Here is a 56,621-nt window from a genome sequence, read left to right on the forward strand (position 1 = left end):
GGCGCTCTCGCAGGAGACTTTTGCGCTCGCGCTCGGCGCCGGCCTGGAAAAGCTTTCGGTCCAGATGACGGTCGACCAGCAGGCGGCGATCGCCCTGTTCGAGAGCCTCGGCTTCAAGGCCGAGGCGCTGCTGCGGGACCATGTCCGGGACGTCGACGGCAAGACCCACGACATTGTCGTGCTCGGGCACAATATTGCGCAGGTGCAGGCCCAAATGGAGGCCTATGGGCTGCCGGGTGCAGTCCAGCATTAGGGGCGGCCGGCTCGTTATCCGGGAACCCGTCTGGCCAGGGAGGCGGCAAATTGCCTTCCATTGAGGTTGTTCACGATTTCGTGATATCGCAGTGCAACACGAATATTGCATCGCACCATTAATCATGTCATATAAGCGTGCCCCGGGCCAGTGAGGACGGGGTGAGCCCATAGCTCAACCCAATGAGGATGGAGAGAACCCCATGACCACCGAAACCAACACTGCCTTCGAGGGCTTCAAGGACGCTTTCAAGAACATCCTGAACCTGGAAGTTCCCGAGGCCGCTCGCGAGTTCGTCAAGAAGTCTGCCAACACCGCCAAGGACCGTGCTGCCGAGGTGTTCGCTGGCTCCGAGCGCGTGACCGCCGCCGTCGAGAACGCGGTGACCGAGTCCGTCACCGAGGCCGGCAAGATCAGCCGCAACATCCAGCAGGCGATCTATGAAGACGCCGAGGCGTTCTTCTCGGGCATCGACAAGCTCGCGTCCGCCAAGTCGGTCAGCGAAGCCGTCGAGATCCAGTCGAGCCTGCTCCGCGCCCGCGGCGAAGTCTTCGTCTCGCGCGCCAAGGCGACCGCCGACTATGTCGGCAAGCTCGCTGCCAACGGTGCGAAGTCCGCTCAGGACAACTTTGCCAAGGTCTACACCAAGACCGCTTGATACGGCGCCCTGAGTACAAACTGAAATTTGAGGCCCGCTTCGGCGGGCCTTTGTTTTTTACGCTGCCGTCATTGCGAGCGAAGCGAAGCATACAGTCCGTCGACGTGGAAAGACTCTGGATTGCTTCGCTTCGCTCGCAATGACGAGTAGGGTGATGCAGTGATGACCCCACCCGCCACCTTCTCCTTCAACAGCCCCGGTGACGCCGAACGCGCGGCGGAGCTTCGCCGCATCAAGGCACTGGCGACGCTGGTGCTGGCCTCGACGCTTGCCCTGTTCGTCGTCGCGAAATGGCTTCTGCCAGTGCATCCTGTGTTCGGCTTCATCGCGGCCTTCGCGGAAGCTGCGACCATCGGCGGGCTCGCCGACTGGTACGCGGTGGTCGCGCTGTTCAAGCGGCCGCTCGGCCTGCCGATCCCGCACACCGCGATCATCCAGAGCAACCAGGCCCGCATCGCCGACAAGCTGGGCGAGTTCATCCAGGTGCATTTCCTCGACGCAGGTCCTGTGGAGGCCAAGCTGAAGGAGATCGATTTCGGCTCCTTCGTCGCCGACTGGCTGCGCGACCGCAAGCGCAGCGATGATCTCGCGCGTTTCGCGCTGCGCCTGCTGCCGGAGGCCGTCTCCGCGACGGAAAGCTCGGGTCTGATGACCTTCATCATTCGCCGCATGTCCTCGCAGCTCCAGGCGATCGACCTTGCGCCGCTCGCGGCCGGTACGCTGCGCGGCTTCGTCGCGGAAGGGCGGCATCAGATCCTGTTCGACGATCTCCTGCGCGTGATGCACGAGACGCTGAACCAGACCGAGACGATGGCGATGATCCGCGAGAAGGTGCGCGCGGAGTTGCCGACCCTGCTCAGGCTCTATCGCGCCGACAAGTTTCTGGTGAACAAGATCGTGGCGTCCGCCACCGCTTTCTTCAACGAGGTGCGCAGCGATCCCAAACATCCGTTTCGCGGCGAATTCGATCGCATGGTGCTGGGCTTCGTCGATCGGCTCGGCACCGATCAGGCCTATATCGATCGTATCGACGGATTGAAGCGCGATCTGCTCGCCCGGCCGGAGCTTGCCGATCTCGCCCGCACCGTCTGGGCCAACACGCGCTCCTTCATCGAGCGCAGCGCGAGCGGCGAGACGCAGGTGCTGCAGCATCATCTTGCCGGCATGTTCGTCGCAGCGGGCGAGGCGCTCGCCGGCGATGCCGAGCTCCGCGGCGAGATCAACAAGGGTCTGGTGGCGGTGCTGCGCAGCTTCGTTGCGGATCAGAAGAGCGGCGTCTCGACCTTCATTTCCGACCAGGTCAAGGCGTGGGATATGGCGCAGCTGATTTCGCTGATTGAAATCAACATCGGCCGCGACCTGCAATACATCCGCTTCAACGGTTCGCTGATCGGCGGGCTCGCAGGTCTTGCGCTCTACTCCGTAGAATTCCTGCTTCGATGGTTGTGACTTTTGCGTCACGGACGCTGGCATTCACGCGCGGGCCTATTGTCGCCTTGGGCTTCACCCGCTTGAATGTCCGGAACCGGCCGCCTAGCTGATTCATGCTGCGTTGCGGAACGTTCGAGAAGCCGGACTGTTGGAATTCGTACCCATTTGCCGGCATCGCAACCGGTAGCCTTTTCAGCAATTCTGCCCAGGGGACCATTGATGACCGCTACTGCCCAGACGCTGCGTCCGCCGTCCCGCACCTTGATGTTCCTGGAAGGGCGCGCGATCCACGAGTTCGGCGCATTCCTCGGCGCACTGCCGCTGCTGAGCCTCGCGCCCCGCGGCGATGGGCATCCGGTGCTGGTGTTCCCGGGCCTCGTGGCCTCCGACGCGTCGACGCGCGCGCTACGCACGTTTCTGACCAGTAAGGGCTACGCGGCAAGCGGCTGGCGCCAGGGCCGCAACTACGGTCTGCGCGAGGGCGTGCAGCATGCGATGGTCGATCTCGTGCAGGAGCTCAGTGACAAGCATGGCCGCAAGATCAGCCTGGTCGGCTGGAGCCTCGGCGGCCTCTATGCGCGCCAGCTCGCCAAGATGATGCCCGCGCGCGTGCGCCAGGTGATCACGCTCGGCAGCCCCTTCGCGGGCGACCCCCGTTCGACCAATGCCTGGCGCGTCTATGAGTGGGCGAGCGGGCGGAAGTCCGATGAGGTCGATCCGCAGTTCGGCGGCGAGCTCGCCGTCCCGCCGCCGGTGCCGACCACCGCCATCTTCAGCCGTACCGACGGCGTCTGCGCCTGGCAGGGCTGTATGGAGAAGACGGGAGCGCAGACCGAGAGCATCGAGGTCGAGAGCAGCCATTGCGGTATGGGCCATCATCCCGCCGCCGTCTATGCGGTCGCCGACCGCCTCGCGCAGAAGGAAGGCCAGTGGCGGCCGTTCGACCGCAGCGGCTGGCGCAGCATGGTCTATCCCGATCCGCATCGGTAAGCGGGGCCTGCATGGTTCGAGACGCGCGGCTTTGCCGCGCTCCTCACCATGAGGACTGAGAGCTAGTGATGCCGCGCGAAAGTGATCAGACCTCATCCTGAGGAGGCGCAAAGCGCCGTCTCGAAGGATCGAGCCCGGTTCGCGCTTTGATTGTCGCCCCCGTCCATTGTCGCGCCCGCACCAAACGCGCTATGCCTCGGGCATGGCGCATCCGCTCTCCCGCATCATCGACCAGCTCAAGCGTGAGCCGTCACGCACGGGCTCCATCGTCATCACCGTGTTCGGCGACGCCATCGTGCCGCGCGGCGGCTCGGTGTGGCTCGGCACGCTGTTGGAGTTCTTCGAGAGTGTGGACATCGATAGCGGCGTGGTGCGCACCGCGATGTCACGCCTTGCTGCCGATGGCTGGCTGACACGCGAAAAGGTTGGCCGGAACAGTTTTTATCGCCTGGCCGATAAAGGAAGTCAGACCTTCGAGGCCGCCACGCGCCACATCTACGATCCGCCATCGTCGGACTGGACCGGGCGCTTCGAGCTGCTCCTGATCGGCAACGGCGAGGATCGCGACGTCTCGCGCGAAGCGCTGCGCAACGCGGGCTTCGGCAGTCCGCTGCCCGGCGTGTGGGTCGCGCCATCAGGTGTGCCGGTGCCGGACGAGGCTGCCGGAGCGATCCGTCTTGAAGTCTCGGCTGAGGATGACAGCGGGCGCCGTCTGCTCAGCGCGAGCTGGCCGCTGGACCGCACCGCCGACGCCTATCTGAAATTCATGAAGACGTTCGAGCCGCTCCGTGCCGCTATCGCGCGCGGTGCGGATCTGTCCGAGGCGGACGCCTTCACCGCGCGCATCCTGCTGATCCACTACTATCGCCGCGTCGTGTTGCGCGATCCGCTGCTGCCCGAGAGCCTGCTGCCGGGCGACTGGCCTGGCAGGGCAGCACGTGAACTCTGCGGCGAGGTCTATCGCGCGCTGCTTGCGCCGTCGGAACAATGGCTTGATAGCCATGGAACCAACGAGAAGGGGCCACTGCCGCCGGCTCGAAAGCTCCTGGAGCGGAGGTTCGAGGCCTGATTTATATGTTACAGAAATATCTTGCATGAAGTAGTTTCTGTTATATATTGCCTCCCAATAAACGGGAGGATGCGCATGTATACCCAGGCGCTGAATACGGCCGAGACCGACGATCGCGGTCTCGAGGATGCGGCGAAGGCTGCGCAGTTCCAGGCCCGCATCGATGCCGAGGAGCGCATCGAGCCGAACGACTGGATGCCGGCGGCCTATCGCAAGACGCTCACCCGCCAGATCTCCCAGCACGCCCATTCCGAAATCGTTGGCATGCTGCCTGAGGGCAACTGGATCACGCGCGCGCCGACCTTGCGCCGCAAGGCGGCGCTGCTGGCCAAGGTGCAGGACGAGTGCGGCCACGGGCTCTATCTCTATGCCGCCGCCGAGACGCTCGGCACCTCGCGTGAAGAGCTGGTCGATGCCATGCTCGCCGGCAAGGCCAAATATTCCTCGATCTTCAACTATCCGACGCTGACCTGGGCCGATATCGGCACCATCGGCTGGCTGGTCGACGGCGCTGCGATCATGAACCAGATCCCGTTGTGTCGCTGCTCCTATGGCCCGTACGCACGCGCGATGATCCGCGTCTGCAAGGAGGAATCTTTCCACCAGCGCCAGGGCTACGAGATCATGCTGACGCTGTGCCGCGGCTCGGATGAGCAGAAGGCGATGGCGCAGGATGCGCTGAACCGCTGGTGGTGGCCGGTGCTGATGATGTTCGGTCCGCCCGATGCGACGAGCCAACACAGCGACACATCGACCAAGTGGAAGATCAAGCGCTTCTCCAATGACGAGCTACGCCAGAAATTTGTCGATGCCACCGTGCCGCAGGCGCAATATCTCGGGCTCACCATCCCCGATCCCGGCATGACGCAGGACGCCGAAGGCCACTGGCGCTACAGCGAGATCGACTGGACCGAATTCAAACAGGTGCTCGCCGGCAACGGCCCCTGCAACCGCGATCGGCTCGCCGCGCGTCGCAAGGCGCACGATGAGGGCGCCTGGGTGCGTGAGGCGGCAGCTAGCTATGCCGCAAAGCGCGCGCAGCGTCAGACCGCACAAGCCGCGGAATAAGGAGATCATGATGGCCACGCCAAATACGCCGCTGTGGGAGGTCTTCATTCGCAGCCGCAACGGGCTCGCGCACAAGCATGTCGGCTCGCTGCATGCGAACGACGCCACCATGGCCCTGCAGGCCGCACGCGACATCTACACCCGCCGCGGCGAGGGCCTGTCGATCTGGGTCGTGCCGTCGACCGCGATCACCGCGAGCGATCCCGCCGAGAAGGGAATGATGTTCGAGCCGGCGGAATCGAAGATCTACCGGCATCCGACCTTCTATGAGGTGCCTGAGGAAGTGGGGCACATGTGATGCTTGTGGCCAACGTCCAGGTCGCGGAAACGCCGCTGGTGCTCTATGCGCTGCGCCGCGCCGACGATGCGCTGATCCTCGGTCATCGCCTGTCGGAATGGTGCGGACATGCGCCGATGCTGGAAGAGGACATGGCGCTCTCCAACATCGCGCTCGATCTCATCGGCCAGGCGCGTGAGCTCTACACCTACGCCGCCAAGGCCGAAGGCAAGGACAACAACGAGGACAAGCTCGCCTATTTGCGCGACGTCAGGCAGTACCGCAACCTTCTGCTGGTCGAGCAGCCGAATGGCGACTTTGCCCAGACCCTGGTGCGGCAGTTCTTCTATTCCGCCTTCGCGGACCTTTATTGGCGCGCAATGATGGCCTCGCGTGATCCGACGCTCGCGGCCATTGCCGCCAAGTCCGAGAAGGAGAGCGCTTATCATCTGCGCCATGCCTCGGAATGGATCATTCGGCTCGGCGACGGCACCGGTGAGAGTCACGCCAGGGCGCAGGCCGCGATCGACCACCTCTGGGCCTTCACCGGTGAGATGTTCGCCGTCGATGACGGAGAGCGCGCCCTGATCCATGCCGGTATCGCGATTGATCCCGGCAGCTTGCGCGGTCGCTGGCTGACGACACTCTCCGATGTCGTCAGCGAAGCAACACTCACACTGCCGCAAAACGACTGGATGCAGCAAGGTGGGCGTTCCGGCCGCCACAGCGAGCATCTCGGCCATCTCCTGTCCGAGCTGCAATCGATGCAACGCACCTTCCCGGGGCAGACATGGTGACGGTGCTTGAACGCGACAGCGAGCTGCGCCGGCGCGCCTGGGATGCCGCGGCGGGCGTCGTTGACCCGGAAATCCCGGTGCTGACCATCGCCGATCTCGGCGTGCTCCGTGATGTCGTGCTCGACGGCGATCATGTCGAGGTCGCGATCACCCCGACCTATTCGGGCTGCCCTGCGATGAACATGATCGCGCTCGAAATCGAGCTTGCGTTGGAACGCGCCGGTTTTCGCCAGCCGAAAGTGCGCACCGTGCTGTCGCCGGCATGGACCACCGACTGGATGAGCGAGGAGGGCCGCCGCAAGCTGCACGCCTACGGCATCGCGCCACCGCAGGCGTCAAGCTCACGCCGCGCGCTGTTCGGCGAACAGGCCATCGCGTGCCCGCAATGCGGCTCTGACAAGACCGAGCTGCTGTCCGAATTCGGCTCGACCTCCTGCAAGGCGCTGTGGCGCTGCAAGGCCTGCCGCGAACCCTTCGATTATTTCAAGTGTCATTGATCATGTCCGCAGCCGCACCGCGCTTTCATCGCCTGACCGTCCACGACCTCCGCCGCGAGGCGGCCGACGCCGTGTCGATGACCTTCGCGGTCCCCGGCGAACTCGCGGGCGATTACGCTTTCGCGCCCGGCCAGTACCTCACGCTCCGCACCATGCTCGATGGCGAGGAAGTCCGGCGCTCCTATTCGATCTGCTCGGGTCCTGACGATGGCGAGATCCGCATTGCCGTGAAGAAGGTCGACGGCGGAGCATTTTCGAACTGGGCGGCGGATGAACTCAAATGCGGCGACGAGCTCGACGTCATGACGCCGACCGGACGCTTCGGCGTGATCCCGCCGGCAGATAGCGGACGCATCCATGTCGGCTTTGCCGCAGGCTCCGGCATCACGCCGATCCTGTCGATCGTCAAGGGCGTGCTCGCGCGCGAGCCGGACAGCCGCTTCTTCCTGTTCTACGGCAACCGCGCCACCGACAACATCATGTTCCTGGAGGCACTCGAGGAGCTGAAGGACCGCTTCATCGATCGCCTCTCGATCTTCCACGTCATCTCCGGCGAGGAGCAGGACATCCCGATCCTGCATGGCCGGCTCGACGGCGACAAGGTGAGAGTGCTGCTGCGTTCCCTGGTGCCGGCCGCGAGTGTCGATCATGTTTTCATCTGTGGTCCCCTTGGCATGAGCGAGGAAATCGAGGCGACTTGCAGGGATCTCGGCATCGCGGAGGAGCGCATCCACGTGGAGCGCTTCGTCTCCGAATTCGGCGGCAAGCCGCTGCCGAAGAAGGCCGTTGCGCCCGACGCGCCGCCAAAGGCGATCGCCTCGCTGATCATCGACGGCAAGCGTCGCGACGTGCCGGTTGCCGAGGACGAGGCGATCCTCGATGCCGCGCTGCGCGCCGGCGTCGATCTGCCCTTCGCCTGCAAGGGCGGCATGTGCTCGACCTGCCGCGCCAAGCTGGTCGAGGGCGAGGCGCCGATGGACATCAACTATTCACTGGAGCCCTGGGAATTGAAGGCCGGCTTCGTCCTGACCTGCCAGGCGAAGCCATCGTCGGAGCGGGTCGTGGTCGATTACGATCACGTTTGACAGTTATGGCCAGGCAGCAGAGCATTGTGGCCAAGCATTCAGCCGGGAGAAGCGCGTGAACGTCAAAGCCAACCTGTCGCCCGACGATATTGCCCGCGCCTGCGCCGACGCGATGTGGGCGGAGGATGATGCCTCCAAGGGTCTCGGCATGGAGGTCGTCGAGATTGGTCCGGGCTTTGCGACGCTGGCGATGAATGTGCGGCCGGACATGGTCAACGGCCAGCGCATCGCCCATGGCGGCTTCATCTTCACGCTCGCCGATTCCGCCTTCGCCTTTGCCTGCAATTCGCACAATGAACGTGTCGTGGCGGCACAGGGCCAGATCACGTTCATCAAGCCGGGCAAGCTTGGTGACCGCCTCGTTGCAAAAGCGCGCGAGGTCAGCCGTGGCGGACGCTCAGGCATCTACGATGTGCGCGTGACGGTGGGCGACACCGTCATCGCGGAATTCCGGGGGCATTCGCGTGTCATTTTTGGCACGTGGCTGCCGACGCAAGATCAATAAAAAGAACCAACCAATGTGGGGAAACGAGCATGGCTCTGACGAGGCTCAAGGAAGGTGGCAACGGCTATCGTGCCGAGATGGACGCGCATGAGCGCGCGTCGCGTGATGAGATCATGGCGCTGCAAAAGCAGCGGCTGGCCTGGTCGCTGAAGCACGCCTACGACAACGTCGCGCATTATCGCCAGGCCTTCGACAAGGCCGGCGCGCATCCGTCCGACTTTCGCGAACTCTCTGATCTCTCGAAATTCCCGTTCACGGTGAAGACGGATCTGCGCGACAATTATCCCTTCAACATGTTCGCCGTGCCCCGTGAAAAGCTGGTGCGCGTGCATGCCTCCTCCGGCACCACGGGTAAGCCGATCGTGGTGGGCTATACGCAGCGCGACATCGACACCTGGTCGGAGGTGATGGCGCGCTCGATTCGCGCCGCCGGCGGCCGCACCGGCATGATCATCCACAACGCCTATGGCTACGGCCTGTTTACCGGCGGATTGGGCGTGCACTACGGCGCCGAAAAACTCGGCTGCACCGTGGTGCCGATCTCCGGCGGCATGACCGAGCGGCAGGTGCAACTCATCAACGACTTCCGACCCGACATCATCACGGTGACGCCGAGCTACATGCTGGCGATCCTCGACGAGTTCAAACGCCAGAAGCTCGACCCGCGCCAGTGCTCGCTCAAGGTCGGCATCTTCGGCGCCGAGCCCTGGACCAATGCGATGCGCGGCGAGATCGAGGACGCCTTCGACATGGATGCGACCGACATCTATGGCCTCTCTGAAGTGATCGGCCCCGGCGTCGCGCAGGAATGCATCGAGACCAAGGACGGTCTGCACATCTGGGAGGACCATTTTTATCCCGAGGTGATCGACCCGGAGACCGGCGCGGTGCTGCCGGATGGCGCGAATGGCGAGCTGGTCTTCACCTCGCTGACCAAGGAAGCCTTCCCGGTGATCCGCTATCGCACCCGCGATCTGACGCGGCTGCTGCCGGGCACGGCGCGGCCGGGCATGCGGCGGATGGAGAAGGTGACGGGCCGCTCGGACGACATGATCATCCTGCGCGGTGTCAATCTGTTCCCGACCCAGATCGAGGAGGTGCTGCTCGCGACCGACTGGTGCGGCGGGCATTTCATTCTTGAACTCACCCGCGAAGGCCGCATGGACGAGCTGACCATCATTGCCGAGGCGCGCCCGGAGAGCTGGGACGGCCGGGGGCTCGTCGATCACGCCGACCGCATTTCGACCCACATCAAGAACACCATCGGAATCAGCTCAAACGTGCGGGTGGTCGCCCCCGCCACGCTGGAGCGCTCGCTGGGCAAGGCCAAGCGCCTCTACGACAAGCGGCCGAAGGACTAGCTGTCGCTCCTCATGGTGAGGAGGCGCGTAGCGCCGTCTCGAACCATGAAGGCCCGGATGTTGCAGCGCGGGCCTGCATCCTTCGAAACGCCGCTCGCGCGGCTCCTCAGGATGAGGGGAGGCGGTTGACTTGACCGGTCCCAAAGGCGACAAGGCCCGCGAGAAATCGTGGGTCTTTCGATGTCACCAGCCGATCGCGAAACCGTCGAAGCGCGCTGCGTCCGCCTCAATGCCAAGGCCGATAATGCTGCGGCGATCGCGCCGCTGATCGAGCATCATATGCTCGCGCGCGGTCCGAAGGATCTCCTGATCGAGATAAGGGCCGCCGCCGTCAACCCGTCCGATGTGAAGGCTGCGACCGGGCTGATGCCCTACGCGGTCTTCCCCCGCACGCCCGGCCGCGATTATGCCGGCGTGGTGATTGACGGGCCGGCCGATACGATCGGCCGCGAGGTGTTCGGCTCTTCCGGCGATCTCGGCATCCGCCGTGACGGCACCCATGCCAGCCATCTCGTCGTCGAAGCCGACGCCGTGGTGGAGAAGCCGAAGACGGTGTCCTGGGAGGAGGCAGCCGGCATCGGCGTGCCCTTCGTCACCGCAATGGAAGGCTTTCGCCGCGCCGGCATTCCGAAGCCCGGCGAAACCGTGCTGGTGTTCGGCGTCAACGGCAAGGTCGGTCAGGCCGCGGTCCAGATCGCGACCTGGCAGGGCGCGCGCGTCATCGGCGTGGTGCGTAAGGCGGAAGCCTACGAGGGCCATGCCAACGCAGCCATCGAGGTGATTGACGCCTCGGCGACCGATGTCGCCACGCGCGTGCGCGAACTGACCGGCGGCAAGGGGGTCGACATCGTCTTCAACACCGTCGGCGATCCCTATTTCCAGGCCGCGCACAAATCGCTCGGATTGCGCGGCCGCCAGATCCTGATCGCCGCGATCGACCGCATCGTGCAGTTCAACATTCTCGAATTCTACCGCGGGCAACACACCTATGTCGGCATCGACACGCTCGGGCTGTCCTCGGCCGCAACCGGCGCGGTGCTGCACGACCTCGGCCCCGGCTTTGCGAGCGGTCACCTGAAGCCGTTCCCGATCAACGCGAATGCCGTCTATCCGCTGGAGCGCGCCAAGGAGGCCTATGTCGCGGTCGCCGGTTCGTCGCGGGATCGCGTGATCCTGAAGCCTTGACCATGGACTCGTCCACTCAACTCGTCATCCTCGCCGGCCTCATCATCGGACTCATCTATGGCGCCGTGGGCCTGCTCAGCGGCTTCTGCCTGATGAGCAGCATGCGCGGCTGGCTGGCCGAAGGAGACGGGCGGCTGGTGCGGACCTTTGCGATGGCGATTGCGGTTGCGGTTGCTGCGAGCCAATTCCTTGCCGGTAGCGGCATGGTCGATCTCGGCAAGTCGATCTATCTGCAACAGTCCTTTTCAGTGCCGGTGCTGTTCCTCGGCGGCCTGTTGTTCGGCTACGGCATGGTGTTGTCGAACGGCTGCGGCTCGCGGGCGCTGGTGCTGCTCGGCCGCGGCAATCTCCGCTCCTTCGTCGTCGTGATCGTGCTCGCCATCGCCGCGCAGATGACGCTCAAGGGCCTGATCGCGCCGGCGCGCATTGCGCTGGTTCAGGCCTCGCAAACGACCGTCAACGCCAATTCGCTGCCGTCACTGCTGGCGACGCTCGGTCCCGGTGAAGGGGTCTCGCGCGCGCTGAGCGCTGCTGCAATCGCCGTTGCGCTGATCCTGTTTGCGTTCGCACACCCGGCGTTCCGGCGTTCGCCCGGCCAGATTGCAGCCGGTGTCGTCGTCGGCCTCCTGGTCGCCAGCGGCTGGTTCGTCACTGGCTATCTCGGCGCCGACGATTTCAATCCGGTCCCGGTGACGTCGCTCACCTTCGTCGCGCCGATCGCCGATAGCCTGCAATACGCCATGCTCTCGACCGGTCTGACGCTCAATTTCGGCATCGCCACCGTGGCCGGCGTTCTCGCCGGCAGTCTCGTCACCGCACTCGCCACGGGCCGCTTTCACCTCGAAGGTTATTCCTCGCCGCGCCACATGCTGCGGTCTGCCGGTGGCGCCGCGCTGATGGGGATCGGCGGCGTGATGGCGTTCGGCTGCTCGATCGGGCAGGGGCTCACCGGCGTATCGACACTCGCTCTGGGCTCGTTCGTCGCGGTCGCCGGCATCCTGCTCGGCACGACGGCCGGCCTGCGCGGTGCACTGCGGGTTCAGCCGCTCGCGGTGGCCTGACCGCGCAGCAGCCGGTCGCCCAGCGTCGCAAGACCGATGCCGGTGATGATCAGTCCGGCCGCGACAGCAAGGCTCATGTCGATCGGCTCACCCAGCAGGATCGCAGCACTGGCGATACCGACGAGCGGCGTCCCGGTGGTGCCGAGCGAGGTCGTCAGGGCCGAGATGCTCTTGTTGACCATCGACATCGCCCAATAGGCCAGCGCCGTTCCGATCAGGCCGGAATACAGGAAAAGCAGCACGAGCTTCCACGACCATTCCGCGTGCGGCGGGCCCTCCATGATAACAGCCGATCCCGTCAGTACGATCGTCGCTACGAGCACCTGCCAGAGCAGGAGCTGGAGCGGCGATGCAATCCAGCGATGCGCGCTCATATAGATGATGTTCGCGGCCCAGGACATCGCGGCCAGGACGACCATGCCGGCCCCGAGCAGGACGTTGGTATTGGTCCAATCGATCGACGTGGGGTTCAGGATCACGGCAAGGCCGATCAGTCCGAGCAAGGCGCCGGCGAGCTTGGGCGCCGTCAGCGTATCCTTCCCCAGCAAGGGCGCGGCGATCGCGACCCAGAGCGGCGTGGTGTAGCCGAGCACGATCGCTTTGCTCGCGGGCAGGAAGCGCACACCGGCCGCAACCAGAACCGAGAACACCGTCATGTGCAGCAGCGCGACGCTCAGGATCACCGGAATGTCGCGCCGCTCCGGGATCATCAGATTGTTGCTCAGCCCGAGGATCACGAACAATCCGGCCAGCGCGATCCAGCTCCGGATCGCCGAAGTCCACAGTGGCGGGAGGAACTGGACGAGTTGCTTCGTCACCGACCAGTTCACGCCCCAGGCCAGCACGACGATCAGGAACAGGCCGACGGCCGCGCGGGAGGAGAGGGAGTTCATCGCAAAATCCTTGAAGCAGTCCAGTCCGGCGCATAGCATCCGGATTGGCACCTGAAAAAGTGCCAGATCGGAAAGGAATAAGGTGCCAGTTTCGGAAGGTGTGATCTCCGCCCTGATCGAGCTGAAGCGGACCGACGACGAGGGGCTGACGGCGCAACTGACGAGCCAGCTGCGAGACCTGATCGCGACCGGTCGGCTCGGCAAAGGTCGCGCGCTGCCGTCGAGCCGCCGGCTCGCGAGCGACCTCGGCGTGTCGCGCAACACCGTTACTTATGCCTTCGAGCAGCTCGCCGCCGAGGGATATCTCGAGGCGTCGCATGGTCGTCGTCCCATGGTCACGGTCGACGGCGGCCGTAACGAAGAGGCGGGTGCCGTCGCACCGAGCGTCCGCTCTGGCAAGCCGCGGCTCTCGCCCTGGGCGTCGAAGCTCAAGCAAACCGACTGGCCGATGTCCTATCAGGCGCCGCTAAAACCCCTGCGTCCGGGGCATGGAGATGCGCGGGAGTTTCCGCACGAAGTGTGGGCCCGCTGCCTGCGCCGCAGCGCGGTGCGCGCAGCCAAGCGTGAGCTTGGACCGGTCAACCGGACGCGCCTGCGCCAGGCGCTGGCGCACTATCTGGCCGCCAGCAGGGGCGTCCGCGCCACCGCAGACCAGATCCTGATCCTGCCGAGTGCGCAGGCCGCGCTGACCCTGATTGCGGCTGCGCTCATCACGCCCGGCGACGATGTCTGGGTCGAGGACCCCGGCTATCCCGGCGCTGCGGCGGCTTTCCGCGCGTCCGGCGCGCGCGTGACGGGGATGAAGCTGGATGAGCAGGGCATGCAGCGGATGCCGGGCATCGCCGCGCCAAAGCTCATCTTCATGACGCCCTCGCATCAGCACCCGACCGGGCGGCTGATGTCGCTCGCGCGCCGCACTGAATTCCTGGGCATGAGCAGGCCAGGCGAGACCTGGATCGTCGAAGACGATTACGACGGCGAATTCCATTATGACAGCCGGCCGGTGCCGGCCTTGCAGGGGTTAGACGCCCACGGCCGCGTGTTCTATGTCGGAACGTTCTCGAAGGCGATGACGTCGGATATCCGGCTCGGCTATGTCGTCGCGCCACCGGGGCTGGTCGGCACCCTCGAGATCGCACAGCGGCACATCGGGCTGATCGCCTCCAGCCACATCCAGGAAGCGCTGGCGGAGTTCATCGCCGACGGGCATTTTCTCGCGCATCTGCGCCGGATGCGGCGGCTCTATCACGCGCGCCGCGATCACCTCGTCGAGGGACTGGAGCGCCATCTGGGCGAAGTTCTGTCCGCTGAAGTGCCGTCGGGCGGCATCCAGCTGGTCGCCCGCCTCAAGCGCGGTCGCGCCGATCAGGCGGCGGTACAACGGCTGGTCGAGGCAGGCGTCGAAACGCGGGCCCTGTCCAGCCTGGCGCTCGGCCGTCCACGCGACCATGGCCTGCTGCTCGGCTTCGCGGCCTGGCGCGAGAATGAGATCAGCGCAGCGGTGCGGACGATGGCGTCGTGCTTCTAGAGCATGATCCGGAAAAGTGTGAAGCGGTTTTCCGAAAAGATCATGCTTAAACAATAACGCGCTAGTCCACGGCCTTCGTTACGATGCGGATCTCCGAGGTCAGCGTCCGGTGCACCGGGCACTTGTCGGCGATCTCCATCAGCTTCTTGCGTTGCTCCGCATCGAGCGCGCCGTCGATCGCGATGTCGCGCTCGATCTGGTCGAGCATGCCATCGCGCGTCTCGCACTCCGCGCAGTCCTTGGCGTAGATTTTCGAATGCTTCAGCGTGACCGTGACGCGATCGAGCGGCAGCGATTTGCGATCGGCATAGAGGCGCATGGTCATGGAGGTGCAGGCACCCAGCCCGGCGAGCAGGAAGTCGTAAGGGCCGGGGCCGGCATCCTCGCCGCCAGCGGCGACCGGCTCGTCAGCCACCAGATGGTGCGGGCCGACGGTGATGAGCTGGTTGAACTTGCTCTTGCGGGTCTCCTGCACGACCACTTTGCGCGGCTCTTCCGCGAGATCCATCGCCTTCGCGGGCTTCGCGGTGTCGATGTAGCGGCTGGCCCAGGCCGCGATCACGTCGGCCGCGTAGAGGGCGTCGGCCGGCTTGGTCAGGAGATGATCGGCGTGGTCGAGCGAGACGAAGCTCTTGGGGTGCTTGGCCGCAACGAAAATCTTGGTCGCATTGTCGATGCCGACGGTGTCGTCGACAGGGGACTGCATCACGAGCAGGGCCTTGTGCAGGCCGGTGATGTCCTTCATCAGTTCTTGCTCGGCGATGTCGTCGAGGAATTCGCGCTTGATGCGGAACGGGCGCCCCGCGAGCGAGACCTCGACTTCGCCCTGCGCGCGGATGCTGTCGAGATGCTCGCTGAACAGACCGGTGACGTGAGCGGGATCGGACGGCGCCGCGATGGTCACGACAGCCTTGGCTTCCGGAATCCTTCCGGCCGCGGCGAGGATCGCGGCACCGCCGAGGCTGTGGCCGATCAGGATCGATGGCGCCGTGCGGAGCTGGCGCAGATGATCGGCGGCGCGCACGAGGTCGGCGACGTTGGAGGTGAACGTCGAATTGGCAAAATCGCCTTCGCTGGAGCCGAGCCCGGTGAAGTCGAAGCGCAGCACCGCAATGCCCGTGGCGGCGAGCGCGACCGAGATGCGTTTTGCTGCCAGCGTGTCCTTGCCGCAGGTGAAGCAGTGCGCGAACAGCGCGTAGGCCGCGGGCTCGCCATCGGGCAGTTCCAGCGCGGCGGCTAGTTGATGGCCACCTTCGCCGGTGAATTGAAAGCGTTCGGTCGGCATGGGCTTCCCCCGTCCTTGCTTGAACCTAATCGGCTGAATAACGCTGCTCGGCCCAAGGATCGCCGCGGTTATGATAGCCGCGGACTTCCCAGAAGCCCGGCGCGTCCTCGGTCAGGAACTCGATGGCCTGAAGCCATTTGGCGCTCTTCCAGAAATACAGATGCGGCACGACGAGCCGTACCGGGCCGCCGTGCTCTTCGGTCAGCGGCTGACCCGACCAGCTGTGGGCGAGCAGCGCGTCCTCGGCGGCAAAGTCTTCCAGCGTGAGGTTGGTGGTGTAGCCGTCATGGGAATGCAGGACCACGAAGCGAGCGTCCTCGCGCGGCTGGCAAGCCGCAAGCAGCTCGCGCGTGGCGAGGCCCTCCCACTCATTGTCGTAGCGCGACCAGGTCGTCACGCAGTGAATGTCGGAGGTGATCTGCGCCTGCTTCTGCGCGGCGAATTCGGCAAAGGTCCAGAACACGGGGGTCTCGATCGCGCCGTAGACGTCGAGCCGCCAGCGTTCGCGCGAAACCGGCGGCACGACTCCGAGATCGAGCACCGGCCAGTCCTTGGTGAGATGCTGGCCCGGCGGCAGTCGCTTATCCTCCGGTCGCGTAACGCGGCCCGTGAGGAAGCGGCCTTCGCGCGCCCATTTCTCCTTGGTGCGCGTCAGCTTGCTGTCGGGCGGCTCGTTGTCGTCGGCCATGAGCTACTCGTGGCGATGCATCGCAGAGGCGTGCTTGGTGTCACGCATGGTGGAATAGATGATCAGCGACAGGCAGATGACGCCGGCGAGATAGTAATAGAACCACTCCTCATGCCCGATGCTCTTGAAATAGAGCGCGATCGCCGGTGCCGTGCCGCCGAAGATCGAGACCGTGATGGCGTAGGGCAGGCCGACGCCGAGGGCGCGGACATTGGTCGGGAACAGCTCGGCCTTCACCACGGCGTTGATCGAGGTGTAACCGGCGACGAACAGCCAAGCGCAGCAGATCAGGATGAAGGCCATGAACGGCGACTTGGTCTCCTTCAGCGTCATCAGCAGCGGCACGGTCGCGAGCGTACCCGCGACGCCGAAAAAGATCAGCAGCGGTTTGCGGCCGATCTTGTCGGAGATCGCGCCGTAGATCGGCTGCAGGATGGTCGCGAAGATCAGCGTGCCGAAGATCACGAAAGTGGTCTGGTCCTCGGTCAGGCCGACCGAGAGCTTGACGAACGTCTGCATGTAGGTGGTGAAGGTGTAGAACGCCGCGGTGCCGCCGGCCGTGAGGCCCACTACCAGCAGCAACTCGCGCGGGTAGCGTAGCAGATTGGCCAGCGAGCCGGTCGGCTTCACCACCTTCTTGGCTTCCTCGAAGGCCTCAGTCTCGTGCAGATTGCGTCTCATCACTGCGGCAAAGATCGCCAGCGCCGCGCCGATCGCAAACGGGATGCGCCAGCCCCAGGCTCTGAGCTCCTCCGGCGTGAGGAAGACCTTTTGCAGGAGCAGCAGCACAATGATCGCGGTGAGCTGGCCGCCGATCAACGTGACGTATTGAAAGCTCGAATAGAAGCCGCGATGCTTGGGATCGGCAACCTCGCTGAGATAGGTCGCGCTGGCACCATATTCGCCGCCGAGGCTCAGGCCTTCGATGACGCGGGCGAGCGCCAGGATCACCGGCGCGGCGAAACCGATGGTCGCATAGGTCGGCGTCAGCGCGATGATCAGCGAGCCGAAGCACATGAAGACAACGGATAATGTCAGCGAGATACGACGGCCGAAATGATCTGCGATGTAGCCGAACAGCCAGCCGCCCAGGGGGCGCATCAGGAAGGTCGCCGCGAACACCACGGCGACGTTCAATTGCTGGACGACGGGGTCGTTGCCGGGGAAGAAGGCCGGAGCGAAATAGAGCGCGAACGCCGTATAGGCGTAAAAATCGTACCACTCGACGAGGTTGCCGATCGAGCCGATGAAGATCGCCTTGATCCGCCGTTTGGCGTCGGCGATGTCGATGTCGATGTCGATGTGATCAGAGGCCGGTAGGGTTGCTTGCTCTGTCACGTCCGGCCTCTCTCCGTTGGTCTTGGAAAGGTCTACATCGCCTTTCCGAACAGAAATGGCAACTGGCGGGGGCCTCTCACGGTGCCCTGTGACCAGGTCACCGTGCCTGCCGGATCGAGGGCGAAGTCCGGGATCCGCTTCAGCCATTCCTCCAGCGCAACCTGCATCTCCATGCGTGCAAGGTTGGAACCGACGCAGCGGTGGATGCCGAGGCCGAAGGCGGCGTGGCGGTTCTCGCGGCGGTCGATCACGACTTTGTCAGCGTCCGGAAACATCTTGGGATCACGGTTCGCGGCCGGGAACGACAGCAGCACCATGTTGCCCGCCTTGACCGGGCAGCCCGAGATCGTGGTCTCCTTGACCACCTCACGGGCCATGGTCACCGGCGAATAGGCCCGCAGCAGCTCCTCCACGGCGATCGGGATCAGCCCGGGCTCGGCGATCAGCCGTTCGCGGTCGGCCGGCGTCCGGGCGAGATGCCAGAGCGAGGAGCCGATCGCACTCCAGGTGGTGTCGATGCCCGCGATCAGGAGCAGCCGCAGCGAACCCAGCACATGGGACTCTTCCAGCGGCTGGCCTTCCTTGTCCTTGGCATTCATCAGATAGGAAATCAGATCGTCAGTCGGCTTCGATCTGCGCTCCTCGATATGCGTCCTGAAATAGGCGCTCATCTCCTGCACGGCCTGGAGCAGCTTGCTCTCGTCCTTGATGCCGAGCTCGAGGATCATGTGGATCCAGTCGATGAACAGATCGCTGTCGCTCTCGGGAATGCCGAGCATGTGGGCGATGGCCTGAACCGGAATATATTTGCTGTAGCGCGCTGCGGCATCGACCTTGCCATCGGCAATGAACCCGTCGATCAGCTCGTTGCAGATCGCGCGCATCCGCGGTTCCAGCTTCTTCATCGCGTCCGGCGTGAAAGGCGGCAACAGCAATTGCTTGGCTGGCTTGTGCACGGGCGGGTCGGAGGTGATCGGCGGAGCGGCGTTCCTGGCGACTTCGGGCCGAACGTCACGGACGATGATGCGGCGCGAGGAGAAATGCTCGGTGTCGTTGGCGATCTCGCGCACCGCCTCATAAGTCGTCGGCATGTAGCAGCCGAGGAAGCGCTTTGTATGCACCACCGGGCTCGCGGAGCGAAGCTCCTCCCAGATCGAGAACGGATCCTCCGTCCATTGCGGATCGGTGTGGTCGAAATCGTTGACCCAGTCGGTGACGGGCGGGTGGGCGACAGGCTGGCTGACGTCGGACATGGCAGGAAATCCCTCGGGGCTCGTGTTCGCTAAAAGCACGCAAGCGGGCAGGGGCCGCGCTACTCCTCGATCACATCGATCGCAATCTCCGGGCAGTTGGATTTGGCAAGCCAGGCCTTGTCTTCGAGTCCGGGCGGCACGGTGCCGTCCCCGGCCTCATGGGCGTTGCCGTATTCGTCCAGCTCGAACAGCTCCGGTGCGAGCGCCTTGCAGCGTGCGTGGCCCTGGCATTTGTCGGGATCGACGTGAACCCTCAGTCGCTCTGTCATGGCGGCTTCCTCGGTCGTGTGCGCGGAGCCCGAAGGCTGGCGCGTTCCTCATGTCAATGTTGTCGGCGGCATTTGCCGCCTATTCTAAGTTATATGCTATTACATTCGCGACAGGCTTCCCCTGTCAAGCGCAAACTTATAGGCTTCGCCGTAACATGCGTTCACAACTCGTCCGTAAGCCGGAGAATACCTACCACCATGGCGATCTCCGTGACGCCCTGATCAAGGCCGCGCTGCGCGAGGCGGAGCAGGGCGGCGCCGAGGCGATCAGCATCAAGGCGCTTGCCAAACAGCTCGGCGTCTCGCAGCCGGCGCCGTATCGGCATTTTGCCGACCGTGATGCGCTGCTAACGGCGGTGACGGCGGAGGCGTTCCGGCAGCTGAGTGCACTTCTGCGCGAGGCGATGGCGAAGCCGTCGAAGCAATCGAAATTGTCGCGGCTGGCGCAGGCGACGCTCGATTTCGGTCTGCGCCGCAACGGCATCTATCGCCTGATGTTCGCTTCCCGCACCGTGTCATGCGCGGCAAAGGGCAGCGAGCTGCACGACGCCACGCGCGAGACTTTCGCGCTGGTGATCGAGGCCCTCGAGGCGCCGGCGGTCGGCTTCTTGCGCGAGCGGCAAGCGCTCAAGATCTGGGCGGCGTTGCATGGCGTGGTGATGCTGGCCGAGCAGGGCCTGTTCACCGGCGAGGCCGCGCATGCCACGCGCGAGGAACTGGTCGAGGACTTTGTGAACGAAACGAAGGCCGCGCTCGTTGCTGCGATCAAGGATGCACGACGTCGGAAAAAGTCCGGCGCCTAGGCCTTCGCTTTCAGCAGCCTCATCAGCTTGTCGACCGCGCTGTCCGGAGTCGTCACGACCGGGCGTCCGGTGGCTTCGGCGACCAGCGGCGCGGTCGCCGCGATGCTGAATTGCGCAAGCGCAATGACGTCGCAATCGCGCAAGTCCTTTGAAGCCTCGACAATCAGCCTGTCGTGCGTGGCGCGGTCGCCGCGATCGAGCGCGGCCAGCGCGCCCTCGGCGAGTTTCGGCACGACCTGGGCGGAGGCCGGAAACTCCGGTGGCATCGAGGCCAGTGTCGGCGGGAAAGTCGAGAGCAGGCCGATGCGCTTGCCCATGGTCACGGCCTGCTCGATCATCGCCTCGTTCGGCTTCAGCACGGGCATCGGCATATGCGCGTGTGCGACGGCCTCGATGCAGGGGCCGAAGGCCGAGCAGGTGAACAGGATTCCGTTCGCTCCCGTAGCTGCCGCATAGTCGCCGAGCGCGAGGAAGCGCTCGGTCATGGCATCGTTGAGCACGCCGTCGCAGGCCAGATCCGCCGACAGGCTGTCGTCGAGCAGGTTCATCAGCCGCGCCTCTGGCCACGCCTTCGCGAACGCAGCCTCGATCGGCGCGATGGAATGCTTGAGGGCGTGGATGAGGGCGATGCGTGGGGGCGTCGTCATTGGAGGTGATTACCTGACAGGTCTCGCGCCCCGGACGCAGCGCAATGCGAAGTACTGCGCTGCAGAGCCGGAGCCCATTGTGGCCGCTGGGTCCCGGCTCTGCGCAGCGGCGTACCGGACGATGCTTCGCATCGCCGGGAACGCTGCAGCGCGTCCGGGACAGGGGAGACACTTACTTGAACGGCACCGCGTACATCAAGCCGCCCTTGCTCCAGAGGCCGTTGAGGCCGCGGTCGAGCTTGAGCGGGCTCGCCTTGCCGACATTGCGCTCGTAGATCTCGCCGTAATTGCCGGTGGCCTTGATCACCGTCACCAGCCATTTGTTGTCGAGACCGAGCCGCGAGCCGAGGTCGCCGGAGGCACCCAGCAGGCGCTGGACCGCCGGCGTCTGTGACTTCGCCATCTCGTCGACATTGCCTTGCGTGACACCGAGTTCCTCGGCCTCGATCAGGCCGTAATGCAACCAGGTGATGATGTCGCTCCAGACTTCGTCACCGTTGCGGGTGAACGGCCCGAGCGGCTCCTTGCTGATGGTCTGCGGCAGCACGACGTAGTCGGCCGGATTCGGCGCCGCGGTCGTGACCGCGCCGGCGAGCGCGGAGGCGTCCTGGGTCATGGCATCGCAGCGGCCGCCGAAGAAGGTCTGGTACATGGTGTCGACGCGGTCGAACACCAGCGGCTTCCAGTCGATGCCGTTGGCGCGGCCGTAATCGCCGAGCGTGACTTCATGCGTGGTGCCCTGCGCGACGCAGACAGTCGCACCCTTCAAATCCTTGATCTCCTTCACGCCGAGATCCTTCTTCACGACAAAGCCCTGGCCGTCATAGAAGTTGACCGGCCCCTGGCGGAGGCCCAGCGTCACGCCGCGCAGATAGGTCTGCGTCGAGTTGCGGTAGAGTACGTCGATCTCGCCCGATTGCAGCGCGGTGAAGCGATTCTGCGCGGTCAGCGAGACGTAGCGCACCTTGCTGGCGTCGCCGAGCACGCCGGCCGCGAGCGCGCGGCAATAATCGACGTCGAGACCCTTGTAATTGCCCTGCGAGTCCGGCGCGGAGAAACCGGCAAAGCCGGCGCTGACGCCGCAGATCAGCGTGCCGCGGCTCTTCACCGTGTCGAGCGTCGCCGCCGACGCGGCAACCGTCGATGCCGCAAGCATGCCGGCTACGATAACCACTTTCCTCATCATATGAATCTCCCCTCAGTGATTGACACTACGCAACACGTTGTCGATGGCGGTGCCGAGCTTGTCGACGATCAGATCGATCTCGGCAGCCGAAGCGATATAGGGCGGCGCCAGCAGCACATGGTCGCCACGGACGCCGTCCACGGTACCGCCGCCGGGATAGCAGCCGAGCCCGTTGGCGAAGGCTTCCGCCTTGATCTTCTGGTTCAGCTTGAGCGCGGGATCGAACGAGGTGCGGCCGGCGCGATCGGCGACGAGCTCGATCGCCCAGAACAGGCCACGGCCCCTGATATCGCCGACATGGCGGTGATTGCCGAAGCGTTCGGTCAGCCGCTGCTCGAGTTGCTTGCCGCGCTCCTTGACGCGGTCGAGCAGGCGGTCCTCGCGGATCACGTCCTGCACCGCGAGCGCGGCCGCGCAGGCGAGCGGATGCGCCAGATAGGTGTGGCCATGCTGGAACGCGCCGGAGCCCGCGCGGATGGTGTCGATGATCTTGCCGCTCGCGAGCATCGCGCCGATCGGCTGGTAGCCGCCGCCGAGGCCCTTTGCGATCGCCTGGATATCAGGAGCAACGCCCTCCTGCTCCCAGGCGTGCGTCGTGCCGGTGCGGCCCATGCCGCTCATGACTTCGTCGAGGATGAGGAGGGCGCCATGCCGGTCGCAGATCTCGCGCACCGCCTTGAAGTAGCCGTCCGGTGCCGTCACCGCACCGGCGGTGGCACCGACGACGGGCTCGGCGAGGAACGCGGCGACGGTGTCGGGGCCCAGCCGCTGAAATTCGCCTTCGAGCTCCGCGGCCAGTCGCGCCACGAACTGCGCATCGGATTCGCCCTCGTGCTTCTCGTGATAGGCAAAGGCCGGCGTCACATGGCTGAAGGCACCGGACAGCAGGGGCGCATAGGGCGCGCGCCGCCAGGCATTGCCACCGGCGGCGAGCGCGCCGAGCGTGTTGCCGTGATAGCTCTGCCGCCGCGCAATGAAGTGCTGCCGCTGCGGCTCGCCGTGCTCGATGAAATATTGCCGCGCCAGCTTGATGCTGGCTTCGATCGCCTCCGATCCGCCACTGACGAAATAGGCGTAGGCGAGACCGCCGGGTTCGTGCCCGACCAGCGTCTCGGCCAGCGCCTCGGCCGGCTCGGAGGAGAAGAAGGCGGTGTGCGCATAGGCCAGCGTCGAGGCTTGTTTTGCCATCGCCGCGATCACGCGCGGATGCTGATGGCCGAGGCAGGAGACGGCTGCGCCGCCGGAGGCGTCGATCACGCGCCGCCCGTCCTCGGCGAAGAGATAGACGCCTTCGCCGCCGATCGCCTTGGGCGGCGTTTCGCGCAACGAACGGTGCAGCACGCGGCTGGTGCGAGCGGCCATGGGTCAACCTTTCTCTGAAACGTATGTGGAGGCCGCGGCGAGCCGCGCCTCGGTGGTTTCCAGGCGCTTCTTGGCGGCCGTGCCGCCGAGCGAGAATGTGACCGCCGCGAGCGATTGCGCAATCGCGATGGCACCCGTGAGACTCGGGAAGAAGCCGGGGGACGAGGCCGCCTCGAACAGCAGCACGTGGTCGGCGCCTTCGGCCATCGGCGCCGAGAGGCTGTCCGCGATCGCGATCAGCGCTGCGCCGGCACGATGGGCGGCCTGCGCAACACGGACGCTCGCATGCGTGTAGGGCAGGAAGCCGATGACGATGACGGCTTCGCCGGGACGAAAGGCGCCGAGATCGAGATCGTCGGGGCCGGATGCGCCGACGAGTTGCACCTGTTCGGGACGGAACAGCCGGAGCTCGTAGTTCACGAGCTCCGCGACGCTCCGGCAGCTTCGGTAACCGGCAATCCAGATCCGCTTGGCGTCGTGCAGCGCGCGGGCGGCATCCGCAATCGGCTGGGCCGGAATGCGCAGAAGGCCGGCGCCCTCGGCCTCGAGCTTGTCGGTGACGAGCGCGACATCGGCGTGCGGGCCGTGACGGCGGCTCTTGGCGCGGCCGGAGAAAGGTGAGATCTGCGACGGCCGCCGCGCTTCGGTGAGTGCCGCGCGCAATTGGTCCCAGCCGGAATAGCCGATGGCCTTGGCAAGCCGCGTGAACGCGGCCGGGTCGGCGCCGGCCTCGGCGGCGAGATCGCGCATCGAACGGGTGGTGGCGTCGTAGTCATTGGCGGCAACGAAGCGGCCGACCTCCTGCAGGCGCAGGGGGAGCGATGGCAACGCAATGCGCAGTTCGCTCAAGGGCGAGGATTTCGCGGGCTCGGCCATGAAACATTTGTTGCACGCTTTTCAGATTGGTGCAACAGTTGACGTGCGCCGCCGGAAATCGTTGCTCGCCAGAAGGATTTTTGTGCTGTGACTTCAGACAGTCCAAGACCGCCGCCCCGCCGTCGCTTCTTCGGCGGATTTGGCCGCCGAGAGCTGCAAGGCCTGTTCTGGCAGGTGCTCGTCGTCGGGATCGTGCTTGGGGTTGTCGCCTTCCTCTGGTCCAACACCGTCACCAATCTCTCGGCCCGCCGCATCACCACCGGCTTCGCTTTCCTCGGCCGCGAAGCCGGCATGCCGATCGCCGACAGCCTGCTCGCCTATAATCCGAGAGACACGTACCTGTGGGCCTTCGTCGTCGGCATCGCCAACACCTTGCGTGTCGCCGTGATCGGCATCGTGCTCGCGACGATCCTGGGCACGCTGATCGGCATTTCGCGTCTCTCCGCCAACTGGCTGTTGTCGCGGCTCGCCGCCGTCTATGTCGAAACGCTCCGCGACATCCCGCTGCTGCTTCAGCTCCTGTTCTGGTACGTCTTGATGCAGGCACTGCCGGCCGCGCGCGCGGCCTGGCGGCCGGTCGAGGGCGTATTTCTGTCCAATCGCGGCCTGATCCTGCCGGCAATCCAGCTGGGCTCGCCGCAGCTCTGGGTGCTCGGTACAGCCGTGCTCGGGCTTGCCGTGTTTTATCTCATCAGGCGATGGCTGATCGCGCAGCAGATGTGCGCGGCAAGCCGCGGCCGGCGTGGCCCTTTGCGGTTGGCTTCATCGTCGCGCTGCCGGCGGCAATGTCCGTGGCGCTTGGTGTGTCCTGGAAGATCGAATGGCCGGAGCTGCGCGGCTTCAACTTCGTCGGCGGGCTGACGCTCGCGCCGGAGTATTTCGCGCTGCTGATCGCGCTCGTGACCTACACCTCGGCCTTCATCGCCGAGATCGTGCGCAGCGGCATCCAGTCCGTGCCGCGCGGACAGTGGGATGCTGCCAATGCGCTCGGCTTGCGCCGCAGCTTCATGCTGCGGCAGATCATCCTGCCGCAGGCGCTGCGCGTCATCGTGCCGCCGATGACAAGCCAGTATCTCAACCTGACAAAGAACTCCTCGCTCGCGGTCGCGATCGGTTACCAGGACGTAGTGTCCGTCGCCAATACCACGCTGAACCAGACCGGGCAGGCGATCGAGGCGATCGCGCTGATCATGGCGGTGTTCCTGACCATCAGCCTCGGCATCAGCTTCTTCATGAACTGGTACAATTCGCGCATCGCGCTGGTGGAGCGCTGATCATGACGGCGATCGCCGATATTCCGGACGCCCCGCGCGCTGCCCGCCGCCCGCAGATGGGCAACCCGGTGCTGCGCTGGCTCCGCACCAATTTGTTCTCGTCGATCCCGAACGCTATTCTTTCGGTCGTGTTATTGGCGATCCTCGCCAAGGGCATCTTCAGCTTCGTGCAGTGGGGCATCGCGAACGCGGTCTGGCTCACGCCGGCAAACGACTCCAGTGCCTGCCGCGCCGCGCGCGGCCTCGGTGCCTGCTGGGCGATCATCCCCGAAAAATATCGCTTCATCCTGTTCGGCACCTATCCGTTCGACGAGCAGTGGCGGCCGGCGCTGTCGGTCGTTCTGTTCATCGCGCTGTTTTATCTCTCCACCCGCCGCGCCCTGTGGCGGCGCGAGCTGGCCTAGTCTGGATCGGCGCGCTGGCGTTGATCAGCGTGCTGATGTGGGGCGGCGTGTTCGGGCTCTCCTTCGTCTCGCAGGACCGTTGGGGCGGACTGCCGGTGACGCTGATCCTGGCGACGTTTGGTCTCGCGTTCGGCTTCCCGCTCGGCATCCTGGTCGCACTCGGCCGGCGTTCAAAGCTGCCGGTGATCCGTTCGCTCTCGGTGCTCTATGTCGAGCTGATCCGCGGCGTGCCGCTGGTGAGTCTGTTGTTCATGGCGAGCGTGATGTTTCCGCTGTTCATGCCGAGCGGATTCAACATCGACAAGCTGTTGCGCGCGCAGATCGCCATCATCCTGTTCGCGGGCGCGTATCTTGCCGAAGTCATCCGCGGCGGCCTCCAGGCCGTACCGCGCGGGCAATATGAGGCCGCCGATGCGCTGGGGCTGTCCTACTGGCGCAAGCATCGCCTGATCGTGCTGCCGCAGGCGATCCGCCATGTCATCCCGCCGCTGGTCAACACCTTCATCGCGTTCTTCAAGGACACCAGCCTGGTCCTGATCATCGGCATCTTCGACCTGCTGACGACGGCCAAGACCGCGATCATCGATCCGGCCTGGCAGCAATTCTCGGTTGAGGTCTACATCTTCGTCGCCGCGATCTACTTTGTCTTTTGCTTTGCGATGTCGCGGTACAGTCGCGGCCTGGAGGCGAATACCGCCTCGAGGTGAGCGGATTTCCCCGCCGCGGGAGCGAGCCAGAAGCGCTGGAAGCCTATACTGGAGCGCGAAATGCTTATGCCGTGCCTATATCGCGTGCCTGGATTCAAACTGGCAATCCTACGCGGCGAGATCCATCTGCAATTTGCTGGTGGCACTCACAAGAGGCACGTCACATCATGATGAAATCAGTTCTCGCAGCGTCGGCCATGCTGGTCGCGCTTTGCTCCGCCGCCTCTGCTCACGAGGCAATGAATCACTCGCACATGGCTTCGGCGGCCACCGCCCAGATGTCGGAAACGCATCCGAACTCCTTCGCCTTCGCCGCTCCAACGGATGAGGCCGGATACGATGCGCATCGGTATCACGGCGGGCCGAAAGCGAACGACTAGGGTCTGACCGGCGCACGGCGGGGACGGCCAAGTCCCCGCCGGTGCGGCTCGCGTTATGCCTTCACCTTGGGATCAATCGGCGTGGAGCCGCGCAGACCCAGAATATCCTCCAACACCTTCGCGCCGGCGATCACCTGCGCATCCGCGCGCGGGGCGCCGACGACCTGCACACCGATCGGGAGGCCAGACGCCGTGAAGCCGCAGGGCAGCGACAGCGACGGGCAGCAGGCGAGCGTGATGGCGTAGACGATGCCGAGCCATTCGACATAGTTCTCGAACTTCTTGCCGGCGCATTCGGCGACATAGCGGTGCTCGATCGGGAAGGGCGGCACGATCGTGGTCGGCGTCAACAGCAGGTCGTAGCTTTTGAAGAACTCGATCGCGCGCGCGGTCATGCCGACGCGCTGCGCCTCGGCGCGCGCGAGCTGCTCGACGGTGAGCTTGATGCCTTCCTCGATGTTCCAGATCACCTCGGGCTTCAGAAGGTCGCGCTTGGTCCGCAGCAGATTGGCCTTGGTGATCGCGAAATCGAAGGCGCGCAGGACGTGGAAGCATTCATGCGCCTCGCGCCAGTCCGGATGCGCTTCTTCCACGATCGCGCCTGCCTCCGCAAAGCGTTCCGCGGCCTTGCGCGTGATCGCCTTGACCTCTGGATCGACCGGCGTGATGCCGAGATCGGGCGAATAGGCGATGCGCTTCGGCTTCTTGCCTGACTGCGCGGCCGACAGGAACGAGGTCGCAGGTGCGGGCAGCGAGAGCGGGTCGTCTGCATAGTCGCCGCTCATGGCATCCAACAGCAGCGCAAGATCCTCGACATTGCGCGCCATCGGCCCCACCACGCCGAGATTGCGGTCGATCGCCGATTTGGGCGTGTGTGCGACGCGGCCGATGCTGGGCCGCATGCCGACCACGCCGCAGAACGCCGCGGGGCTGCGCAAGCTGCCGCCCATGTCAGAGCCCTGGGCGAGCCAGGCCATGCCGGTGGCAAGCGCCACCGCAGCGCCGCCGGAGGAGCCGGCCGCAGACTTCGTCGTATCCCAGGGATTGAGCGTCGCGCCGAACACTTCGTTGAAGGTGTTGGCGCCGGCGCCGAATTCCGGTGTGTTCGACTTGGCGTAGACGACCGCGCCATTGCCTTCGAGGTTCTCGACCATGAGATCGGACTGCTTAGGCACATTGTCCCTGAAGATCGGCGAACCCTGTGTGTTCAGCACGCCCGCGACATCGGTCAGGTCCTTGATCGGTACCGGCAGGCCCGCGAGCAGCCCGCGGGCTCCGGCCGGCTTCTGCATCAGCGCCTTGGCGTTGTCCCGCGCGCGATCGAAGCATAGCGTCGGCAGCGCGTTGACCTTGCCGTCGACCTCACCGATGCGCTTCTCCAGCACATCCAGAAGCTCGAGCGGCGAGACGTCGCCGGATCGCAGCTTGTCGACGACGGCGCGTGCGGTTTCGCGGATCAGGTCTTGAGACAACTATTTTACTCCTGTGCTTATTGTGTCGTCATTGCGAGCGCAGCGAAGCAATTCGAACTGCCACAGCGGATGCATTCCTGGATTGCTTCGCTGCGCTCGCAATGACGGGAAAAACTAACCCCAGCCCGCGCTGATGCCGCCATCCACGGTATAGATGACCCCCGACGTATATCCGGCGCGATCGGACGCCAGGAACGCCATGAGATCGCCGATCTCGCGCGCATGCGCGGGCCGGCCGAGCGGCAGGCTCTTCTGGAATTCCTTGTAACGGCTCTCATCGCCGAACTGGTGCTTTGCCCGCGTCTTGAGCAGGGTGACGTGGCGATCAGTGCCGACCGGGCCGGGATTGATGCCGACCACGCGGATGTTGTCGGCGAGGCTCTTGCCGCCGAGCGCACGGGTGAAGGCCATCAATGCGGCGTTGCCGGCGCTGCCGCAGATGTAGTTGGCATCGAATTTTTCGCCGGCCGCGCCGATGTCATTGACGATGACGCCGCGACCCTTCGCCTTCATCTGCGCGTAGATCTGCCGCGTCAGGTTGATATAGCCGAATACTTTCAATTCCCAGGCGTGCCGCCAGGTCGCCTCGTCGATCTTGTCGATGGAGCCACCGGGGATGTCGCCGGCATTGTTGACGAGCACGTCGATATCGGCGGCTTCCCTCGCGAGCCGTGCCACGTCCTCGGCCTTGCGCAGGTCCACGATGCTCGTCGCGGCATCGATCTGGTGTGCGGAGCGCAGGCGGTCCGCTAGCGCCTTGAGCTGGTCGCCGCTGCGGGCGGCGAGCAGGAGGTTTGCGCCTTCCTCGGCAAACGCCTCGGCGGCGGCTGCGCCAATGCCTTTGGACGCGCCCGTGATCAGGACGCGCTTGCCACGCAGATGCAGATCCATGAAGGGTACTCACTCGGTGGGAACATCAGGATCAAACCAGTAGGCGCTCGGCCGCGCCACGGTCAACATTGCAGTGCAGCGTTGCACTGCTGCCGAGTTTGGTCCATTGCAGTGCGGTCAAAAAGGCGGCGGCTGCCGGACCAACCAAGGACGTTCTCGATGAGCAAGAAACAATACCGGATTGCAGTCATTCCCGGCGACGGCATCGGCAAGGAAGTGATGCCAGAGGGCCTGCGCGTTCTGGAGGCAGCGGCGAAGAAGCACGGGGTGTCCCTGCATTTCGACCATTTCGACTTCTCGTCCTGGGACTATTACGAGAAGCACGGCCAGATGATGCCGGACGACTGGAAAGAAAAGATCGGCAAGCATGACGCGATCTATTTCGGCGCCGTCGGCTGGCCGGCCAAGATTCCGGATCACGTCTCGCTGTGGGGGTCGCTGATCAAGTTTCGCCGCGAGTTCGACCAGTATGTGAATTTGCGCCCGGTGCGGCTGATGCCCGGCGTGCCGTCGCCGCTGGCGAACCGCAAGCCTGGCGACATCGATTTCTGGGTGGTGCGAGAGAACACCGAAGGTGAATATTCCTCCGTCGGCGGCCGCATGTTCCCGGACACCGACCGCGAGTTCGTGACGCAGCAGACGGTGTTGACCCGCATCGGCGTCGACCGCATCCTGAAATTCGCTTTCGAGCTCGCGCAGTCGCGGCCGAAGAAGCACCTGACCTCGGCGACCAAGTCGAACGGCATCTCCATCACCATGCCCTATTGGGACGAGCGCGTGGAGGCGATGGCGAAGAAGTTTCCGGGCGTGAAGTGGGACAAGTACCACATCGACATTCTGACCGCGAACTTCGTGCTGCATCCGGACTGGTTCGACGTCGTGGTTGGCTCGAATCTGTTCGGCGACATCCTCTCCGATCTCGGCCCGGCCTGCACCGGCACCATCGGCATCGCGCCATCGGGCAACATCAATCCCGAGGGCGATTTCCCCTCGGTGTTCGAGCCGGTGCACGGCTCGGCGCCCGACATTGCGGGGCAGGGCATCGCCAACCCGATCGGCGCGATCTGGTCCGGCGCGATGATGCTCGAGCACCTCGGCGAGAAGGAAGCCGGCAAGTCGATCGTCGATGCGATCGAACGCACGCTTGCCGAACGCACGCTGCGCACCAAGGACCTCGGCGGCAACGCCGACACCACCGCCTGCGGCAAGGCGGTCGCGGATATGGTGGATTAAGGCGGCAGATCTTCCCCTCTCCCCTTGTGGGAGAGGGTGGCTCGCCGCGTAGCGGCGAGACGGGTGAGGGGTCTGTCTCCGCAGAGACGGGCCTCCCGTCCGAGAAGTTTTTCTTCGCGGAGAGAACCCCTCATCCGGCGCTTCGCGCCACCATCTCCCACAAGGGGAGAAGGGAAGGGGCAGCGGTGGTTTTGGGCGCGCTCTACACGTAAGATTTCCGCGTCGGATCGAAGATCGGCGGATAATTGTTCTCGTCGAGCAGATCGAGAAACGGGTCGAGTCCCCTGGACTTGATGAGGCCGAGCTCCTGATGCGAGATCAGGTTCACGGTCAGGATCTCCACGGGATCGCTCGCGATCTCGAGCGCCTCGGCGATCTGCTTATCGGGGCCGATGACCGGTGTGAGAAACAGGAATGTCTGGAAGTCCGTTCCTGCAACCGGCGGACACGGCAGCGCGACGCGATGACCAAAACCGAACCAGGTCGTGTCGATGGACGGCAGATTGGCGAGCCAGCGCAGATTGGCGCAAACCTCCTCTGTCGGCTCCCGGACATACCACATCAGCTCGGCACGTGGCTTTGCGTCGCCATGCACCCCCGGCATTCGCTGTTCGCTCATGCCGTTGGTCAGAAGCACATAACCTTCGTCAGATCCCTCCTGGCACACCGGCACGAAATCGCGGCCAAAGGCGTGGATGTCGATGCGGCGCTCCGCGCTGTCGGTGAAGCTGTGCTCGGGCTCGCCAAGCTCGCTTTCATAGATCGCGAGCCGATGCCGGTAGAAGTCGGTTTCGGGTAACGGCTCGCTCGAGTCGGACATGAGCGTTGCAAGACGGGAGAACATGTGAACCTCGGGGGCGGATGTGGACCGGGATATTCGCGTTGTCGTGAGACGACGCGGGCCGGTTCAAATCCGCTCCACGAGTGCGGTGATGCTTCGCTTTAGTCCAGATCTCGTTGCGCGATAGTGCACTTGGCCGGGCTATTCTCAGCGATGCGCTTCGTTCCCGACTAGCCCGCGATCTTCTCGATCGCGGCCTGGTCCAGTCCGAACTTCGTCCCGGCCTCCAGGATTTCCTGCCAGGTGGTCGGGTCGACCGGAATGCCTTCGGCCAGACGCTTCTTCCTGGTCTCGCGCTCGGGATCGCCGGCGATCTTCACCTTGTCGACGCCGGGAGCGGGCGGCGAGCCGGTGTGCCAGGCAACAAAACTCTCGACCTCGCTCGCAAGGTTGTCGCCGGTGCCGAGCTTGTTCGGGTCGATGACGATCGAGAGCATGCCGTTGAGGACGTTGTACTTGCCGTCGGACGGGCCCTTGACCACCTGCCCGCCGGAGAGCGCGCCGCCGAGGATTTCGCACACCAGTGCGAGGCCGGAGCCCTTGTGCTCGCCGAACGGCAGGATGGCGCCGTGCGGCGGGATCACGGTGTAGCGCGGGTTGGTGGTCGGCTTGCCTTCGTTGTCGATGATGGTGCCGGGCTCCAGTTCGACGCCCTTGTTGTGGGCGACCCGGGTCTTGCCTTGCGCGATCCTGCTGGTGGCGAAGTCGAGCACGATCGGGTCCTTGCCCCTGCGCGGGATGCCGACGCAGAACGGGTTGGTGCCGTGGCGCGCATCGCTGCCGCCCCACGGCGCCACGATCGGGCGCGAGATCACGTTGACGAAGTGGATCGAGACCAGCCCGTGGTCGATGCACTGCTCGGCCCAATGGCCGATGCGGCCAATGTGGTGCGAGTTGGAGAGGCCGACGAGACACACGCCGTTGCGCTTGGCGCGCTCTGCCGCCAGCTCCATCGCCTCGTGCCCGATCACCTGGCCATAGCCGGTGAGGCCGTCGAGCGTGAGGAGCGGACCGGTGTCGAGCACGATCTTGACGTGCGCGTTCACGGCGAGGCCGCCCGTGGTGACGCTCTGGACATAGCGCGGGATCATGCCGACGCCGTGCGAGTCATGTCCTCTAAGATTGGCCTCGACGAGGTTGGTGGACACGAGCTCGGCTTCGCGGTCCGTAGACCCGCCCGCCTTGACGATGGCACGGACGACGTTGGTGAGCGGCTGTGCCTTGATGGTGCGATAGTCGGCCATTGTTGTTGCTTTTATCCCTTCACGATCCGGCGGCAATGGACCCATGCCGCTTCAATCAGGTTCTCGCTCGCTTCCGGCGTGCGGAAGGCCGAATGCGCCGACAGCGTCACGTTCGGCAGTCTTGTCAGCGGATGGTCGCCGGGCAGGGGCTCGATGTTGAAGACGTCGAGGCCGGCATGGCGGATATGCCCCGACTTCAGCGCGTCGATCATCGCCTGCTCGTCGACGACCGCGGCACGCGCGGTGTTGATCAGGATGACACCGGGCTTCATCGCAGAAATCTTCTCGCGCGTGATCATGCCGCGCGTCTCGTCGTTGAGCAGCAGATGCAGCGACACGACGTCGCTTCTGGCCAGCAGCGTGTCGAGATCAGTGAACTCGACGCCCGGATGGCTCTTCGGCGAGCGGTTCCAGGCGATCACCTTCATGCCCGAGCCGGCCGCAATACGTGCGACTTCCGCGGCGATGCCGCCGAAGCCGATCAGGCCGAGCGTCTTGCCGGAGAGCTGCATGCCATCCTCGCGCAGCCAGTTGCCGCCGCGCATCTCGCGATCCATCATCGCGATGACGCGGGCGGAGGCCCACATCAGCGCAATCGCGGATTCGGCGACGGCGGTGTCGCCATAGCCCTTGATCAGGTGCACGGAGATGCCGAGCTCGGCGAGTTCTTCCGGATTCATGTAGCTGCGCGCGCCGGTGCCGAGGAACACGACGTGCTTCAGCCCCGCGCATTTCTTCGCGACCTCGGTCGGCAGCGCTGTGTGGTCGACGATGGCGATCTCCGCACCATCGAGGACTTCAGGATATTGCTCGGGCTTGATGTCGGGATCCCTGTGGATCCGCACCTCGGGGTCGCCGGGCTTCCCCAGCCGCTCCATGATCACGGCGAGGGCTTCGTTGGCGTCGACGAAAACTCCGCGCATGGCTCTCTCCGATCAGGACGCGACGCCGGCGATCGCCAGCACGGTATGCATCAGCACGTTGGTGCCTGCGGCGCAGTCGGGCTGCGTGGCGTCTTCCAGCTCGTTGTGGCTGATACCGTCCTTGCAGGGCACGAACACCATCGCCGCCGGCATGACGGTGTTTAGGTTGCAGGCATCGTGGCCGGCGCCGGAGGTGATGCGACGGGAGGAATAGCCGAGCGTCTTCGCCGCGTTCTCGACCGCCGCGATCAGCTTGGGATCGAAATGCGTCGGCGGCTTGCGCCAGACCTGGTCGATCTTGACCTCGACCTTGCGGCGCGCGGCGATCTCGGCAATGGCGGCGCGCAAATCGCGATCGAGCGCATCCATGATGGCGCCATCCGCGCTGCGACAATCCATGGTGAAGGCGATCTCGCCGGGAATGACGTTGCGCGAGGGATTTGCGATCACGGCCTCGCCGATGGTGCCCACTGCTTTCGGCCCGTGCTTCTTCGCGATGGCCTCCATCGCCAGCACGATTTCGGAGAGCGTCGCGAGCGCATCGCGCCGCAGCGGCATCGGCGTCGATCCGGCATGGCTCTCGAAGCCGGAAATCTTGCCGTCGTACCAGAGCACGCCCTGGCCGGAATCGACCACGCCGATGGTCTTGCCTTCGGCCTCGAGGATCGGACCCTGCTCGATGTGCAGCTCGACGAAGCAGCCGAGCTTCTGGAAGCCGACCGGCTTGTCGCCGCGATAGCCGATGCTGTCGAGCGCCTGGCTGACGGAAGTGCCGTCGATATCCTTGCGCGACAGGATGTCATCGGTGGTGAAATCGCCGACGTAAGCGGCGGAGGCCATCATCGCCGGTGCGAAGCGCGAGCCTTCCTCGTTGGTCCAGTTGACGACGCAGATCGGCGCTTCGGTTTCGATGCCTGCGTCGTTCAGCGTGCGGATCACTTCCAGCGCGCCGAGCGTCCCCAGAATGCCGTCATACTTGCCGCCGGTCGGCTGGGTGTCGAGATGCGAGCCGATCCCGACGGGCAGCTTCGACATGTCGCGGCCCTTGCGCAGGCCGAACTGTGAGCCGAGCGCATCGGTGTGCACCTCGAGGCCGGCGTCCTCGCAGGCCTTGCGGAACCAGTCGCGCACCTGCTTGTCTTCGCTGCTCAGCGTCAGCCGCCGCACACCGCCCTTGGCCGTCCCGCCAAACTGGGCGGTCTCGTGGATGGAGCCCCAGAGGCGGGCGGAATCGATTTGCAGATTGGTGGCGGCTCGGCTCATGCGGTCGGTCTCTCTTTTGTCCGGCGCCTTTTTCAATGACGCGCCGGCGCAGACTCGTCAACCGCGAGGCTGCTCTGCGCAATCTGCCGTGCGAGCTCGGCGACGCGCTCCACCGCGACGACGTCAGGCGAGGCGAGCCAGCTCGCCGTGAATGTCAGCGGCGCTATGGCGAGATCGGTTTTGAGCAGTTGCAACCGCCCGTCGGCGAGCTCGTTCTCGACGATGGCGTCGGGGATCACGGCGATGCCGAGCCCTTCGACCGCCATGTGGATGACCGTCGCCAGCGATGCGGACGCATGCAGCCGGATCGGCGGCAGCTCCGGCCGGTCGAAGACTTCGCGCACGACCTCGTAAGGCCTGGTCTTGCGCGGGAAGGTGATGATCGGAAACCGCGCGAGGTCGGCGCGCGTCACCGGGCCGTCGCCGAGCCCGAGCGAGGGGCTTGCGAGAAAGCCGATCGGATAATCCGCGAGCACGCGATTGTGGACGCCCGAGGCCGACAGCGGCCCCACCACGAAGGCAAGCTCGATCTCCTGCGCGAGCAGGCGCGCAGTGAGGTTCGGCGTGATGTCGACCTCGATCTCCAGCGACAGGTTCGGATAGACTTCGTTCATGCTCTTGACGAGCCGCGGCAGCCAGGTGTGCACGATGGTCTCGGCGACGCCGAGGCGCATCACGCCGCGCATCGCCGAGCGATCGCCGATCTCGGCGATCATCGCCGCCCTCAGGCCGATCAACTTCTCCGCATAGACCATCATCTGCCGGCCGCTCGGCGTCGGCGAAGCAACGCGATGGTCGCGGTTGAGGAGCTTTACGCCCATCTCGCGCTCGAGCTGGGCGATGCGCTGGGAGATCGCCGGCTGGGTCGTATTGAGCCGTGCTGCGGCGCCGCGAAAGCTGCCGAGCTTCACAACCCAAAGGAAGGTTTCGATCGACCTGAAGTCCAGCATGAGAAGGATTTTCCCGATCGATAAATCTAATTTATCAAGATCGATTAGAAAGGAAGATTAGACTTTATAGCATGCTTGGTGTTGGCTGTCTTTGTCGAGTTTATAGGCAGGTCGATCAAATGACTGTTTTGGTGGCAGCGCAGCAAACTGAAACGCCCGACACGCTCCCGAGCCGCCAGGCGCGGCTCGCCTATCGCGGCGGCCAGGTCGGATCTACCGCCGGCGTCGCCCCCGGCTTCGTCCAGGGCAATCTGGCGATCCTGCCAGCCGAATATGCCAGCGCCTTTCACCGCTTCTGCCAGCTCAATCCGAAACCGTGCCCGATCATCGGCATGTCCGACGTCGGCAGCCCGCACATCCCCGCGCTCGGCGCCGATCTCGACATCCGCACCGACGTGCCGCGCTATCGCATCTGGCGCGACGGCGAGGTGGTCGACGAGCCGACCGACGTGACCAAGCATTGGCGCGACGATCTCGTGACCTTCGTGCTCGGCTGCTCGTTCTCGTTCGAAGAGGCGTTGCTCGACGAGGGCATGCCGATCCGCCACATCGAGCAGAACGTGCGCGTGCCGATGTACCGCACCAACATCGCCTGCGGCGAGGCCGGTCCGTTCGCCGGTCCCATGGTGGTGTCGATGCGTCCGTTCAAGCCGGCCGATGCGATCCGCGCGGTGCAGATCACCTCGCGTTATCCCGCCGTGCACGGTGCACCCGTGCATCTCGGCCATCCGCACCTGATCGGCATCAAGGATCTCGCCAAGCCGGATTACGGCGATCCCGTGCCCGTCGCCGACGACGAGATCCCGGTGTTCTGGGCCTGCGGCGTGACGCCGCAATCGGTGATCAACGCCGCCAGGCTGCCGTTCGCGATCACGCATTCGCCCGGCCTGATGCTGGTGACGGATCTGAAGAACTGGAACATGGCCGTGATTTAGTAGGCAGCGTTTGCTGCTTCTTCGGGCTTTACCGCATCCATCAATCGCTCCATTCGATCAGTCGAAATTTAGTAACAGGGGACTTTGCCATGACGATCTCTCGCCGTGACGTGCTGCTTGGTGCCACAGCCACTGCCGCGCTGGTGCCGCTCGCTGCACGCGCCCAGACCTCCGAGGTCGTGATCGGCGTGATCTATCCGTTCTCCGGCGGCAGCGCGCAGCAGGGCGTCGACGCGCAGAAGGCCTATGAGACCGCGCTCGAGGTCATCAACAAGGACACCGATTTCGATCTGCCGCTGGCCAAGGGCGAGGGTCTGCCGGGCCTCGGCGGCGCAAAAGTCCGCCTCGTGTTCGCCGACCACCAGGCCGATCCGCAAAAGGGCCGCGCCGAGGCCGAGCGCCTGATCACGCAGGAGAAGGTCTCCGCGATCATCGGCACCTATCAAAGCGCGGTCGCCGTCACCGTCAGCCAGATCTGCGAGCGCTACCAGATCCCGTTCGTCTCCGCCGACAACTCCTCGCCGAGCCTGCATCGCCGCGGCCTCAAATATTACTTCCGCGCCGCCCCGCATGACGAGATGTACTCGGCTGCTATGTTCGACTTCTTCGATGCCTTGAAGAAGAAGGGCACCAAGATCGAGACGCTGTCGCTGTTCCACGAGGACACCATCTTCGGCACCGACTCCGGCAACGCCCAGGCCAAGATCGCCGGAGAGCGCGGTTACAAGATCGTCTCCGACATCAAGTATCGCGCCAATTCGCCGTCGCTGTCGGCCGAAGTGCAGCAGCTCAAGAGCGCCAATGCCGACGTGCTGATGCCCTCGAGCTACACCACCGACGGCATCCTGCTGGTCAAGACCATGGGCGAGCTCGGCTACAAGCCGAACGCGATCGTGGCGCAGGACGCCGGCTTCTCGGAGAAGGCGCTCTATGATGCCGTCGGCGACAAGCTCGAAGGCGTGATCTCGCGCGGCACCTTCTCGCTCGATCTCGCGCAGAAGCGTCCCATGGTCGGCAAGATCAACGAGATGTTCAAGGCGCGCTCGGGCAAGGACTTCAACGACCTGACCTCACGCCAGTTCATGGGCCTGATCATCCTGGCCGACGCCATCAACCGCGCCAAATCGGCCGACGGCGAGAAGATCCGCGATGCACTGGCCGCGACCGACATCCCGGGCGAGCAGACCATCATGCCCTGGAAGCGCGTCAAGTTCGACGAGGCCGGCCAGAACAACGACGCCGACCCGGTGCTGCTGCAATATGTCGGCGGCAAGTTCGTCACCATCTTCCCGCCGCAGGCCGCGATCGCGGAAGCGATCTGGCCGATGAAGTAAGATTGGGAAGCGGGAGCTCGGACGTAGCTCCCGCCCTCATCCTGAGGAGCGGGCGTAGCCCGCGTCTCGAAGGACGAGGGCTGGGCCATCCTTCGAGACGCACGCTGGTGCGCGCTCCTCAGGATGAGGATCTATTTCGGGGGACGACTTTTGACAGCTCAAGCCATTATCCAGAGTCTCGCGAGCGGCCTTCTGATGGGCCTGCTCTACGGACTGATCGCGGTCGGCCTCGCGCTGATTTTCGGCCTGATGGACGTCACGAACTTCGCCCATGGCGAATTCCTGATGCTCGCGATGTACCTGTCCTTCTTTCTGTTCGCGTTCTTCGCGATCGATCCCCTGCTGTCGGCCCCATTGGTCGCAGCGGCGATGTTCGTGTTCGGAGCAGTGGTCTATCTACTCCTTGTACGCTTCGCCATGCGGGCCAAGGCCAATGCCGGCATGGTGCAGATCTTCACGACTTTCGGCCTTGCGATCGTGATGCGCGGCCTCGCGCAGTACTTCTTCACGCCGGACTATCGCAGCATTCCACAGTCCTGGCTCGGCGGTAAAACCATCTCGGTCGCCGGCATCTTCCTGCCCGAGCCGCAGCTCATCGGTGCGCTGGTCTCGATCGCGGCCTTCGCCGGGCTCTACCTCTTCATCCACCGCACCGACTTCGGCCGCGCGCTGGAAGCCACCCGCGAGGATCCCGGCGCGGTCGCGCTCGTCGGCATCGACAAGAACCGCGTGTTCGCGTTCGGCTGGGGCCTCGGCGCCGCGCTGGTCGGTCTCGCCGGTGCGATCATGGCAGTGTTCTTCTACATCTATCCCGATGTCGGCGCGTCGTTCGCGCTGATCGCCTACGTCACCGTGGCGCTCGGCGGCTTCGGCAGCGTGTTTGGCGCCTTCGCCGGCGGCATCATTGTCGGCCTGGTCGAAGCGGTGACCGCGCTGGTGTTGCCGCCATCGCTGAAGTCCGTCGGCATCTATGCCGTCTATCTCCTCGTCGTCTTCATCCGGCCGCGCGGCCTGTTCGGGTCGATGTGATGGACAAGGCTTTTGCAGCGCGGCGCCGCCGCGACCTCATCATCGCCGCAGTGCTGGCCGGGCTCGCAGCGCTGGCTCCGCTGTTGATCAAGGATGTTTACGTCCAGAACATCCTGATCCTGATCCTGACCCTGATGTATGCGGCGCTGTCGCAGAGCTGGAACATCCTGTCCGGCTATTGCGGACAGATCTCGCTGGGGCACGCGCTCTATTTCGGCATCGGCGCCTACACCACCGAGCTGCTGTTCACGAAGTTCGGCGTGCTGCCCTGGTTCGGCATGCTCGCCGGCGGCGTGATTGCGGCGATCATCGCAATGGGGCTCGGCTATCCCTTCTTCCGCCTGCGCGGCCATTACTTCGTGATCGCGACCATCGTCATCGCCGAAATCGGACTGCTCTTGTTCCAGAACTGGGAATGGGCGGGGGCTGCGATGGGAATCACCGTTCCCGTGCGCGGCGACAGCTGGCTGAAATTCCAGTTTATGCGCAGCAAGCTGCCGTACTTCTATTTTGCGCTGGTGCTGTGCAGCCTCGCCTGGTTCGTCACCTGGTGGCTGGAGGACTCCAAATGGGGCTTTTGGTGGCGCGCGGTGAAGGACAATCCGGAAGCGGCCGAGAGCCTCGGCGTCGTCGTGTTCAACTCCAAGATGGGCGCGGCGGCGGTCTCCGCCTTCCTCGTCGCCATCGGCGGTGCCTTCTATGCGCAGTTTCTCGCCTATATCGACCCTGAAAGTGTGATGGGCTTCCAGTTCTCGCTGCTGATGGCGTTGCCGGCCGTGCTCGGCGGCATCGGCACCCTCTGGGGGCCTGTGCTTGGGGCTGCCATCCTGATCCCGATGACGGAGCTGACGCGCTCTTATATCGGCGGCTCAGGCCGTGGCGTTGACCTGATCGTCTACGGCGCCCTGATCGTCGCGATCTCGCTGGCCCTGCCGCGCGGCTTGGTGAGCCTGTTCTCCCGTTCGAAGGCAAGAGGAGCCACGCGATGACTGCGCTCCTTGAAACCCGCGGCGTCTGGCAGCGGTTTGGTGGCCTCGTCGCCAACAGCGATGTCTCGATCTCGGTCGGCCGCGGCGAGATCGTCGGCCTGATCGGGCCGAACGGTGCCGGCAAGTCGACGCTGTTCAATCTCATCGCCGGCGTCCTGCCGCCGACGCAAGGGTCGATCTGGTTCGACGGCGAGGATGTCACCAACATGCCGGCGGCCGAGCGCTGCCAGCGCGGCGTCGGGCGCACCTTCCAGGTGGTCAAGAGCTTCGAGACCATGACTGTCATCGACAACGTCATCGTCGGTGCTCTCGTCCGCAACACCGTGATGCGCGAGGCACGCCGCAAGGCGCATGAGGTGCTCGAATTCACCGGCCTTGCCGCGCGCGCCGACGTGCTCGCGAGCGACCTCGTGCCGGCCGAGAAACGCCGCCTCGAAGTCGCCCGTGCGCTGGCGACCGAACCAAAGCTGCTGCTGCTGGACGAAGTCCTCACCGGCCTGACGCCGACCGAGGCGCAGACCGGCGTCGCGCTGGTGCGCAAGGTGCGCGATGCCGGCATCACCGTTTTGATGGTCGAGCATGTCATGGAGATCGTGATGCCGCTGGTCGACCGCGCCATCGTGCTCGACCTCGGCAAGGTGCTGGTCGAGGGTAAACCTTCCGACGTCGTCCGCGATCCCAAGGTGATCAGCGCATATCTGGGAGATCGTCATGCTGTCGGTGCATGAAGTCACGACCGCCTATCAGGGCCTGGTCGCGATCTCGGCGGTCTCGATCGAGGTCCAGAAGGGCGAGATCGTCTGCGTGGCCGGCGCCAATGGCGCGGGCAAGTCGACGCTGCTCAAATCCATCGCCGGCGCCGAGCGCCCGCGCTCGGGCACGGTGACGGTCGACGGCAAGCGGCTCGACGGCATGGCGCAGCATCACGTCACCGCCACCGGCATCGCCTATGTGCCGGAGAACCGCCGCCTGTTCCCGCGCCTGTCGGTGCGCGACAATCTCCGCCTCGGCAGTTATCTCTATCGCGGTGAGGCGGATCGTGAAGGGCCGCTCGACCTCGTCTTCACGCTGTTCCCGCGTCTCCAGGAACGTTTGGAGCAGCGCGCCGAGACGCTGTCCGGCGGCGAGCAGCAGATGCTTGCGATCGGCCGGGCGCTGATGACGCGCCCGCGGCTGTTGATGCTGGACGAGCCCTCGCAGGGCATCATGCCGAAGCTGGTCGACGAAATCTTCCAGGCGGTACTGCGCATCCGCGACGCCGGCATGACCGTGCTGATCGTCGAGCAGCGCATGGCCGAGTGCCTCGAAATCGCCGACCGCGCCTACATCCTGCAAACCGGCCGCGTGCTGATGCAGGGCCCGGCAGCCGAAATCAGGGGCAACCCGGACGTGCGGAAGGCGTATCTGGGGCTGTAGTTACTACACGATCGGTGTCATCGCCCGCGAAGGCGGGCGATCCAGTATTCCAGAGACATTAATTGGCTACGGAGAAGCCGCAGCGTACTGGATTCCCCGCCTTCGCGGGGAATGACAGCGGTGAGTGAGGCCGCGCCATCGCGCTCGTCACGAGACGGTGGCGCTAATGCTCGTGCCCATGCTCCGGCAGCGTCACCCCGAACACCTTCACCAGATCCTTCACCTGCTCCGGCGACAGATACCGCGGGTTCATCCCGCGCAGCAGCAGGTACAGCTTCGCCGTCTCCTCCAGCTCCTCCGTCGCGAACACCGCGGCTTCCAGCGTATCGCCGGCGACCACCGGGCCGTGATTGGCGAGCAGCACCGATGAATATTTGCCCGCCAGTCCCTTGATCGCATCCGCAACCGCGGGATCGCCGGGGCGGTAATAGGGCACAAGCGCAGTGGCGCCGCATTTCATCAGATAATAAGCCGTCATCGGCGGCAGCGCGGCGCGCGGGTCGATCTCGGGCAGCATCGAGAGCGCGACCGAATGGGTGGAGTGCAGATGCACGATCGCCCGCGCGTTTTCGCGCGTGTCGTAGAGCGCGGTGTGCAGCGGAACTTCCTTGGTCGGCGCATCGCCCGAGAGGAGGCGCCCCCGTGCGTCCAGCCGCGACAGTCGCGCCGGGTCGAGGAAACCGAGCGAGGCGTTGGTGGGGGTGACGAGCCAACCCCCATCGTGCATCTTGACGCTGATATTGCCGGAAGAGCCCGGTGTCAGGCCGCGCTCGAACAAGGACCGTCCGAAGCGGCAGATATCCTCACGCAGCCGGGTCTCGTTGCTCATAGCCGTCATGCCCGCTTGTCTCACGCTTTGGCAGCGCGGCCAAGCCGTGTTATTCGGATCAGTGAGCCGCCGCAAAGGGCGGCCGTCCAGGAAACGTTCGCAAGGGTCAGTTGCATGTCCGCCTCCACGTCACAAAATCAGCGTATCGCGGTCATCGGGCTCGGCTCGATGGGGTTCGGCATGGCGACCTCGCTGAAGCGCGCCGGTCATGCGGTGACCGGCTGCGACGTCTCGGCTGACGCCGTGGCGCGCTTCGTGAAGGACGGCGGCACAGGCGCCAGCACGCCGGCGGAAGCGGCCAAGGGCGCCGACATCGTCGTCAGCGTCGTCGTCAATGCCGCGCAGACCGAGACCATCCTGTTCGGCAAGGATGGCGCCGCCGAGACCCTGCCGAAGGACAGCGTCTTCCTTTCCTCCGCAACCATGGACCCGGATGTGGCCCGTCGCCTCGCAAAGCAGCTGGAGGCGTCCGGCCGTCACTATCTGGATGCGCCGATCTCCGGCGGCGCGCAGCGCGCGGCCCAAGGCGAGCTGACGATCCTTGCCTCCGGCAGTCCCGCTGCCTTTGCAAAGGCACGGCCGGCGCTCGATGCCATGGCGGCAAAACTGTACGAGCTCGGCGATGCCGCAGGGCAGGGCGCCGCCTTCAAGATGATCAACCAGTTGCTCGCCGGCGTGCATATCGCCGCCGCCAGCGAAGCGATGGCGTTCGCCGCCAGGCAGGGCCTCGACATCCGCAAGGTCTATGAGGTGATCACGGCCTCCGCGGGCAATTCTTGGATGTTCGAGAATCGCATGCCGCACGTGCTCGACGGCGATTACACGCCGCGCAGCGCGGTCGAGATCTTCGTCAAGGACCTCGGCATCATCCAGGACATGGCGCGCAGCGCCCGCTTCCCGGTTCCGGTCTCGGCCGCCGCTCTCCAGATGTTCCTGATGACATCCGCTGCCGGCATGGGCCGCGATGACGACGCCTCGGTGGCGCGCATGTACGCGCAGGTCACCGGCGTAAAACTTCCCGGCGAAAAGTAAGCCAAGAGGATTCCGATGCTCCGTTTCGCCGCCAATCTCTCGATGATGTTCACCGAGGTGCCGTTTCTCGACCGTTTCGATGCCGCCGCGCAAGCAGGCTTCACCGCTGTCGAATTCCTCTTTCCCTACGAGCATCCGGCCGAGGTGGTTGGCGAGCGGCTCAAGCGCAACGGTTTGACGCAGGCGCTGTTCAACCTGCCGCCGGGCGACTGGAACGCCGGTGAGAAGGGCTTTGCGGCGCTGCCGGCGCGGTTCTCCGATCTCAAGGCGAGCCTGGAGACAGCGTTGCCTTACGCCAAGGCGACCGGTGTCAAGCGGCTGCACTTGATGGCCGGCATTGCCAACCGCGGCGAGCGGGTCGCGATCGAGGCGTTCTACAAGTCGGTGGCGTGGGCTGCGGAGTTCTTCGCTCCGCACGGCATCGACATCGTGCTCGAGCCGATCAATGCGCGCAATGTGCCCGGCTACTTCCTCAATGATTTCGGCTTCGCGCGCGACCTGATCCAGGAGCTGAGACTGGCGAACCTGAAGCTCCAGTTCGACATCTATCACTGCCAGATCATCCACGGCGACGTCACCATGCGCCTGCGTGAGATGATGCCGATCATCGGGCACATCCAGATCGCCAGCGTTCCCTCGCGCAACGAGCCCGACGGCGAGGAGCTGAACTATCCGTTCCTGTTCACTGAACTCGACCGGCTCGGCTATACCGGCTTCGTCGGCTGCGAATACAATCCGCGCGGTAAGACCACCGATGGCCTCGCCTGGTTCAAGCCTTATGCGGGAGTGAAGCCGTGACGCTCGCACTGGGTTGCATCGCCGACGACTACACCGGCGCCTCCGATCTCGCCAATACGCTGACGCGCGCGGGCCTGCGTACCGTGCAGACCATCGGCGTGCCCGCGGACGATCTCGCGCTGCCCGAGGTCGACGCCGTCGTGGTGTCGCTGAAGAGCCGCTCGATCGAGGCAGGCCTTGCCGTGTCGCGTTCGCGCGCGGCGGAGAAATGGCTGCGTGGTCGCGGGGCGCGCCATGTGCTGTTCAAGATCTGCTCGACCTTCGATTCCACCGATGCGGGCAATATCGGCCCGGTGATGGACGCGCTGCGCGCCGATAGCGGCGAGGCCGTCGTGCTGGTGACGCCGGCCTTCCCGGAGACCGGTCGCACGGTCTACCAGGGCAATCTGTTCGTCGGCGCCGTGCCGCTGAACGAGAGCCCGCTCAAGGACCATCCGCTCAACCCGATGCGCGATTCCAACCTGGTGCGCGTGCTGGCACGCCAGAGCAAGACGCAGGTCGGCCTGGTCGACCTCGCGACCGTCACCCGCGGCGCGGAGGCCGTGCGGGCTCGGCTTACCGAATTGTCAGGCAAGGGCACCGGTGCTGCGATCATCGATGCCGTGTTCGACCGCGACCTCGAGACCATCGGCCTCGTCGCTGCCCAGCATCGGCTGTCGGTCGGCGCCTCCGGCATCGGCCTCGGACTGGCGCGGGCTCTGGTCTCGACGGGCAAGGTCAAGTCGGCCGCTGGCAGCGGCGGGGCGGACGCCGCCGTCGGCGGACCGGCGGCCTGCCTCGCCGGAAGCTGCTCGCAGGCGACGCTTCAGCAGATCGCCAACGCCGAACGCGTCATGGCCGTGCTCCATCTCGATCAGGACCGTATTCTTACGGGAGCGGACGAAGTGCAACGCGCGATCGCCTGGGCCAAGCCGCGTTTAGCCGACGGTCCGGTCCTGATCGCGTCGAGCGCGACACCGGATCAGGTCGCCGCCTTGCAGGCGCGCCACGGCCGCGATGCAGCCGGTCACGCCATCGAGCAGGCGATGGCCGACATTGCGGAAAACCTAGTCAAATCAGGCGTCAGGCGGCTGGTCGTGGCTGGCGGCGAGACCTCCGGCGCCGTCGTCGATCGCCTCGGGATTCCCGGCTTCCTTGTCGGCGCGGAGATCGCTGCGGGCGTCCCGGTGCTGCGCGCCGTCGGCGCTGAAGCAGGCGATATGCTGCTCGCGCTGAAGTCCGGAAATTTCGGCGGGCCGGAATTCTTCGCGGACGCGCTTGGGCTCATGCGCTGAGCGCAGGGCGTTCTTAGCTGCCTGTTCATTTCTTTCAGGCTCCGTACTCGAACGGAGTCGTAGTTAACATCTGCTCAGTCGCTCTGTTGTCTGATGTCGGCGTCGCTCCTTTTGGTTGATTGTTAAGACCTCCCGGACGCGCGCCCGCGCCAGCACAACGAGACCCGATTATGTTCGCCACCATTTCCATTCGCGCCAAGATCATCAGTGTCGTGGCGTTCCTGCTGGTCGCTATGACCGGCATGGGCCTGCTCGCCGTCACGAAGATGCGGTCAATGAACGCCAACACCACCGACATCACCACGAGCTGGCTGCCCAGCGTCCGGGTGCTCGGCGAACTCCGCGCCAGCGTCATCACCTACCGCAACGTGGTCCGCCAGCACATGCTGTCCGAGACCCTCGAGGAGAAGCTCGCCAACGAAAAGACGGCCGGCACCGTCATCGAGGCGCTCGCCAAGTCCCGCAAGGCCTACGAGCCGATGATCACTTCGCCCGAGGAACGCCGGCTGTACAACGAATGGGCCAAGCTCTGGGACGATTACAAGAAGGGCACCGAAGACGTCATGGCGCTGTCGCGCAAGGAGGCCGGCAAGGTCCCGCATGACGCCCAGGAGCTGAACACCAAGACGGTCAACAAGATCGGCCTTGCGTCGGATGAGGTCCTGATGAAGGACATCGATCTCAACACCAAGGGCGGCGACCAGGCTGCCCAGGATGCCGCCGACAGCTATTTCTATGCCTTCATGCTGGTCTCGATCATCCTCGGCGCCGCCGTGATCATCGGCATCGGCGTCAGCTTCTACGTGGTCCAGGACGTCTCCGCCGGCATCAACTCGATCATCCAGCCGATGCAGGCGCTCGGCAAGGGCGACCTCTCCGCCGAAGTCCCGCATCGCGGCGAGAAGACCGAGATCGGCGCCATGGCCGATGTGCTCCAGATCTTCAAGGAAGCCTTGATCGCCAAGAAAGCCGCCGATGAGGCCGCCGCCGCCGATGCCGAAGCCAAGATCGAGCGCGGCCGCCGCGTCGACGGCATCACCCGCGATTTCGAAACGATGATCGGCGAGATTGTCCAGACCGTGTCGTCGGCCTCGACCCAGCTCGAAGCCTCCGCCTCGACGCTGACTTCGACCGCCGACCGCTCGCAGCGGATGGCGACCACGGTCGCCGCGGCCTCAGAGGAAGCCTCGACCAACGTGCAGTCGGTGGCCTCGGCCACCGAGGAGATGGCCTCGTCGGTCGGCGAGATCAGCCGTCAGGTGCAGGAATCAGCGCGGATGGCGGGCGATGCCGTCGGCCAGGCCCGTGCCACCACCGAGCGCGTCAGCGAGCTGTCCAAGGCGGCTTCCCGCATCGGCGACGTCGTCGAGCTGATCAACACCATCGCCGGCCAGACCAACCTCTTGGCGCTGAACGCCACCATCGAGGCGGCGCGTGCCGGTGAAGCCGGCCGCGGCTTCGCGGTGGTCGCCTCCGAGGTGAAGGCGCTTGCCGAGCAGACCGCCAAGGCGACCGGCGAAATCGGCCAGCAGATCTCCGGCATCCAGGCGGCGACCAACGACTCGGTCGGCGCCATCAAGGAGATCTCCTCGACCATCGAGCGTCTCTCCGAAATCTCCTCGGCGATTGCCGCTGCGGTGGAAGAGCAGGGCGCAGCGACCCAGGAGATCGCCCGCAACGTGCAGCAGGCGGCGCAGGGCACACAGCAGGTCTCCTCCAACATCACCGACGTGCAGCGCGGTGCGACCGAGACCGGCACGGCCTCCTCGCAGGTGCTGTCGGCAGCGCAGATGCTGTCCAACGACTCGAGCCGCCTCAAGACCGAGGTCAGCAAGTTCCTGACCAACGTCCGCGCGGCCTGAGCCGGGAAACCATCGCAGTTCTGAAGGCGGCGCCTGCGGGCGCCGCTTTTTTACGTGGGGGTAAGCCGCTTCCGTAATATTCCGGCCGCAGGCTGCATATCTGGAATGCGATTTCGCAGTGCGATGGCAGGGAAGTGACCGCACGGGGCGGCGCCGTCGTTGGCCATTTCCACGGTGTTCGGGTAAATCAGCCTCAGGAACCCGTGGGGCGTGTTCCCTGTCCCCTATTTGGAATTGCCTGACCGATGATTGCTCTGGTCCGTATTGCCCTGAGCCGACCCTACACGTTTGTCGTGCTCGCGCTTCTGCTCCTGATCATCGGGCCGCTCGCGGCCCTGCGGACGCCGACCGACATCTTCCCGGACATCCGCATCCCCGTGATCGGCGTGGTCTGGCAGTACACCGGCCTGCCGCCGGACCAGATGTCCGGCCGCATCACCACGCCGTTCCAGCGCGCGCTGACGACGACCGTCAACGACATCGAGCACATTACCGCCAACTCCTATAACGGCTTTGGCATCATCAAGATCTTCTTCCAGCCGAACGTCGACATCCGCACCGCTAACGCGCAGGTCACCGCGATCTCGCAGACGCTGCTGAAGCAGATGCCGCCGGGCGCAACGCCGCCCCTGATCCTGAACTACTCCGCCTCGACCGTGCCGATCATCCAGGTGGCTTTGTCGGGCGATGGCCTGACCGAGCAGAACCTCGCCGATATCGGCATCAATAATCTGCGCACCCCGCTGGTCACCGTGCCCGGCGCGGCGATCCCGTATCCGTTCGGCGGCAAGCAGCGCCAAATCCAGATCGACCTCGATCCGACCGCGCTCCAGGCCCGTGGCCTGTCGGGCCAGGACGTCGCCAACGCGCTCGCAGCCCAAAACCTGATCACGCCGGTCGGCACCCAGAAGATCGGCCAGTTCGAATACAACATCCAGCTCAACAACTCGCCGCTGAAGATCGACGAGCTCGGCAATCTGCCGATCAGGACCGTCAACGGCGCGATGGTCTATGTGCGCGACGTCGCGACCGTGCGTGACGGCAATCCGCCGCAGACCAACATCGTCCATGTCGACGGCAACCGCTCGGTGCTGATGATGGTGCTGAAGGCGGGCGCGACCTCGACGCTCGATATCATCGCCGGCATCAAGCAGAAGGTGATCGACGTCAAGGACCAGCTGCCGGACGCGCTGAAGATCGGCTTCATCGGCGACCAGTCGGTGTTCGTCCGCGGCGCGATTCAAGGCGTCGCGATCGAAGGCGTGATCGCGGCGCTGCTGACCAGCGTCATGATCCTGCTGTTCCTCGGTAGCTGGCGCTCCACGGTCATCATCGCGGTCTCGATCCCGCTCTCGGTGCTCGGCGCCATCATCATGCTGTCGGCGATCGGTGAGACGCTGAACATCATGACGCTCGGCGGCCTTGCGCTCGCGGTCGGCATCCTCGTCGACGACGCCACCGTCACCATCGAGAACATCAACTACCATCTGGAGCAGGGCAAGCCGGTCGAGCAGTCGATCCTCGACGGCGCCAACCAGATCGTGACGCCGGCTTTCGTCTCGTTGCTGTGCATCTGCATCGTGTTCGTGCCGATGTTCTTCCTCGCCGGCGTCGCGCGCTTCCTGTTCGTGCCGATGGCCGAAGCCGTGATGTTCGCGATGATCTGGTCGTTCATCCTGTCGCGCACGCTGGTGCCGACCATGGCGAACTATCTGCTGCAGGCACACGTCCATCACGAGGGCGGCCCGCCGAAGTCGCGCAATCCGCTGGTCTGGTTCCAGCGCGGTTTCGAGGCCCGGTTCGAGCGCATTCGCAGCGGCTACCATGACTTCCTCGGGCTCGCGCTGGCGCACCGCGCGGTGTTCGTGATCGGCTTCCTCTGCGTGGTCGGCGCGTCCTTCGCGCTGGTGCCGTTTCTGGGACGCAACTTCTTCCCCGCGGTCGATGCCGGCAATATCCTGATGCATGTCCGCACCCAGGTCGGCACCCGCGTGGAGGAGACGGCGAACCAGCTCGCCGACGTCCAGAAGGCGATCCGCAAGCTGATCCCCGGTGAAATCGAGACGCTGACCGACAACATCGGCATGCCGATCTCCGGCATCAACATGACCTACAACAACACGGGCGTGATCGGCCCGCAGGACGGCGACATCCAGATCAAGCTGAAAGAGGGCCACAAGCCGACGGAAGAGCACGTGCGCGTGCTGCGCGAGCAGCTGCCGCGCCTGTTCCCCGGCGTCAGCTTCGCATTCCTGCCGGCCGACATCGTCAGCCAGATCCTGAACTTCGGCGCGCCGGCGCCGATCGACCTGCAAATCCGTGGTGCCAATATCGGCGCCAACTTTGCCTACGCCAACAATTTGCTGGCGAGGGTTCGCAAGATCCCGGGCGTTGCCGATGCGCGCATCCAGCAGTCGCCGAATAACCCCACCTTCAACATCGACGTCGACCGTACCCGCGCGCAATATGTCGGCCTGACCGAGCGCGACGTCACCAACAGTCTCGTCGTCAACCTCGCCGGCTCCTCGCAGGTCGCGCCGACCTACTATCTCAATCCGGAGAACGGCGTTTCCTACTCCATCGTGATGCAGACGCCGCAATACCAGATCGACTCGCTCAGCGCGCTGCAGACGCTGCCGATCACGGCAACGGGCGCCTCGCAGTCGCCGATCCTCGGCGGCATCGCCGACATCAAGCGCGCGACCTCGAGTGCGGTAGTGTCGCAATACGACATCCAGAACCTCGTCCAGATCTTTGCCACGACCTCGGGCCGCGATCTCGGTGCGGTCGCCGCCGACATCCGTCAGGTGATCGCCGACACCGCCAAGGACGTGCCGAAGGGCTCCTCCGTGGTGCTGCTCGGCCAGGTGCAGACGATGAACAGCGCCTTCACCGGCCTTCTGTTCGGCCTGCTCGGTGCCGTCGTGCTGATCTACTTCCTGATCGTCGTGAACTTCCAGTCCTGGTCCGACCCGTTCGTGATCATCACCGCGCTGCCGGCCGCGCTTGCCGGTATCGTCTGGATGCTGTTCGCGACCGAGACGACGCTGTCGGTGCCCGCCCTGACCGGCGCGATCATGTGCATGGGCGTTGCCACCGCCAACAGCGTGCTGGTGATCTCCTTCGCCCGCGAGCGCTACGAGGAGCTCGGTGACCCCGTCGCCGCTGCACTCGAGGCCGGGTTCGTCCGGTTCCGCCCGGTCCTGATGACCGCGCTCGCCATGATCATCGGCATGGCGCCGATGGCCTTGGGGCTCGGGGAGGGCGGCGAGCAGAATGCGCCGCTTGGCCGCGCCGTGATCGGCGGCCTGATCTTTGCAACTTTCGCCACGCTGATGTTTGTTCCCGTGGTGTTCAGTATGGTACACAAGAAACAAGGCGCCAAAGCCGCCGCCCCATTGGAGACTCCGCATGTCGCCCACTGAACCCCGCTCCCCGGTGTCGCACCGGAAACTGGGCATCTTCGGCGTGGTGGCGCTGATTGCGGCAGGTCTCGTCGTCGGCACCGGCATTCGTGCCCGCGAGGAGCACGGCTCCAAGCTGAAGGAATGGACCGACGATCAGGCCGTTCCCAGCGTTGCGGTGACGCTGCCGAACGCAAAATCCCTCAACGGTACCATCGACCTGCCGGGTCGGCTCGAGGCCTATTACCGCGCGCCGATCTTCGCGCGCGTCTCCGGCTATCTGAAGAGCTGGAGCGTCGACATGGGCGCGCGCGTCAAGGCGGGGCAGGTGATCGCCGAGATCGAGGCGCCCGACCTCGACCAGCAACTGCTTCAGGCCCGCGCCGACCTCGCCAGCCAGCAGGCCAGTGCCAGGCTCTCGGAAGCAACGCTCAACCGGCGCAAGACGCTGGTCGCCTCCAACTTCGTCTCCGCCCAGGAGATCGACGAGCGCACCGCCGATCTCTCCAACAAGAACGCGGCCGTCCACTCAGGCCAGGCAAATGTCGAGCGGCTTGAAGCGCTGGCCGGCTACAAGAAGATCACGGTGCCGTTCGATGGCGTGGTCACGGCGCGCGATACCGACGTCGGCGCGTTGATCAATGCCGGCGGCGGCTCCGGCCCGGCGATGTTCGTGGTCTCCGACATCACCAAGCTGCGCGTTTACGTCAACGTTCCCCAGAACTACGTGCCTGCGATCAAGATCGGCGCCAAGGCCACCATGGTCATGCCGGAATACCCGAACCGGACATTCCAGGCGACGGTCGAGGCGTCTTCGCAGGCCGTCGACGTCGCCTCAGGAACCACCCGCATGCAGCTTCGGCTCGACAATTCCAACGGCGAGTTGATGCCCGGCGGCTATGCCAGCGTGAAGCTCAACCTTCAGCGCGACACCGCGCCGCTGAGCATTCCCGCCAGCGCCCTGATCTTCAACGGCAGCGGTCTGCGTGTTGCGACCGTCGGTCCCGACGACAAGGTGCAGTTCAAGACCGTGACCATCGCGCGCGATCTCGGCAAGGAGATTGAACTCGCCTCGGGCATCGCACCCGACGACCGCGTCATCGCCGCCCCGCCGGATGGCATTTCCGACGGCGACCAGGTTCGCGTCGTTGGCGGCGCCGGTGCCAAGGGCAAGCCGGCGACGGCGTCGGAGAAGCAGGCGCCGAAGGGCTAGGTTGATCTCGTAGGGTGGGCAAAGCGAAGCGTGCCCACCATCTTCATGTGATTGGAAGAAGAATGGTGGGTACGGCGCAAGAGCGCCTTTGCCCACCCTACGAAAGCTACGCCACCCGCCACTCCGGCACGCCATCCGCCGCCATCGTGATCTCGCCGAGCGAACCCAGCGGCGTGCGATCCATGTTGAGCAGATGCGCCAGCGTCGCCGCGTCGCTCGCCGGAATCCGCGCCAGGGTGCGTCGATCATCTTCCGTCCGCAGCATCACCACGCCGTGCTCGACATCGCCGCCGCGGCCATAGAGCACCGTGAAACTCTCGACCTTGCCCTTGCCTGAGACCTCCGTGACGAACTCGGGCACCGCGCGCTTGTTGCGGTCGGCCTCGCCTTGCACGCTCGTCTCCTGCGCCAGCGCCTCACGTGGCGTCTTCGACACCACCAATGCGTGGTGCTTGGTGACGAAGCCGCCCTGGCCGTAGAGCAGCCCGAGCTTGGCGCCATCACGCACACGCCGCACCATCGCGCAGGCCGCATGCGTCATGTAGGTGTTGAGCGGCGCACCGAAAAAGGTGAGGCCACCGGTCACGGTCGGCTGCACGTCGGCCCCGAGGCCCAGCGTCCGCCGCGCCATCTTGGGCACGCACGGGAAGCAGCTATAGAGCTCGATCGCGTCGAACTTTTTACCGTCGCCGCCGGCGAGGTCCATCGCCGCCTTCAGCACCGCATTCTGCGGATGGCTTTCATGGAACTGATCGCGCAGGAGGTAATCGCGCGGCTCTTCGGCCGAGGCGCCGCCGAGCGGATAGACCAGCTTGTCCTCCGCGATGCCGGCCGCGCGCGCCCTGGCGAGGCTGGTGAGCAGCAGCGCGCCGCCCATGTTGACGCTGGGGTTGGCGACCATGAGCTTGTTGTAGGGCCAGGCGATCAGCCGGTTGTCCGCCGTCGGCGTCGTGATCTCGTCCGGCGCATGGCGCCGCTTCAGCCAGGCGTTGGGATTTTCGGCGGCGGCCTCGGAGTAGCGCGACCACAGCGTGCCGGACTCTGCCATGGCTTCGCGCGGCGTCTGGCCCCAATGGGCGGAGGAGGCGGACTCATAGAATGGATAGACGGTGACGGGACGGAACACGCCGAGCTTCACCGCTAGCGGCTTCTGGAATGCCGCCCCACGCTTGGGCTCCTCGACGTCATGGGCGAACGGCGTCCAGGGCAGCTTGACCCCGGCGCGCTCCGCCTTGGTCGCGGTCGACTGCGCCTCCGCGCCGCAGACTGCCGCCACAGTGCATTCGCCACGCGCGATGCGTTTTGCCGCCTCGTGGATGTAGCGGATCGGGCTCTCACCGCCGACCGGGCCGTAATAGCAATGCGCCGGCGCAATGCCGAGCCGCTGCGCCAAAGCTTTTCCGGATCGCGATAGCGCCAGCTCAGGAAGTTGACGACGTCGAGCGACTGCACCTCGCCAAGCAGCTTTGCGCCGGCGTCCTGCTCGGCCCGCCGCAGCGCTTGCTCCAGAAGATCGAGAGGCTCGAGGCCCTCGGTGATCTCCTTGGGTCGGTCGATGATCTCGCCGATGCCGACGACGACGGGGATGCGGTCTTCCGGGATGTTGTCAGTCATAATCTCGATTCACGATGTTAGTTGTCTCGTCATTGAGAGGAGCGAAGGCACGAAGCAATCCCGAAATGTATCCGCGGAAGAAGTCTGGATTGCTTCGCTTCGCTCGCAATGACGATGTGGATGCTACTCCGCCACCAGCGCATTCATGTGCTCGACGGCCTCGGCAAATTCTTCCTTGAACTCCTGCACCACGGCGCCCGCCGACTTCACGCTGTCGATCAGGCCGACGCCCTGGCCGACGAAATAGCTGACGAGGTCGCGCGCCTTGGCGTTGCCGCTCGCCGCCGCGCGATCGATCGCGTTGAAGGCGTCGCGGCTGATGACGCTTTGCAGCGGCATCGGCAGCGCGCCGGGGCTTTCCGGCGCGCGGTCCCAGGCATCGGTCCAGACCGAGCGGAGCTGGCGTGCCGGCTTGCCGGTGCGCCCCTTTGAACGGATCGCATCGCGCGAGGACGCCGCGATCATCTTCTCGCGGAAGATCTCCGTGGTCTCGGCCTCGACGGTGGCGAGCCACACCGAGCCGGTCCAGGCGCCGGCCGCGCCCATCGCCATGCAGGCGGCCATCTGCCGTCCCGTCATGATGCCGCCGGCCGCGAGCACCGGCACGTCGCGGATCTTCTTGATCGCCTTGATCACCTCCGGCACCAGCACCAGGGTGGAGACCTCGCCGCAATGGCCGCCGGCCTCGGTGCCCTGCACCACGAGAATGTCGACGCCGGCCGCGACCTGGCGCAACGCATGCTCCTTGGCGCCGACGAGGGCGGCAACCGGCACGCCGTGCTTCCTGCCCATCTCGATCATCGCCTTCGGCGGCACGCCCAGCGCGTTGGCGATCAAACGGATCGGATGGTTGAAGGAGACCTCGAGCAGCTGAAGTGCGGTCTTCGCGTCGAACGGTTGCGGCTGGTTGTCGGCCACATCACTTGTCGTCAACTCGATATCGTATTTCTTCAGGAGGTCGCGCGTGTAGGCGCGGTGCTCCTGCGGCACGCGCGCCTCCAGGCTCTTCCAGGTGACGTCCTTCTCGCCTGCGGTCGAGATGTTCTCGGGGATCAGCACGTCGATGCCGTAGGGCTTGCCGTCGACATGCTCGTCAATCCATTTCAGCTCGCGCTCGAGCGTGTCGGGCGTGTGCACGGTGGCACCCAACACGCCAAAGCCGCCGGCACGGCTGACGGCGGCAACGACGTCGCGGCAATGGCTGAAGGCGAGCAGCGGGAACTCGATGCCCAGCATGTCGCAGATCGGCGATTTCATGGCTCTCTCCCGGCAGCCGTCGCGTTGCTGTTGTTGCTTTGCTTGAGCGAAGGCGCTTCGACGCTAGCTCATCGTCACCCGCGATGCCAAGCCGGATTTGGCCGCGCATCTTGCGTGCAGACGCCACGCGGCGGATGAGCCATTCCGCTGCACAAAATAAACAGACCAGAGCTCGCCGATTTGCCTCTTGCGCTTTTGTGGGCCTTTGAGAATGCTGGCGCAAACAAAGAGAAAACAGCGAGGGAGCGCCTACCGATGTCGCCAGCGCAAGTCGTCGGCGCGGGCTTTGCCGGCATGTACATGTTGCACCGCCTGCGCGGTCTTGGCTTCTCGGCGCGCGTCTATGAGCAGGGTGGTGGCGTCGGAGGCACCTGGTACTGGAATCGCTATCCCGGCGCGCGCTGCGATGTCGAGAGCATGCAGTACTCCTACTCGTTTTCGGAAGAGCTGCAGCAGGAGTGGGACTGGAGCGAGCGCTACGCGCCGCAGCCGGAGATCCTGAACTACGCCAACCACGTTGCCGACCGTTTTGATCTTCGCCGCGACATCCAGTTCGACACCCGCGTCGAGCGCGCGGCGTTCGACGCGCGGGCGAAGTGCTGGTCGGTGACGACGTCCGACGGCAAGACGGTTGAGGCGCAGTTCATCGTGCTTGCGACCGGCTGCCTCTCGAACGCGCGCAAGCCTGACATCAAGGGCCTCGAGAGCTTCAAGGGACCTGTCTACCACACCGGCAACTGGCCGCATGAAGACGTCGACTTCACGGGCTTGCGCGTCGGCCTGATCGGGACGGGATCGTCTGGCATCCAATCGACGCCCGTCATCGCCGAACAAGCAAAACATCTCACCGTATTTCAGCGCACGGCGAATTTTTCGATTCCCGCGCGCAACGCCGCGCTGACCGACGAAGAACGCAGCAACGTCCGCAAGACCTATCCGGAGATCCGCCGCTTCGCCCGCGAAGTCGCACGCAACGGCATTTTCGCCGAGCAACCCGATCGCGGCGCGCTCGACGACAGCGACGAGACCAGGAATGGCAAATATTCGGCGCGCTGGGAGCGCGGCGGGCTCACCTTCATGTATGTCTACAACAATCTCGGCCTGGAGCGATCCGCGAACGACACCGCGGCGAACTTCGTGCGCGGCAAGATCGCCGAGATCGTGCAGGACCCCGAAACCGCGAAGCTGCTCCAGCCCAACAGCCATCCGATCGGCACCAAGCGCATCTGCATCGATACGGATTATTTCGCGACCTTCAACCGGCCGAACGTCTCGCTGGTCGACATCAAGACCAATCCGATCGAGGAGATCACCGCGAATGCCGTGCGTGTCGCAGGCAAGGACCACGAGGTCGACGCGCTGGTGATGGCGACGGGCTTCGATGCCATGACCGGCTCGGTCGCGAAGATCGACATCAGTGGCCCGGGCGGACGGACGCTGAACGAAAAGTGGGCGGAAGGCCCGAAGACCTATCTCGGTCTGATGAGCGCGGGCTTTCCGAACCTCTTCATCATCACCGGCCCCGGCAGCCCGTCGGTGCTCTCGAACATGATCGTCTCGATCGAGCAGCATGTCGACTGGATCGCCGATTGCCTCGTCCACATGCGCAGGCAGGGTGTTGCCACCATGGAGGCAAGCGGGGAGGCCGAGGACAAGTGGGTCGCCCATGTCAACGAGGTCGCCCGCGG

Annotated in this window: 50 protein-coding genes and 3 pseudogenes (2 of these 53 running past the window's edge); 33 read left to right on the top strand and 20 right to left on the bottom strand. The window is 64.9% G+C overall.

Annotated features, from left to right (window positions below; all coding sequences use genetic code 11):
- From J4G43_RS16475 to J4G43_RS16540, 14 genes are all read left to right on the top strand, one after another.
- Window positions 1-253 carry the final stretch of a GNAT family N-acetyltransferase gene (locus tag J4G43_RS16475; RefSeq protein WP_208085630.1) on the top strand. 341 nt of this gene lie to the left of the window's left edge, so only the last 253 of its 594 coding nucleotides appear in the window; the start codon falls outside the window, past its left edge; it ends in the stop codon at window positions 251-253.
- Between the two features lie 202 nt (window positions 254-455).
- Window positions 456-911, top strand: coding sequence for a phasin (locus J4G43_RS16480; RefSeq protein WP_208085631.1), 456 nt, complete (start codon window positions 456-458; stop codon window positions 909-911).
- A 162-nt stretch (window positions 912-1,073) separates the two neighbouring features.
- Complete coding sequence (locus tag J4G43_RS16485; protein ID WP_208085632.1) at window positions 1,074-2,360, top strand: DUF445 domain-containing protein; 1,287 nt, start codon at window positions 1,074-1,076, stop codon at window positions 2,358-2,360.
- Window positions 2,361-2,561: 201 nt separating this feature from the next.
- On the top strand, window positions 2,562-3,332 hold the full coding sequence (locus J4G43_RS16490; protein WP_208085633.1) for an esterase/lipase family protein: 771 nt from the start codon (window positions 2,562-2,564) through the stop codon (window positions 3,330-3,332).
- Window positions 3,333-3,534: 202 nt separating this feature from the next.
- A complete protein-coding gene (paaX, locus tag J4G43_RS16495; protein ID WP_166350890.1) occupies window positions 3,535-4,401 on the top strand; it encodes a phenylacetic acid degradation operon negative regulatory protein PaaX in 867 nt (288 codons plus the stop codon).
- A 75-nt stretch (window positions 4,402-4,476) separates the two neighbouring features.
- Complete coding sequence (gene paaA, locus J4G43_RS16500) at window positions 4,477-5,469, top strand: 1,2-phenylacetyl-CoA epoxidase subunit PaaA (RefSeq protein ID WP_208085634.1); 993 nt, start codon at window positions 4,477-4,479, stop codon at window positions 5,467-5,469.
- Between the two features lie 10 nt (window positions 5,470-5,479).
- Window positions 5,480-5,767: a 1,2-phenylacetyl-CoA epoxidase subunit PaaB gene (gene paaB / locus J4G43_RS16505; protein WP_014496929.1), complete on the top strand. Its 288-nt coding sequence runs from the start codon at window positions 5,480-5,482 to the stop codon at window positions 5,765-5,767.
- Entirely contained in the window at window positions 5,767-6,543 is a 777-nt protein-coding gene (paaC, locus tag J4G43_RS16510) for a 1,2-phenylacetyl-CoA epoxidase subunit PaaC (protein ID WP_208085635.1), read from the top strand. Before paaB ends, paaC begins: the two co-directional genes overlap by 1 nt.
- A complete protein-coding gene (gene paaD / locus J4G43_RS16515; RefSeq protein WP_208085636.1) occupies window positions 6,537-7,040 on the top strand; it encodes a 1,2-phenylacetyl-CoA epoxidase subunit PaaD in 504 nt (167 codons plus the stop codon). The genes paaC and paaD overlap by 7 nt, the downstream gene beginning before the upstream one ends.
- A 2-nt stretch (window positions 7,041-7,042) precedes the next feature.
- Window positions 7,043-8,125 carry a 1,2-phenylacetyl-CoA epoxidase subunit PaaE gene (gene paaE, locus J4G43_RS16520; protein ID WP_208085637.1) on the top strand — a complete coding sequence of 361 codons (1,083 nt, stop codon included), beginning with the start codon at window positions 7,043-7,045 and terminating at the stop codon, window positions 8,123-8,125.
- A 55-nt stretch (window positions 8,126-8,180) separates the two neighbouring features.
- A complete protein-coding gene (gene paaI, locus J4G43_RS16525) occupies window positions 8,181-8,630 on the top strand; it encodes a hydroxyphenylacetyl-CoA thioesterase PaaI (RefSeq protein ID WP_208085638.1) in 450 nt (149 codons plus the stop codon).
- 29 nt (window positions 8,631-8,659) lie between these two features.
- Entirely contained in the window at window positions 8,660-9,991 is a 1,332-nt protein-coding gene (gene paaK, locus J4G43_RS16530; protein WP_208085639.1) for a phenylacetate--CoA ligase PaaK, read from the top strand.
- Between the two features lie 180 nt (window positions 9,992-10,171).
- The gene (locus J4G43_RS16535) at window positions 10,172-11,176 is read left to right on the top strand and encodes a quinone oxidoreductase family protein (protein WP_208085640.1); all 1,005 of its coding nucleotides are present in this window, start codon (window positions 10,172-10,174) and stop codon (window positions 11,174-11,176) included.
- 2 nt (window positions 11,177-11,178) lie between these two features.
- Window positions 11,179-12,237: a YeeE/YedE family protein gene (locus J4G43_RS16540; protein WP_208085641.1), complete on the top strand. Its 1,059-nt coding sequence runs from the start codon at window positions 11,179-11,181 to the stop codon at window positions 12,235-12,237.
- Here J4G43_RS16540 and J4G43_RS16545 read toward each other — a convergent pair.
- Complete coding sequence (locus J4G43_RS16545) at window positions 12,216-13,130, bottom strand: DMT family transporter (protein ID WP_208085642.1); 915 nt, start codon at window positions 13,128-13,130, stop codon at window positions 12,216-12,218. The two genes, J4G43_RS16540 and J4G43_RS16545, sit on opposite strands and share 22 nt — an antisense overlap.
- Window positions 13,131-13,212: 82 nt before the next feature.
- Between J4G43_RS16545 and pdxR the strand changes: the two genes are divergently transcribed.
- On the top strand, window positions 13,213-14,658 hold the full coding sequence (gene pdxR / locus J4G43_RS16550; RefSeq protein ID WP_225004930.1) for a MocR-like pyridoxine biosynthesis transcription factor PdxR: 1,446 nt from the start codon (window positions 13,213-13,215) through the stop codon (window positions 14,656-14,658).
- Between the two features lie 61 nt (window positions 14,659-14,719).
- Here the strand turns inward: pdxR and J4G43_RS16555 are convergent, their stop codons facing one another.
- Genes J4G43_RS16555 through J4G43_RS16575 form a run of 5 tightly spaced genes read right to left on the bottom strand, consistent with a single transcriptional unit; the run spans window position 14,720 to window position 19,491 of the window.
- Entirely contained in the window at window positions 14,720-15,943 is a 1,224-nt protein-coding gene (locus tag J4G43_RS16555; protein WP_208085643.1) for a bifunctional alpha/beta hydrolase/OsmC family protein, read from the bottom strand.
- A 25-nt stretch (window positions 15,944-15,968) separates the two neighbouring features.
- Complete coding sequence (locus J4G43_RS16560) at window positions 15,969-16,631, bottom strand: sulfite oxidase-like oxidoreductase (RefSeq protein ID WP_208085644.1); 663 nt, start codon at window positions 16,629-16,631, stop codon at window positions 15,969-15,971.
- 3 nt (window positions 16,632-16,634) lie between these two features.
- Window positions 16,635-17,969: an MFS transporter gene (locus tag J4G43_RS16565; protein ID WP_085403954.1), complete on the bottom strand. Its 1,335-nt coding sequence runs from the start codon at window positions 17,967-17,969 to the stop codon at window positions 16,635-16,637.
- Between the two features lie 32 nt (window positions 17,970-18,001).
- Window positions 18,002-19,222, bottom strand: a complete 1,221-nt coding sequence (locus tag J4G43_RS16570) for a cytochrome P450 (protein ID WP_208085645.1) — start codon at window positions 19,220-19,222, stop codon at window positions 18,002-18,004.
- A 59-nt stretch (window positions 19,223-19,281) separates the two neighbouring features.
- Window positions 19,282-19,491, bottom strand: a complete 210-nt coding sequence (locus J4G43_RS16575; RefSeq protein ID WP_007607931.1) for a ferredoxin — start codon at window positions 19,489-19,491, stop codon at window positions 19,282-19,284.
- Between the two features lie 155 nt (window positions 19,492-19,646).
- Between J4G43_RS16575 and J4G43_RS16580 the strand changes: the two genes are divergently transcribed.
- Window positions 19,647-20,294 carry a TetR/AcrR family transcriptional regulator gene (locus tag J4G43_RS16580; protein WP_208085646.1) on the top strand — a complete coding sequence of 216 codons (648 nt, stop codon included), beginning with the start codon at window positions 19,647-19,649 and terminating at the stop codon, window positions 20,292-20,294.
- On the opposite strand, the gene J4G43_RS16585 is transcribed toward J4G43_RS16580, so the two are convergent.
- From J4G43_RS16585 to J4G43_RS16600, 4 genes are all read right to left on the bottom strand, one after another.
- Window positions 20,291-20,941 (bottom strand): aspartate/glutamate racemase family protein, encoded by a 651-nt coding sequence (locus tag J4G43_RS16585; RefSeq protein WP_208085647.1) that lies wholly within the window; start codon window positions 20,939-20,941, stop codon window positions 20,291-20,293. The genes J4G43_RS16580 and J4G43_RS16585 overlap by 4 nt on opposite strands.
- 172 nt (window positions 20,942-21,113) lie before the next feature.
- Window positions 21,114-22,127, bottom strand: coding sequence for an amino acid ABC transporter substrate-binding protein (locus J4G43_RS16590; RefSeq protein ID WP_063984716.1), 1,014 nt, complete (start codon window positions 22,125-22,127; stop codon window positions 21,114-21,116).
- Window positions 22,128-22,139: 12 nt separating this feature from the next.
- Window positions 22,140-23,489, bottom strand: coding sequence for an aspartate aminotransferase family protein (locus tag J4G43_RS16595; protein WP_208085648.1), 1,350 nt, complete (start codon window positions 23,487-23,489; stop codon window positions 22,140-22,142).
- A gap of 3 nt (window positions 23,490-23,492) precedes the next feature.
- Entirely contained in the window at window positions 23,493-24,365 is an 873-nt protein-coding gene (locus J4G43_RS16600; RefSeq protein ID WP_208085649.1) for a MurR/RpiR family transcriptional regulator, read from the bottom strand.
- An 87-nt stretch (window positions 24,366-24,452) separates the two neighbouring features.
- On the opposite strand from J4G43_RS16600, the pseudogene J4G43_RS16605 reads away from it, so the two are divergent.
- From J4G43_RS16605 to J4G43_RS16620, 3 genes and pseudogenes are all read left to right on the top strand, one after another.
- A pseudogene (locus J4G43_RS16605) lies at window positions 24,453-25,639 on the top strand (amino acid ABC transporter permease).
- Window positions 25,640-25,641: 2 nt separating this feature from the next.
- Window positions 25,642-26,750: pseudogene (locus tag J4G43_RS16615) on the top strand (amino acid ABC transporter permease).
- A gap of 197 nt (window positions 26,751-26,947) precedes the next feature.
- Window positions 26,948-27,130, top strand: a complete 183-nt coding sequence (locus tag J4G43_RS16620) for a hypothetical protein (RefSeq protein WP_135215961.1) — start codon at window positions 26,948-26,950, stop codon at window positions 27,128-27,130.
- A gap of 53 nt (window positions 27,131-27,183) precedes the next feature.
- On the opposite strand, the gene J4G43_RS16625 is transcribed toward J4G43_RS16620, so the two are convergent.
- Window positions 27,184-28,602 carry an amidase gene (locus J4G43_RS16625; RefSeq protein ID WP_208085650.1) on the bottom strand — a complete coding sequence of 473 codons (1,419 nt, stop codon included), beginning with the start codon at window positions 28,600-28,602 and terminating at the stop codon, window positions 27,184-27,186.
- A gap of 114 nt (window positions 28,603-28,716) precedes the next feature.
- Window positions 28,717-29,493: an SDR family oxidoreductase gene (locus tag J4G43_RS16630; protein ID WP_208085651.1), complete on the bottom strand. Its 777-nt coding sequence runs from the start codon at window positions 29,491-29,493 to the stop codon at window positions 28,717-28,719.
- A gap of 159 nt (window positions 29,494-29,652) precedes the next feature.
- Here J4G43_RS16630 and J4G43_RS16635 point away from each other — a divergent pair, with 159 nt between their 5' ends.
- The gene (locus J4G43_RS16635; RefSeq protein ID WP_208085652.1) at window positions 29,653-30,726 is read left to right on the top strand and encodes a tartrate dehydrogenase; all 1,074 of its coding nucleotides are present in this window, start codon (window positions 29,653-29,655) and stop codon (window positions 30,724-30,726) included.
- A 202-nt stretch (window positions 30,727-30,928) separates the two neighbouring features.
- Here J4G43_RS16635 and J4G43_RS16640 read toward each other — a convergent pair whose 3' ends face one another.
- From J4G43_RS16640 to J4G43_RS16660, 5 genes are all read right to left on the bottom strand, one after another.
- A complete protein-coding gene (locus J4G43_RS16640; protein ID WP_208085653.1) occupies window positions 30,929-31,570 on the bottom strand; it encodes a suppressor of fused domain protein in 642 nt (213 codons plus the stop codon).
- Between the two features lie 167 nt (window positions 31,571-31,737).
- Window positions 31,738-32,811 (bottom strand): malate/lactate/ureidoglycolate dehydrogenase, encoded by a 1,074-nt coding sequence (locus J4G43_RS16645; protein ID WP_028146878.1) that lies wholly within the window; start codon window positions 32,809-32,811, stop codon window positions 31,738-31,740.
- Window positions 32,812-32,822: 11 nt separating this feature from the next.
- Entirely contained in the window at window positions 32,823-33,734 is a 912-nt protein-coding gene (locus J4G43_RS16650) for an NAD(P)-dependent oxidoreductase (protein WP_208085654.1), read from the bottom strand.
- A gap of 12 nt (window positions 33,735-33,746) precedes the next feature.
- Entirely contained in the window at window positions 33,747-34,997 is a 1,251-nt protein-coding gene (locus J4G43_RS16655; RefSeq protein ID WP_208085655.1) for a Zn-dependent hydrolase, read from the bottom strand.
- Window positions 34,998-35,029: 32 nt separating this feature from the next.
- Window positions 35,030-35,947: a LysR family transcriptional regulator gene (locus J4G43_RS16660; RefSeq protein WP_208085656.1), complete on the bottom strand. Its 918-nt coding sequence runs from the start codon at window positions 35,945-35,947 to the stop codon at window positions 35,030-35,032.
- Window positions 35,948-36,066: 119 nt separating this feature from the next.
- Here J4G43_RS16660 and J4G43_RS16665 point away from each other — a divergent pair, with 119 nt between their 5' ends.
- The 6 genes from J4G43_RS16665 to J4G43_RS16690 all read left to right on the top strand — a co-directional run bounded on the left by J4G43_RS16665 (window position 36,067) and on the right by J4G43_RS16690 (window position 41,650).
- Window positions 36,067-36,882, top strand: coding sequence for a putative hydro-lyase (locus J4G43_RS16665; protein WP_208085657.1), 816 nt, complete (start codon window positions 36,067-36,069; stop codon window positions 36,880-36,882).
- Window positions 36,883-36,971: 89 nt separating this feature from the next.
- Window positions 36,972-38,216: an ABC transporter substrate-binding protein gene (locus J4G43_RS16670; protein ID WP_063984701.1), complete on the top strand. Its 1,245-nt coding sequence runs from the start codon at window positions 36,972-36,974 to the stop codon at window positions 38,214-38,216.
- Window positions 38,217-38,411: 195 nt separating this feature from the next.
- Window positions 38,412-39,245, top strand: coding sequence for a branched-chain amino acid ABC transporter permease (locus J4G43_RS16675; RefSeq protein WP_231145228.1), 834 nt, complete (start codon window positions 38,412-38,414; stop codon window positions 39,243-39,245).
- Complete coding sequence (locus J4G43_RS16680; protein WP_208085658.1) at window positions 39,245-40,234, top strand: branched-chain amino acid ABC transporter permease; 990 nt, start codon at window positions 39,245-39,247, stop codon at window positions 40,232-40,234. The genes J4G43_RS16675 and J4G43_RS16680 overlap by 1 nt, the downstream gene beginning before the upstream one ends.
- Window positions 40,231-40,962, top strand: coding sequence for an ABC transporter ATP-binding protein (locus tag J4G43_RS16685; RefSeq protein ID WP_028146884.1), 732 nt, complete (start codon window positions 40,231-40,233; stop codon window positions 40,960-40,962). The genes J4G43_RS16680 and J4G43_RS16685 overlap by 4 nt, the downstream gene beginning before the upstream one ends.
- Window positions 40,946-41,650 carry an ABC transporter ATP-binding protein gene (locus J4G43_RS16690; protein WP_208085659.1) on the top strand — a complete coding sequence of 235 codons (705 nt, stop codon included), beginning with the start codon at window positions 40,946-40,948 and terminating at the stop codon, window positions 41,648-41,650. Before J4G43_RS16685 ends, J4G43_RS16690 begins: the two co-directional genes overlap by 17 nt.
- 163 nt (window positions 41,651-41,813) lie before the next feature.
- On the opposite strand, the gene otnC is transcribed toward J4G43_RS16690, so the two are convergent.
- Window positions 41,814-42,488: a 3-oxo-tetronate 4-phosphate decarboxylase gene (otnC, locus tag J4G43_RS16695; protein WP_208085660.1), complete on the bottom strand. Its 675-nt coding sequence runs from the start codon at window positions 42,486-42,488 to the stop codon at window positions 41,814-41,816.
- A 105-nt stretch (window positions 42,489-42,593) separates the two neighbouring features.
- On the opposite strand from otnC, the gene ltnD reads away from it, so the two are divergent.
- From ltnD to J4G43_RS16725, 6 genes are all read left to right on the top strand, one after another.
- On the top strand, window positions 42,594-43,511 hold the full coding sequence (ltnD, locus tag J4G43_RS16700) for an L-threonate dehydrogenase (RefSeq protein WP_208085661.1): 918 nt from the start codon (window positions 42,594-42,596) through the stop codon (window positions 43,509-43,511).
- Between the two features lie 15 nt (window positions 43,512-43,526).
- On the top strand, window positions 43,527-44,309 hold the full coding sequence (gene otnI, locus J4G43_RS16705; protein ID WP_208085662.1) for a 2-oxo-tetronate isomerase: 783 nt from the start codon (window positions 43,527-43,529) through the stop codon (window positions 44,307-44,309).
- Window positions 44,306-45,583 carry a 3-oxo-tetronate kinase gene (gene otnK / locus J4G43_RS16710; protein WP_208085663.1) on the top strand — a complete coding sequence of 426 codons (1,278 nt, stop codon included), beginning with the start codon at window positions 44,306-44,308 and terminating at the stop codon, window positions 45,581-45,583. Before otnI ends, otnK begins: the two co-directional genes overlap by 4 nt.
- A 170-nt stretch (window positions 45,584-45,753) precedes the next feature.
- Entirely contained in the window at window positions 45,754-47,445 is a 1,692-nt protein-coding gene (locus J4G43_RS16715) for a methyl-accepting chemotaxis protein (RefSeq protein ID WP_208085664.1), read from the top strand.
- Between the two features lie 245 nt (window positions 47,446-47,690).
- Window positions 47,691-50,870 (top strand): efflux RND transporter permease subunit, encoded by a 3,180-nt coding sequence (locus J4G43_RS16720; RefSeq protein WP_208085665.1) that lies wholly within the window; start codon window positions 47,691-47,693, stop codon window positions 50,868-50,870.
- Window positions 50,857-52,062, top strand: coding sequence for an efflux RND transporter periplasmic adaptor subunit (locus tag J4G43_RS16725; RefSeq protein ID WP_208085666.1), 1,206 nt, complete (start codon window positions 50,857-50,859; stop codon window positions 52,060-52,062). The genes J4G43_RS16720 and J4G43_RS16725 overlap by 14 nt, the downstream gene beginning before the upstream one ends.
- A gap of 106 nt (window positions 52,063-52,168) precedes the next feature.
- Here J4G43_RS16725 and J4G43_RS16730 read toward each other — a convergent pair.
- Both J4G43_RS16730 and J4G43_RS16735 read right to left on the bottom strand, forming a co-directional pair.
- Window positions 52,169-53,676: pseudogene (locus J4G43_RS16730) on the bottom strand (acetyl-CoA acetyltransferase).
- A 123-nt stretch (window positions 53,677-53,799) separates the two neighbouring features.
- Window positions 53,800-54,933 carry a nitronate monooxygenase gene (locus tag J4G43_RS16735; protein WP_208085667.1) on the bottom strand — a complete coding sequence of 378 codons (1,134 nt, stop codon included), beginning with the start codon at window positions 54,931-54,933 and terminating at the stop codon, window positions 53,800-53,802.
- Window positions 54,934-55,188: 255 nt separating this feature from the next.
- On the opposite strand from J4G43_RS16735, the gene J4G43_RS16740 reads away from it, so the two are divergent.
- Window positions 55,189-56,621 carry the 5' portion of a flavin-containing monooxygenase gene (locus J4G43_RS16740; protein WP_208085668.1) on the top strand. It continues 187 nt past the right edge of the window, so the window shows 1,433 of its 1,620 coding nt (coding positions 1-1,433); it begins with the start codon at window positions 55,189-55,191; its stop codon lies beyond the right edge, outside the window.

Source organism: Bradyrhizobium barranii subsp. barranii, assembly GCF_017565645.3.
GTDB lineage: Bacteria > Pseudomonadota > Alphaproteobacteria > Rhizobiales > Xanthobacteraceae > Bradyrhizobium > Bradyrhizobium barranii.

What these genes read in the sequence shown, in the direction of transcription:
- J4G43_RS16480 (WP_208085631.1), top strand. Translation starts at nt 456, where the DNA reads ATGACCACCGAAACCAACACTGCCTTCGAGGGCTTCAAGGACGCTTTC.
- J4G43_RS16485 (WP_208085632.1), top strand. Translation starts at nt 1,074, where the DNA reads ATGACCCCACCCGCCACCTTCTCCTTCAACAGCCCCGGTGACGCCGAA.
- J4G43_RS16490 (WP_208085633.1), top strand. Translation starts at nt 2,562, where the DNA reads ATGACCGCTACTGCCCAGACGCTGCGTCCGCCGTCCCGCACCTTGATG.
- paaX (WP_166350890.1), top strand. Translation starts at nt 3,535, where the DNA reads ATGGCGCATCCGCTCTCCCGCATCATCGACCAGCTCAAGCGTGAGCCG.
- paaA (WP_208085634.1), top strand. Translation starts at nt 4,477, where the DNA reads ATGTATACCCAGGCGCTGAATACGGCCGAGACCGACGATCGCGGTCTC.
- paaB (WP_014496929.1), top strand. Translation starts at nt 5,480, where the DNA reads ATGGCCACGCCAAATACGCCGCTGTGGGAGGTCTTCATTCGCAGCCGC.
- paaC (WP_208085635.1), top strand. Translation starts at nt 5,767, where the DNA reads ATGCTTGTGGCCAACGTCCAGGTCGCGGAAACGCCGCTGGTGCTCTAT.
- paaD (WP_208085636.1), top strand. Translation starts at nt 6,537, where the DNA reads ATGGTGACGGTGCTTGAACGCGACAGCGAGCTGCGCCGGCGCGCCTGG.
- paaE (WP_208085637.1), top strand. Translation starts at nt 7,043, where the DNA reads ATGTCCGCAGCCGCACCGCGCTTTCATCGCCTGACCGTCCACGACCTC.
- paaK (WP_208085639.1), top strand. Translation starts at nt 8,660, where the DNA reads ATGGCTCTGACGAGGCTCAAGGAAGGTGGCAACGGCTATCGTGCCGAG.
- J4G43_RS16535 (WP_208085640.1), top strand. Translation starts at nt 10,172, where the DNA reads ATGTCACCAGCCGATCGCGAAACCGTCGAAGCGCGCTGCGTCCGCCTC.
- J4G43_RS16540 (WP_208085641.1), top strand. Translation starts at nt 11,179, where the DNA reads ATGGACTCGTCCACTCAACTCGTCATCCTCGCCGGCCTCATCATCGGA.
- J4G43_RS16545 (WP_208085642.1), bottom strand. Translation starts at nt 13,130, where the DNA reads ATGAACTCCCTCTCCTCCCGCGCGGCCGTCGGCCTGTTCCTGATCGTC.
- J4G43_RS16555 (WP_208085643.1), bottom strand. Translation starts at nt 15,943, where the DNA reads ATGCCGACCGAACGCTTTCAATTCACCGGCGAAGGTGGCCATCAACTA.
- J4G43_RS16560 (WP_208085644.1), bottom strand. Translation starts at nt 16,631, where the DNA reads ATGGCCGACGACAACGAGCCGCCCGACAGCAAGCTGACGCGCACCAAG.
- J4G43_RS16570 (WP_208085645.1), bottom strand. Translation starts at nt 19,222, where the DNA reads ATGTCCGACGTCAGCCAGCCTGTCGCCCACCCGCCCGTCACCGACTGG.
- J4G43_RS16575 (WP_007607931.1), bottom strand. Translation starts at nt 19,491, where the DNA reads ATGACAGAGCGACTGAGGGTTCACGTCGATCCCGACAAATGCCAGGGC.
- J4G43_RS16580 (WP_208085646.1), top strand. Translation starts at nt 19,647, where the DNA reads ATGCGTTCACAACTCGTCCGTAAGCCGGAGAATACCTACCACCATGGC.
- J4G43_RS16585 (WP_208085647.1), bottom strand. Translation starts at nt 20,941, where the DNA reads ATGACGACGCCCCCACGCATCGCCCTCATCCACGCCCTCAAGCATTCC.
- J4G43_RS16590 (WP_063984716.1), bottom strand. Translation starts at nt 22,127, where the DNA reads ATGATGAGGAAAGTGGTTATCGTAGCCGGCATGCTTGCGGCATCGACG.
- J4G43_RS16595 (WP_208085648.1), bottom strand. Translation starts at nt 23,489, where the DNA reads ATGGCCGCTCGCACCAGCCGCGTGCTGCACCGTTCGTTGCGCGAAACG.
- J4G43_RS16600 (WP_208085649.1), bottom strand. Translation starts at nt 24,365, where the DNA reads ATGGCCGAGCCCGCGAAATCCTCGCCCTTGAGCGAACTGCGCATTGCG.
- J4G43_RS16620 (WP_135215961.1), top strand. Translation starts at nt 26,948, where the DNA reads ATGCTGGTCGCGCTTTGCTCCGCCGCCTCTGCTCACGAGGCAATGAAT.
- J4G43_RS16630 (WP_208085651.1), bottom strand. Translation starts at nt 29,493, where the DNA reads ATGGATCTGCATCTGCGTGGCAAGCGCGTCCTGATCACGGGCGCGTCC.
- J4G43_RS16635 (WP_208085652.1), top strand. Translation starts at nt 29,653, where the DNA reads ATGAGCAAGAAACAATACCGGATTGCAGTCATTCCCGGCGACGGCATC.
- J4G43_RS16640 (WP_208085653.1), bottom strand. Translation starts at nt 31,570, where the DNA reads ATGTTCTCCCGTCTTGCAACGCTCATGTCCGACTCGAGCGAGCCGTTA.
- J4G43_RS16645 (WP_028146878.1), bottom strand. Translation starts at nt 32,811, where the DNA reads ATGGCCGACTATCGCACCATCAAGGCACAGCCGCTCACCAACGTCGTC.
- J4G43_RS16650 (WP_208085654.1), bottom strand. Translation starts at nt 33,734, where the DNA reads ATGCGCGGAGTTTTCGTCGACGCCAACGAAGCCCTCGCCGTGATCATG.
- J4G43_RS16655 (WP_208085655.1), bottom strand. Translation starts at nt 34,997, where the DNA reads ATGAGCCGAGCCGCCACCAATCTGCAAATCGATTCCGCCCGCCTCTGG.
- J4G43_RS16660 (WP_208085656.1), bottom strand. Translation starts at nt 35,947, where the DNA reads ATGCTGGACTTCAGGTCGATCGAAACCTTCCTTTGGGTTGTGAAGCTC.
- J4G43_RS16665 (WP_208085657.1), top strand. Translation starts at nt 36,067, where the DNA reads ATGACTGTTTTGGTGGCAGCGCAGCAAACTGAAACGCCCGACACGCTC.
- J4G43_RS16670 (WP_063984701.1), top strand. Translation starts at nt 36,972, where the DNA reads ATGACGATCTCTCGCCGTGACGTGCTGCTTGGTGCCACAGCCACTGCC.
- J4G43_RS16675 (WP_231145228.1), top strand. Translation starts at nt 38,412, where the DNA reads ATGGGCCTGCTCTACGGACTGATCGCGGTCGGCCTCGCGCTGATTTTC.
- J4G43_RS16680 (WP_208085658.1), top strand. Translation starts at nt 39,245, where the DNA reads ATGGACAAGGCTTTTGCAGCGCGGCGCCGCCGCGACCTCATCATCGCC.
- J4G43_RS16685 (WP_028146884.1), top strand. Translation starts at nt 40,231, where the DNA reads ATGACTGCGCTCCTTGAAACCCGCGGCGTCTGGCAGCGGTTTGGTGGC.
- J4G43_RS16690 (WP_208085659.1), top strand. Translation starts at nt 40,946, where the DNA reads ATGCTGTCGGTGCATGAAGTCACGACCGCCTATCAGGGCCTGGTCGCG.
- otnC (WP_208085660.1), bottom strand. Translation starts at nt 42,488, where the DNA reads ATGACGGCTATGAGCAACGAGACCCGGCTGCGTGAGGATATCTGCCGC.
- ltnD (WP_208085661.1), top strand. Translation starts at nt 42,594, where the DNA reads ATGTCCGCCTCCACGTCACAAAATCAGCGTATCGCGGTCATCGGGCTC.
- otnI (WP_208085662.1), top strand. Translation starts at nt 43,527, where the DNA reads ATGCTCCGTTTCGCCGCCAATCTCTCGATGATGTTCACCGAGGTGCCG.
- J4G43_RS16715 (WP_208085664.1), top strand. Translation starts at nt 45,754, where the DNA reads ATGTTCGCCACCATTTCCATTCGCGCCAAGATCATCAGTGTCGTGGCG.
- J4G43_RS16720 (WP_208085665.1), top strand. Translation starts at nt 47,691, where the DNA reads ATGATTGCTCTGGTCCGTATTGCCCTGAGCCGACCCTACACGTTTGTC.
- J4G43_RS16725 (WP_208085666.1), top strand. Translation starts at nt 50,857, where the DNA reads ATGTCGCCCACTGAACCCCGCTCCCCGGTGTCGCACCGGAAACTGGGC.
- J4G43_RS16735 (WP_208085667.1), bottom strand. Translation starts at nt 54,933, where the DNA reads ATGAAATCGCCGATCTGCGACATGCTGGGCATCGAGTTCCCGCTGCTC.